54 protein-coding genes and 1 tRNA gene (2 of these 55 cut by a window edge) are annotated in these 57,671 nt (G+C 44.4%); 26 read left to right on the top strand and 29 right to left on the bottom strand.

Annotated elements, in window-relative coordinates:
- The 3 genes in view from tatC to tatA are tightly spaced (each overlapping or abutting the next) and all read right to left on the bottom strand, a layout consistent with a single transcriptional unit that may run on beyond the window.
- Positions 1 to 638: the 5' portion of a twin-arginine translocase subunit TatC gene (gene tatC / locus J8L84_RS00295; protein ID WP_211068946.1), read on the bottom strand. It extends 118 nt beyond the left edge of the window; only the first 638 of its 756 coding nucleotides appear in the window; it begins with the start codon at positions 636 to 638; its stop codon lies off the left edge, out of view.
- The gene (tatB, locus tag J8L84_RS00300; RefSeq protein WP_013785614.1) at positions 639 to 938 is read right to left on the bottom strand and encodes a Sec-independent protein translocase protein TatB; all 300 of its coding nucleotides are present in this window, start codon (positions 936 to 938) and stop codon (positions 639 to 641) included.
- Positions 938 to 1,177: a Sec-independent protein translocase subunit TatA gene (gene tatA, locus J8L84_RS00305; RefSeq protein ID WP_211068947.1), complete on the bottom strand. Its 240-nt coding sequence runs from the start codon at positions 1,175 to 1,177 to the stop codon at positions 938 to 940. The genes tatB and tatA overlap by 1 nt, the downstream gene beginning before the upstream one ends.
- Before the next feature lie 179 nt (positions 1,178 to 1,356).
- On the opposite strand from tatA, the gene J8L84_RS00310 reads away from it, so the two are divergent.
- Complete coding sequence (locus tag J8L84_RS00310; RefSeq protein ID WP_211068948.1) at positions 1,357 to 2,316, top strand: hypothetical protein; 960 nt, start codon at positions 1,357 to 1,359, stop codon at positions 2,314 to 2,316.
- Between the two features lie 54 nt (positions 2,317 to 2,370).
- Here the strand turns inward: J8L84_RS00310 and ilvN are convergent, their stop codons facing one another.
- The 8 genes from ilvN to orn form a co-directional block, all read right to left on the bottom strand.
- Positions 2,371 to 2,868, bottom strand: a complete 498-nt coding sequence (gene ilvN, locus J8L84_RS00315) for an acetolactate synthase small subunit (protein ID WP_013785617.1) — start codon at positions 2,866 to 2,868, stop codon at positions 2,371 to 2,373.
- On the bottom strand, positions 2,868 to 4,586 hold the full coding sequence (locus J8L84_RS00320; RefSeq protein WP_211068949.1) for an acetolactate synthase 3 large subunit: 1,719 nt from the start codon (positions 4,584 to 4,586) through the stop codon (positions 2,868 to 2,870). The genes ilvN and J8L84_RS00320 overlap by 1 nt, the downstream gene beginning before the upstream one ends.
- A 202-nt stretch (positions 4,587 to 4,788) precedes the next feature.
- Positions 4,789 to 5,169, bottom strand: a complete 381-nt coding sequence (locus J8L84_RS00325) for a DUF413 domain-containing protein (RefSeq protein WP_211068950.1) — start codon at positions 5,167 to 5,169, stop codon at positions 4,789 to 4,791.
- A gap of 250 nt (positions 5,170 to 5,419) precedes the next feature.
- Complete coding sequence (locus tag J8L84_RS00330; protein ID WP_211068951.1) at positions 5,420 to 5,914, bottom strand: DUF4442 domain-containing protein; 495 nt, start codon at positions 5,912 to 5,914, stop codon at positions 5,420 to 5,422.
- 75 nt (positions 5,915 to 5,989) lie between these two features.
- A complete protein-coding gene (locus tag J8L84_RS00335) occupies positions 5,990 to 7,588 on the bottom strand; it encodes a sulfotransferase (protein WP_211068952.1) in 1,599 nt (532 codons plus the stop codon).
- 86 nt (positions 7,589 to 7,674) lie between these two features.
- Positions 7,675 to 10,149 (bottom strand): TonB-dependent receptor, encoded by a 2,475-nt coding sequence (locus J8L84_RS00340; RefSeq protein ID WP_211068953.1) that lies wholly within the window; start codon positions 10,147 to 10,149, stop codon positions 7,675 to 7,677.
- Positions 10,150 to 10,855: 706 nt separating this feature from the next.
- Positions 10,856 to 10,931, bottom strand: a tRNA-Gly gene (locus J8L84_RS00345).
- Between the two features lie 104 nt (positions 10,932 to 11,035).
- The gene (gene orn / locus J8L84_RS00350; RefSeq protein ID WP_211068954.1) at positions 11,036 to 11,581 is read right to left on the bottom strand and encodes an oligoribonuclease; all 546 of its coding nucleotides are present in this window, start codon (positions 11,579 to 11,581) and stop codon (positions 11,036 to 11,038) included.
- Between the two features lie 84 nt (positions 11,582 to 11,665).
- On the opposite strand from orn, the gene rsgA reads away from it, so the two are divergent.
- From rsgA to J8L84_RS00370, 4 genes are all read left to right on the top strand, one after another.
- A complete protein-coding gene (gene rsgA, locus J8L84_RS00355) occupies positions 11,666 to 12,712 on the top strand; it encodes a small ribosomal subunit biogenesis GTPase RsgA (protein ID WP_211068955.1) in 1,047 nt (348 codons plus the stop codon).
- 167 nt (positions 12,713 to 12,879) lie between these two features.
- Positions 12,880 to 13,818: an archaetidylserine decarboxylase gene (gene asd / locus J8L84_RS00360; RefSeq protein ID WP_211068956.1), complete on the top strand. Its 939-nt coding sequence runs from the start codon at positions 12,880 to 12,882 to the stop codon at positions 13,816 to 13,818.
- A gap of 3 nt (positions 13,819 to 13,821) precedes the next feature.
- Positions 13,822 to 14,706, top strand: a complete 885-nt coding sequence (locus tag J8L84_RS00365) for a DMT family transporter (protein WP_211068957.1) — start codon at positions 13,822 to 13,824, stop codon at positions 14,704 to 14,706.
- Positions 14,707 to 15,396 carry a glycerophosphodiester phosphodiesterase family protein gene (locus tag J8L84_RS00370; RefSeq protein ID WP_211068958.1) on the top strand — a complete coding sequence of 230 codons (690 nt, stop codon included), beginning with the start codon at positions 14,707 to 14,709 and terminating at the stop codon, positions 15,394 to 15,396. It begins immediately after the preceding gene.
- Positions 15,397 to 15,461: 65 nt separating this feature from the next.
- Here J8L84_RS00370 and J8L84_RS00375 read toward each other — a convergent pair whose 3' ends face one another.
- Together J8L84_RS00375 and J8L84_RS00380 are read right to left on the bottom strand one after the other, a co-directional pair.
- Complete coding sequence (locus tag J8L84_RS00375; RefSeq protein WP_211068959.1) at positions 15,462 to 15,890, bottom strand: MerC domain-containing protein; 429 nt, start codon at positions 15,888 to 15,890, stop codon at positions 15,462 to 15,464.
- A 347-nt stretch (positions 15,891 to 16,237) separates the two neighbouring features.
- Positions 16,238 to 17,038, bottom strand: coding sequence for a divergent polysaccharide deacetylase family protein (locus J8L84_RS00380; RefSeq protein WP_247670483.1), 801 nt, complete (start codon positions 17,036 to 17,038; stop codon positions 16,238 to 16,240).
- A 324-nt stretch (positions 17,039 to 17,362) separates the two neighbouring features.
- Between J8L84_RS00380 and J8L84_RS00385 the strand changes: the two genes are divergently transcribed.
- The gene (locus J8L84_RS00385) at positions 17,363 to 17,698 is read left to right on the top strand and encodes a hypothetical protein (protein ID WP_211068961.1); all 336 of its coding nucleotides are present in this window, start codon (positions 17,363 to 17,365) and stop codon (positions 17,696 to 17,698) included.
- Between the two features lie 143 nt (positions 17,699 to 17,841).
- On the opposite strand, the gene J8L84_RS00390 is transcribed toward J8L84_RS00385, so the two are convergent.
- On the bottom strand, positions 17,842 to 18,996 hold the full coding sequence (locus tag J8L84_RS00390) for a peptidoglycan DD-metalloendopeptidase family protein (protein ID WP_211068962.1): 1,155 nt from the start codon (positions 18,994 to 18,996) through the stop codon (positions 17,842 to 17,844).
- A gap of 257 nt (positions 18,997 to 19,253) precedes the next feature.
- On the opposite strand from J8L84_RS00390, the gene J8L84_RS00395 reads away from it, so the two are divergent.
- From J8L84_RS00395 to gpsA, 4 genes are all read left to right on the top strand, one after another.
- The gene (locus J8L84_RS00395; protein WP_061996933.1) at positions 19,254 to 19,679 is read left to right on the top strand and encodes a rhodanese-like domain-containing protein; all 426 of its coding nucleotides are present in this window, start codon (positions 19,254 to 19,256) and stop codon (positions 19,677 to 19,679) included.
- Positions 19,680 to 19,691: 12 nt separating this feature from the next.
- On the top strand, positions 19,692 to 19,952 hold the full coding sequence (grxC, locus tag J8L84_RS00400; protein ID WP_211068963.1) for a glutaredoxin 3: 261 nt from the start codon (positions 19,692 to 19,694) through the stop codon (positions 19,950 to 19,952).
- 61 nt (positions 19,953 to 20,013) lie between these two features.
- On the top strand, positions 20,014 to 20,520 hold the full coding sequence (secB, locus tag J8L84_RS00405) for a protein-export chaperone SecB (RefSeq protein ID WP_013785633.1): 507 nt from the start codon (positions 20,014 to 20,016) through the stop codon (positions 20,518 to 20,520).
- Between the two features lie 11 nt (positions 20,521 to 20,531).
- The gene (gene gpsA, locus J8L84_RS00410) at positions 20,532 to 21,536 is read left to right on the top strand and encodes an NAD(P)H-dependent glycerol-3-phosphate dehydrogenase (RefSeq protein ID WP_211069291.1); all 1,005 of its coding nucleotides are present in this window, start codon (positions 20,532 to 20,534) and stop codon (positions 21,534 to 21,536) included.
- A 61-nt stretch (positions 21,537 to 21,597) separates the two neighbouring features.
- Here the strand turns inward: gpsA and trmL are convergent, their stop codons facing one another.
- The 4 genes from trmL to J8L84_RS00430 all read right to left on the bottom strand — a co-directional run bounded on the left by trmL (position 21,598) and on the right by J8L84_RS00430 (position 25,289).
- Positions 21,598 to 22,062, bottom strand: coding sequence for a tRNA (uridine(34)/cytosine(34)/5-carboxymethylaminomethyluridine(34)-2'-O)-methyltransferase TrmL (gene trmL / locus J8L84_RS00415; RefSeq protein WP_211068964.1), 465 nt, complete (start codon positions 22,060 to 22,062; stop codon positions 21,598 to 21,600).
- 81 nt (positions 22,063 to 22,143) lie between these two features.
- Positions 22,144 to 23,109: an alpha/beta fold hydrolase gene (locus J8L84_RS00420; protein WP_211068965.1), complete on the bottom strand. Its 966-nt coding sequence runs from the start codon at positions 23,107 to 23,109 to the stop codon at positions 22,144 to 22,146.
- 63 nt (positions 23,110 to 23,172) lie between these two features.
- Positions 23,173 to 24,552 (bottom strand): ATP-binding protein, encoded by a 1,380-nt coding sequence (locus J8L84_RS00425; protein WP_211068966.1) that lies wholly within the window; start codon positions 24,550 to 24,552, stop codon positions 23,173 to 23,175.
- Positions 24,549 to 25,289 carry a response regulator transcription factor gene (locus J8L84_RS00430; protein ID WP_211068967.1) on the bottom strand — a complete coding sequence of 247 codons (741 nt, stop codon included), beginning with the start codon at positions 25,287 to 25,289 and terminating at the stop codon, positions 24,549 to 24,551. The genes J8L84_RS00425 and J8L84_RS00430 overlap by 4 nt, the downstream gene beginning before the upstream one ends.
- 248 nt (positions 25,290 to 25,537) lie before the next feature.
- On the opposite strand from J8L84_RS00430, the gene J8L84_RS00435 reads away from it, so the two are divergent.
- On the top strand, positions 25,538 to 26,362 hold the full coding sequence (locus tag J8L84_RS00435; protein WP_211068968.1) for a Spy/CpxP family protein refolding chaperone: 825 nt from the start codon (positions 25,538 to 25,540) through the stop codon (positions 26,360 to 26,362).
- A 54-nt stretch (positions 26,363 to 26,416) separates the two neighbouring features.
- Here the strand turns inward: J8L84_RS00435 and J8L84_RS00440 are convergent, their stop codons facing one another.
- Entirely contained in the window at positions 26,417 to 27,607 is a 1,191-nt protein-coding gene (locus J8L84_RS00440; protein WP_211068969.1) for a flagella assembly protein FlgT middle domain-containing protein, read from the bottom strand.
- A 12-nt stretch (positions 27,608 to 27,619) separates the two neighbouring features.
- The gene (locus tag J8L84_RS00445; protein WP_211068970.1) at positions 27,620 to 28,369 is read right to left on the bottom strand and encodes a flagellar basal body L-ring protein FlgH; all 750 of its coding nucleotides are present in this window, start codon (positions 28,367 to 28,369) and stop codon (positions 27,620 to 27,622) included.
- Positions 28,370 to 28,528: 159 nt separating this feature from the next.
- Between J8L84_RS00445 and J8L84_RS00450 the strand changes: the two genes are divergently transcribed.
- Positions 28,529 to 29,374: a hypothetical protein gene (locus J8L84_RS00450; protein ID WP_211068971.1), complete on the top strand. Its 846-nt coding sequence runs from the start codon at positions 28,529 to 28,531 to the stop codon at positions 29,372 to 29,374.
- Positions 29,375 to 29,484: 110 nt separating this feature from the next.
- Here J8L84_RS00450 and J8L84_RS00455 read toward each other — a convergent pair whose 3' ends face one another.
- Positions 29,485 to 29,895 (bottom strand): methylglyoxal synthase, encoded by a 411-nt coding sequence (locus J8L84_RS00455; protein WP_057794324.1) that lies wholly within the window; start codon positions 29,893 to 29,895, stop codon positions 29,485 to 29,487.
- A 527-nt stretch (positions 29,896 to 30,422) separates the two neighbouring features.
- Here J8L84_RS00455 and argC point away from each other — a divergent pair.
- From argC to J8L84_RS00495, 8 genes are all read left to right on the top strand, one after another.
- Positions 30,423 to 31,436 (top strand): N-acetyl-gamma-glutamyl-phosphate reductase, encoded by a 1,014-nt coding sequence (gene argC / locus J8L84_RS00460; RefSeq protein WP_211068972.1) that lies wholly within the window; start codon positions 30,423 to 30,425, stop codon positions 31,434 to 31,436.
- Complete coding sequence (gene argB / locus J8L84_RS00465) at positions 31,436 to 32,242, top strand: acetylglutamate kinase (protein WP_211068973.1); 807 nt, start codon at positions 31,436 to 31,438, stop codon at positions 32,240 to 32,242. The genes argC and argB overlap by 1 nt, the downstream gene beginning before the upstream one ends.
- Positions 32,239 to 33,150: an ornithine carbamoyltransferase gene (locus tag J8L84_RS00470; protein WP_211068974.1), complete on the top strand. Its 912-nt coding sequence runs from the start codon at positions 32,239 to 32,241 to the stop codon at positions 33,148 to 33,150. The genes argB and J8L84_RS00470 overlap by 4 nt, the downstream gene beginning before the upstream one ends.
- Positions 33,151 to 33,164: 14 nt before the next feature.
- Positions 33,165 to 34,370: an argininosuccinate synthase gene (locus tag J8L84_RS00475; protein ID WP_061093569.1), complete on the top strand. Its 1,206-nt coding sequence runs from the start codon at positions 33,165 to 33,167 to the stop codon at positions 34,368 to 34,370.
- A 10-nt stretch (positions 34,371 to 34,380) separates the two neighbouring features.
- A complete protein-coding gene (gene argH / locus J8L84_RS00480; protein ID WP_211068975.1) occupies positions 34,381 to 35,763 on the top strand; it encodes an argininosuccinate lyase in 1,383 nt (460 codons plus the stop codon).
- A gap of 4 nt (positions 35,764 to 35,767) precedes the next feature.
- Complete coding sequence (gene argA / locus J8L84_RS00485; protein ID WP_211068976.1) at positions 35,768 to 37,078, top strand: amino-acid N-acetyltransferase; 1,311 nt, start codon at positions 35,768 to 35,770, stop codon at positions 37,076 to 37,078.
- A gap of 246 nt (positions 37,079 to 37,324) precedes the next feature.
- Positions 37,325 to 39,490, top strand: a complete 2,166-nt coding sequence (locus tag J8L84_RS00490) for an EAL domain-containing protein (RefSeq protein WP_348771794.1) — start codon at positions 37,325 to 37,327, stop codon at positions 39,488 to 39,490.
- Positions 39,491 to 39,578: 88 nt separating this feature from the next.
- Entirely contained in the window at positions 39,579 to 40,439 is an 861-nt protein-coding gene (locus tag J8L84_RS00495) for an alpha/beta fold hydrolase (RefSeq protein WP_211068978.1), read from the top strand.
- Here the strand turns inward: J8L84_RS00495 and J8L84_RS00500 are convergent.
- The 4 genes from J8L84_RS00500 to J8L84_RS00515 form a co-directional block, all read right to left on the bottom strand.
- A complete protein-coding gene (locus J8L84_RS00500) occupies positions 40,429 to 43,263 on the bottom strand; it encodes a tetratricopeptide repeat protein (RefSeq protein WP_211068979.1) in 2,835 nt (944 codons plus the stop codon). The two genes, J8L84_RS00495 and J8L84_RS00500, sit on opposite strands and share 11 nt — an antisense overlap.
- A 39-nt stretch (positions 43,264 to 43,302) precedes the next feature.
- Positions 43,303 to 44,253, bottom strand: a complete 951-nt coding sequence (locus J8L84_RS00505) for a choice-of-anchor A family protein (RefSeq protein WP_211068980.1) — start codon at positions 44,251 to 44,253, stop codon at positions 43,303 to 43,305.
- 302 nt (positions 44,254 to 44,555) lie between these two features.
- The gene (locus tag J8L84_RS00510) at positions 44,556 to 45,713 is read right to left on the bottom strand and encodes a DUF2855 family protein (protein WP_211068981.1); all 1,158 of its coding nucleotides are present in this window, start codon (positions 45,711 to 45,713) and stop codon (positions 44,556 to 44,558) included.
- A gap of 24 nt (positions 45,714 to 45,737) precedes the next feature.
- Positions 45,738 to 47,153, bottom strand: a complete 1,416-nt coding sequence (locus J8L84_RS00515) for an NAD(P)/FAD-dependent oxidoreductase (protein ID WP_211068982.1) — start codon at positions 47,151 to 47,153, stop codon at positions 45,738 to 45,740.
- Positions 47,154 to 47,305: 152 nt separating this feature from the next.
- Between J8L84_RS00515 and J8L84_RS00520 the strand changes: the two genes are divergently transcribed.
- Entirely contained in the window at positions 47,306 to 47,896 is a 591-nt protein-coding gene (locus J8L84_RS00520) for a TetR/AcrR family transcriptional regulator (protein ID WP_211068983.1), read from the top strand.
- Between the two features lie 150 nt (positions 47,897 to 48,046).
- Here the strand turns inward: J8L84_RS00520 and yghU are convergent, their stop codons facing one another.
- From yghU to J8L84_RS00535, 4 genes are all read right to left on the bottom strand, one after another.
- Positions 48,047 to 48,904 carry a glutathione-dependent disulfide-bond oxidoreductase gene (gene yghU / locus J8L84_RS00525; RefSeq protein WP_211068984.1) on the bottom strand — a complete coding sequence of 286 codons (858 nt, stop codon included), beginning with the start codon at positions 48,902 to 48,904 and terminating at the stop codon, positions 48,047 to 48,049.
- 308 nt (positions 48,905 to 49,212) lie between these two features.
- Positions 49,213 to 49,341, bottom strand: coding sequence for a hypothetical protein (locus J8L84_RS20525; protein WP_282100395.1), 129 nt, complete (start codon positions 49,339 to 49,341; stop codon positions 49,213 to 49,215).
- A 351-nt stretch (positions 49,342 to 49,692) separates the two neighbouring features.
- On the bottom strand, positions 49,693 to 51,384 hold the full coding sequence (locus J8L84_RS00530) for an NAD-dependent malic enzyme (protein WP_211068985.1): 1,692 nt from the start codon (positions 51,382 to 51,384) through the stop codon (positions 49,693 to 49,695).
- Between the two features lie 71 nt (positions 51,385 to 51,455).
- The gene (locus tag J8L84_RS00535; RefSeq protein ID WP_211068986.1) at positions 51,456 to 54,134 is read right to left on the bottom strand and encodes a penicillin-binding protein 1A; all 2,679 of its coding nucleotides are present in this window, start codon (positions 54,132 to 54,134) and stop codon (positions 51,456 to 51,458) included.
- Between the two features lie 139 nt (positions 54,135 to 54,273).
- Between J8L84_RS00535 and pilM the strand changes: the two genes are divergently transcribed.
- The 5 genes in view from pilM to J8L84_RS00560 are tightly spaced (each overlapping or abutting the next) and all read left to right on the top strand, a layout consistent with a single transcriptional unit that may run on beyond the window.
- Positions 54,274 to 55,341: a type IV pilus assembly protein PilM gene (gene pilM / locus J8L84_RS00540; RefSeq protein ID WP_211068987.1), complete on the top strand. Its 1,068-nt coding sequence runs from the start codon at positions 54,274 to 54,276 to the stop codon at positions 55,339 to 55,341.
- Positions 55,329 to 55,910 (top strand): PilN domain-containing protein, encoded by a 582-nt coding sequence (locus J8L84_RS00545; RefSeq protein WP_211068988.1) that lies wholly within the window; start codon positions 55,329 to 55,331, stop codon positions 55,908 to 55,910. The genes pilM and J8L84_RS00545 overlap by 13 nt, the downstream gene beginning before the upstream one ends.
- A complete protein-coding gene (locus J8L84_RS00550; protein ID WP_211068989.1) occupies positions 55,910 to 56,521 on the top strand; it encodes a type 4a pilus biogenesis protein PilO in 612 nt (203 codons plus the stop codon). Before J8L84_RS00545 ends, J8L84_RS00550 begins: the two co-directional genes overlap by 1 nt.
- On the top strand, positions 56,521 to 57,051 hold the full coding sequence (locus J8L84_RS00555; RefSeq protein ID WP_211068990.1) for a pilus assembly protein PilP: 531 nt from the start codon (positions 56,521 to 56,523) through the stop codon (positions 57,049 to 57,051). The genes J8L84_RS00550 and J8L84_RS00555 overlap by 1 nt, the downstream gene beginning before the upstream one ends.
- Positions 57,051 to 57,671 carry the 5' portion of a type IV pilus secretin PilQ family protein gene (locus J8L84_RS00560; RefSeq protein ID WP_211068991.1) on the top strand. The gene runs 1,140 nt beyond the window's last position, so the window shows 621 of its 1,761 coding nt (coding positions 1-621); it begins with the start codon at positions 57,051 to 57,053; its stop codon lies off the right edge, out of view. Before J8L84_RS00555 ends, J8L84_RS00560 begins: the two co-directional genes overlap by 1 nt.

Below are 57,671 nucleotides of genomic sequence, written 5' to 3' on the forward strand. Positions count from 1 at the left end.
TGAGAAATAATATCCGGCGGCGTAAGTAACATGCCCACCACGAACGCACCAACGACCACATAGGGGCGTTTTGCTCGAAGTGATTTTGCGTCGGTTACCCCAGTCCAGCACAGTAAGATAATGGCAATGGGAATTTCAAATGAGACCCCAAAAGCAAAGAAGAGTTTCAATACAAAATTAAGATAACTAGAGATGTCAGTACTGACCGTAACACCTTCTGGTGCCACACTATTAAAGAACGCAAACGCGATAGGAAATACCACAAAGTAGGCGAATGCCATGCCCGCATAGAACAACAAAGTACTTGAGAGTAAAAGCGGTGCAACGAGCTTTTTCTCGTTGCGATATAGCCCAGGCGCTACAAAGCCCCATACTTGATAAAGTACGTAAGGAATAGCGATAAAGAATGACAACACCAGCGTAAGTTTAAACGGTGCGAAAAAAGGTGAGGCAACATCGGTGGCAATCATGCTAGCGTTTTCTGGCATAGAATTAAGCAACGGCAACGCGAGCCATTGATAGAGATCTTGCGAAAAGTACGCCAAACACAAAAAGACCACCAGCACACTTAACAGTGCTTTTAGAATGCGGCTACGAAGCTCAATTAAATGAGATATTAAATTGTTTGCGTCAGACATTTACTGTTTTTTATATGGTTCCTGAACCGACTCAGCCGCTTTTTTAAGCTCATCAACACTTTGTTCAAGCTCTGGCGAGAGATCTTTCAAGCCTTGCTGCTCAGCTTTCTTCAGGTTTTCGTGTAATTCGTGCACGCGCAACTGATGCTCAACTTCTTGCTTAAAGCCCGTTGCTGTATTTCGCACACTTCGAATAGTGTTAATGGTGGACCGCATGGCACCTGGCAAACGTTCTGGACCTAGTATCAACAAGGCCATCACACCAATTACCAATAGCTCCCAAAAGCCAATGTCAAACATCAGGATTTTTCTTTAACGTCGCTCTGCGTTTTAGTTGAAACAGTATCAGCGGTATCATTGTCTTCTACCTGCTTCTTCTGCTCGAAATCGGCATCTTGTTCGCTATCAGTTACTGCTTTTTTAAAGCCTTTGATTGCGCCACCTAAATCGGTGCCAATCCCTTTCAAACGTTTAGTGCCAAAAAGTAAAACTACAATTACTAAGATAATAAGTAACTGCCAGATTCCAATACCGCCCATAAAAATAATCTCCGATACAACAGTTAGGATAGTATGCCACCCAAAGCGCTAGCTTTCACGTGAATATTTGCGTGGATGAATAATCGTTGACGTTTATTATCACAACACGCATCCTGATGGTAATTAATTGATACGGATATCATTTCACCGAGTAATCGATAGAGGGAGTTTGGGTTGTTATGTTGTGTTTAGCTGTGTCGTTGTGTTTATTACTTACTAACCAAAGTGATAACCAGCCTATTCCTACCCGCGAGGTGGTGAATAATGCGCAAAACAATGTTGAATCTCATCAACCTATGCAATGGTTTGATGTGTGGCAACGCAGCTTCACCGACTCTATGGACTTTACCGTCAGTAAGTTCGATGGCTTGTTCTCCGATGGCTCACAAAGCAAAGAAAAGGCGAAAGCAGAAGGTCGAATTCAACTTAGCTGGGAGCCTAGAACCCGAGATATCGCAGAAACCGATCTTAGGTTTCGTATTCGTGTTTCACTCCCCCACCTCGAAAACCGTGTAGATTTACTTTTAAGTGATAATGAAGACGAAACCCAAAGTGACACCATAAAAGCGGCTCGTTCTCCTTCATTGGGAAGGCAAGACAATACGACCATTTCACTGCGATTTCGCCCCGACATAAACTCTCACTATTCATTTCGTATAGGTGCAGGCAGGCGTGACCAACTGTATGTAAAGGCTCGCTACCGCGATGCCTATGCGTTTAATTCCCATTGGGCCATGCTTTACGATACTGAAATATATCAATACACACGGGATCAATTTGGCGCAGAGCTGGGCACCTCTATCCAGCATGTCAGTCGCAGCAATATTGTCACTCGGCTAAATAACCGCTTTTATTTTCGTGACAATAGTAACGACTGGTTGTGGCGACATGAGTTACAACACTTGTACCCTATCAACAACAACAATGCCTTAGTTTACAGCCTTATGGTGGAAGGGTTAAACAAACCTACCTATCAAGTAGAAGAGGTATACACAGGGCTACGTTGGCGTAGTAACCCAATTAGAGAATGGCTTTATTTCGAGGTAGAACCATTCGTACTCTGGCTTCGAAGTGAAGATTTCTCGCCGTCTTACGGTATGGCGCTGCGTTTAGAGGCCTACTACGGAAAAGGCGAGTAACTCTGGTTACTCGCCTTTAGTACATTATCAATAATCTTACTTAGTGATTGCCTGTTACGGGCGTAATGCGCGCTCGCCTCGCGCTAAACCACACACGCCAGTGCGCGATGATTCAATCACTTCAGCACATTGAGCCATGGTGGCCGCAAAAGCATCTAGTTTGTCTGTAGTACCCGTAATTTCAATGGTGTAATTATTCGCATGAACATCTAAAATGCGTCCACGGAAAATATCACTATTGCGCTTTACTTCAGCACGTACTGATTCAGTGCGAGTAGCCACTTTAATTAGCATCAACTCGCGCTCAATATGCGTGCCTTCAGTAAGGTCTACCACTTTAAGCACATCAATAAGCTTATTCACTTGCTTAGTAATCTGCTCAATCACTTTATCATCACCATGAGTAATGATGGTAAGACGCGACAAGCTACCATCGTCAGTAGGTGCTACACATAACGAGTCTACGTTGTAGCCGCGCTGTGAGAAAACACCCACAATACGTGATAACGCGCCAGGGGCGTTTTCCATTAATACTGAAATAATACGTTTCATCAGGTTCGCTCCGTCTTACTTAAGCGCATATCATCCATAGCGCCAAACTTAATTTGCATTGGATACACGTGCTCGTTTTGGTCTACCGCAATGTCCATAAACACGAGGCGATCTGTAAGACTGAAACATTTCTCCATAGCTGCATCTAATTCGTCTAATTTATCTACTTTGATACCTACATGGCCATAAGACTCAGCAAGTTTCACGAAGTCTGGCATAGAGTCCATGTATGAATGCGAGTGACGACCTTTGTAAATCATATCTTGCCACTGACGAACCATACCTAGCGCTCGGTTGTTCAAAGTAATGATTTTAATCGGCAGGTTGTACTGCAAACAGGTAGACAACTCTTGAATATTCATTTGAATACTACCGTCACCCGTTACCACGACAGAAGTAGACTCAGGATGTGCAAACTGCACGCCCATAGCTGCCGGCAAACCAAAGCCCATGGTGCCTAAGCCTCCTGAGTTGATCCACTGGCGAGGCTTATCAAACGGGTAATACAAGGCCGCAAACATTTGATGCTGACCTACGTCAGAGCTAACATAAGCTTCACCGTTGGTGTGCTTATAAATAGACTGGATAACTTGCTGTGGCTTGATTACCGTATCGCCTTGCTCGTAGTTCAAACATTCACGAGAGCGCCATTGAGTAATTTGTTGCCACCAATCGGCTAGCTTTTCTTTTTGACCAGATAGGTCTTTATTAACAAGCTGTTCTAAAATTTGGTCGAGTACTTTATCGACTGAGCCAACCACCGGAATATGTGCATTGATGGTTTTAGAGATAGACGCAGGGTCGATATCTACGTGAATAATATCGGCATGCGGGCAGAATTTATCTACGTTATTGGTAACGCGGTCATCAAAACGTGCCCCTAAGGCAATAATGCAATCGGCATTATGCATGGTTTTGTTTGCTTCAAGTGTGCCATGCATACCAAGCATACCTACGAACTGTTCATGTGTACCTGGCATGGCGCCTAAGCCCATAAGCGTACACGTTACCGGCGCATTTAACTTCTCAGCTAGTTCGATAACACGTGATGACGCTTCAGACGTAACTGCACCGCCACCAACGTAAAGTACTGGACGTTCGGCTTTCATCAATGAAGCGACTGCTTTTTTGATTTGCTTAGTATGCCCTCGCTCGGTTGGGTTATACGAACGCATTGTCACGTCAGTTGGGAACACATAAGGGTGATCTTCAGCAACATTTACAATGTCTTTCGGTAAATCGACTACCACTGGACCTGGTCGGCCCGTGTTTGCAATGTAATAGGCTTTTGCAATCGCTTCTGGAATATCTACTGCACGCTTAACTAAGAAGCTGTGTTTTACGATTGGGCGAGAACACCCTACCATGTCGGTTTCTTGGAAAGCGTCTTCACCGATATGCTTTGAAGGAACTTGGCCTGACAACACAACCATCGGAATTGAATCCATATAAGCCGTAGCAATACCGGTAATGGTATTAGTTGCGCCTGGGCCTGAGGTGACGAGGACTGTGCCGGTTTTGCCAGTTGAACGTGCATAACCATCCGCCATATGAGCGGCTGCCTGTTCATGACGTACGAGGACATGTTCGACATCTTCTTGCGCATATAAAGCGTCATAAATGTCTAGTACGGCACCACCTGGGTAGCCGAACACATGTGTTACTCCTACATCTTTTAGCGCTTCTACCACCATGGCAGCGCCCGACATCATTTTCACAGTACTATCTCCTGTATCGGTTTGGTGTATTGTCAGCGAATGTTGACGATGAGCGGACTATAACGAAGGACGTAGGAAGATAAAACAGCAAACCGCACAAAAGTGAGATATATATCCCAATATTCAAGATAAATAGGATAAATCTTTCGTTATGATGAAATTAATGGCGATTATTAGGATGAATTTCACAAGAAATTAACAACTAATCGTCATCAATGTCTATTTCAAGGTCGTTGTTATCATCTATTCCCATATTATCGTCTGCATCTTCTGTTACAGCACGCTTAGAACCATAAATACTGGCCGCTTTTGGCCGGTTGATTCGGGTTTGATATTTGACCCACGCTTTAGCTTGAGGTGTTTGCGGCTCACATTGCCCCAGTGCAGCATAGAGATAATTTATTTCAATGTCTGAACTAGGTTCAATCTTGCCATCGACTAAGGCTGCAAACAAACTACCATGGGCTTGCAATAACTTGCTTTCAGAAATTGAAAAATCACCGGAGCGTGCAAAACCATAAGGGTAATGCTTTTTATCAGCAAACGGGCGGTTGATCAGTTTCTCTCTGGATAACGTTGTCATATGACCCCCTATCTCAGCCTTTATAGCTATTATCATACTCCGCATCGTGCGCCGATGAGGAACCATTAACCGCGCGACTGTGCCGCTTGGCTCATTACACTGATAATTAGATAGTTGGAATCAACAATGCTGTCAAACAGAAAAACGTGCTAAGAGAAAACTTAATAAAACTGTAAAATACATAGAGAGAACAGGTGCGCTGCATAAGCAACGCACACAGGGTAATCGGCCTATTTTTGAGATACAGGTATTACTTCCTGCTTTTCGGAACCCAAGCCCAAACCATTTCACACAGAACCGGTTCAATACCTTGGGCATCTGTTACCTTAACGGCTACCGTCACCTCACCTTTTTCTTGAGTTTGCATCAACGCTATTTGTTCATCTGTAAGGTGCGCCACTGCATGCATATCACCTTGCGCGCGCTTCACATATTTGAAATTCATTTCTTTGATAAGCGGTAATTTGTCACCAGGTAGGTTAACACCAACAACAAAGCCTGTAGAAGACTCGGCTAATAGCGCCATTGCCGCAGCATGCACGCTCCCAATATGGTTTTGCGCCTTCTTATAATTTTTCTGGCGGAAAGTCACTGACTTCAAATCGGTTTCCAGAATATCGATGCTGACCGTACCCGTTAGTTTCACTTTGTACCGGAACATCCACGTCAGCATACGCTGGCGTAGCCATGTTGGATAGGTATTGGCTTTTTTCGCAAAGCTGCGCAGTGGGTTTGGTACGGACATGATCTTCTCTCTGAAATACTTTCTTCTGGTTAGACCAGTGAGGTTATGCTCCCACCGCAAAGGATGCAAGTAATTTTAACAATGGCCTAACAATTTTTGTAGCGACGCGGTGTGGTTGCCATACTGCTTCCAGCGCCCAATCGAACGAGTATTGATTGCTTCGCGCACTTGTACTTTACTCGCTGTCGAAACTGGCAGTGTATTTCGCTCTACATGTAGACACTGCTCTTCCCAGGGTAAATGACAAAACGAAAGTAATTTGGGGACTTCTTCAGTAGGGTTAATCGCCAATGCTTCGTACGATTGAATATGCACGTTGTCAGGAAATTTCTGCGCCCATGCTTCCATTACCTTTTTAAATCGCAGGTAGAAACGCCCGACAACATTTAAATCATAAGCATACGCGTAGTATGGGCTATGAATAGAAAATAGCTGGCGATAGTTGCCCACACAGGTATCCATGGGATCTCGCATTAAACAAATGATTTTAGCGTTCGGTAATGCACGGCGAATAAGGTCAACATAGAAAAAATTAAACGGCAGCTTATCAACTAAGCGCTGCCCGTCCTCTTTAAGATAAGCGGTTCGCGCTAGGTAGCGTTCCCCGATTTCTTGCATGTTAAGGTTTTCTGCCGCTTTAAGAGTGTCTAAATCAAGAACATGTTGTGAGGGCGTATTGGCCAGCGATTTTACTGCCACCCCGAAATCTTGTAGTTCGCCGCCTGAGGCAACTTGGCTATGATGACTTAAAATACGCTCTACCAAGGTAGTGCCAGAGCGGGGCATACCTATCACGAAAATTGGCGAATCATCTTGTGCCCCTATTGCTTTAATACGCTCAATCGCGCTTTTATCAGCGTCTACGTCAATACCTTCAATCGCGCTTTGCGCTTGCTGCTGTAAATAGTCGAATAACGCTTCGTAGTCTGCAAAGGCATCTTGGCTGGCTTGTTGTTTGGGCGCTTTAGCGTGCTGCAGTGCTTCAAAAGCCCTATCGTATTGCCCTAACGCTTCATATTCTTTTGCAAGTGCATGGCCAATGTGTAGCCGCCCTTCCACATGCTTTTCGCAGGTGCGTGATGCTACCAGCAAACGGTCAATATGATTTTTCTGTGCCGTAACCCCGCCTAAGTCTGATAATGCAAAATGTGCCTGATAAAAATTGGGGTTTAATGAAATTGCGCGTTCGAAATGTTCTCTAGCATGCGCAAAATGACCGGCGAACTTACTACTCACGCCATAATTATAATGAAACTGCGGATTGTCGTTATCAATAGATAAAGCTCGTTTAAAATAAGAAAGCGCACCGTCATGGTCGCCTACTCTGCTTAACGCTACGCCTACGGTATCTAAATCTAGCGCTCGCGTCAGTGATGTTGGAGGGACCTTTTTAGCGGCGGCTTGGGCAAGGTTAAGATCGCCAATGAGTGCAAAGCATTTGGCGAGATAAGCATAAGTCAGGGCTCTAGCCTCAAGACTATTCGACTTTTCTAATAACTTAACCGCTTTATTAATTTGCCCTATTTCAATGTGGATGATACCCAGTAGAAAATAAGCATGAGGGTCGTCGCCAAAGGCCTGAATAACCTCTACGCAGGCTTTATGTGCTGACGTATAGTCTCGTTTACTAATGGCTGTGGTAGCCACGTTGAAATGCTGTTGTTTATCTATCATTGCTGTCTATGATTGCTATTTTCATGATGCGCCTGAAAAAAAGGCACTCCATTGAGTGCCTTTAATAAGTACTGTAAGTAATACTACTACATATCAAACTTGTAGTTGAACTTCAGGCCTACGGTACGCGGCGTCAGTATGTAATGGCCGTAGTTACGGCTTAATTCAGTGCCGTTTGGTTGAAGTACACTGTCGTATACACCTTCGCCAATATCACTTACGTTACGTCGTGTAGACACAAATGCATATTTGTCGAACAGGTTGTCGATGTATAAGGTTACCGACCATGTTTCAGATGAAATACGCGCATTCAAGTTACTGATTGCATAACCTGGCAATGCTTCACCATCTTGGCGTAAACCAACCGTTGTATAAATATCACTTTGTGCGGTGATACCGTAGTTCACATCTAGCATTTTATCGCCAAATACTTCTTGGCTGTATGTCATACCAAATGAAAACTGGTGTTCGGCTGAACCCGGCAGACGGTCACCGTCTTTACCATCGTAAAAATCTTGTAGTTCAGTTCCCGCTTCACCTTGGGCTGTAAACAAGAATGGCGCATCAGCGGTTAGCTCTGCTTTCGTATGAGCATACGTGGCATACATGGTTAAGTAGTCATTTGCGCGACCACGTAACGACAACTCTAGTCCTTTAGATGCGGCGCCTTCAGCATTAACCGTAATGGTTTGCTGACCATTTACAGTTGCTCCTGTAACTTGTGGATCTTCCCAATCAACATAGAACAAAGAGGTATTAACCTGAAGTTTGTTGTTGAAGAAGTTGGTTTTAACGCCAAGCTCGTAGTTGGTCGTGGTATCTGCACCGTAAGTCTGCTCATCAGGTAATGCGCACACTATTTGGTTATTTAAATCATCAACGTTATCTGGACACGCTGGTGCACCATTAGCACCACCAATACGGAAACCTTCGCTGATTGTCGCGTAGGCCATGGTATCGCTAGTGAATTTGTAACTCGTATTAAATTTAAACAACGTACCGCTATCATCTTCAGTAGGTGCTTCGGTTAATTCTAAATCGATAGAATCAGAAGCACGACCTTCAAATACAGAGTAATAAAGTGGCAAATCTACGCCCGAGCGTGCTGACACTTCATAATCATAAGCTCGTAAACCAATAGTGGCATCCCACTTATCGGTAATTTCATAAGTTAGCTCACCGAAAAGTGCTTTTTCAGTAATATCAATTTCGTCAGCAGAGAAGTATTCAAGGCTATCTGGGCGATAGTTACCTTCAACGCCCCATACTTCAATGGCATACACATCAAAGTTAGGAGTAAATTCTTTACTGGTGCCTTCACTGTCAGTGTCGTAATAGAAACCACCCACAATCCACGATAGTGGACCATCGTCTAGCGACACTAAACGAACTTCTTGGGTAAGCGTAGAGCGTTCCGATAACTCTTCCGTGTAAGAAGAAAACGCAGGGAATTCTTCGTAGCTGTAGTCTAGACGAATAAGTAAATCAGTTTGGTCACGTTGACCGTCAGATTCAAATTTCGAATAGCCCGTCGCCGACACTAATTCAGCAAAACCAAGATCTGCTTTTACTTCTAAACTTAATAATGAATCTTCTTTTTCACGCGGCTCTTCATAACGATAAGCCGACTCGTATTTACCGACTAACGCACTTAAACCGTTTTCCTCAGACAACGCATTGTAGTGGCTAATTGAACGGCCCTCTACATCCTGTGTTTGGAAGAAATAGGTAAGCGTAGCGTCTATGGTGTCGGTGGGTAGCCAACGTACCGCAATACGGCCTGTTAGCGTGTCTTCACCGTTAGCATCTTCCACTTGGCGTAAGTTATCGCTGATGGCAGTGCTGTCAGTCCAATCAGGATCGGGCAGTGAAACCCCACCTTCTTGTACAACGTAGTTGTAATCAATAAAACCAGGGTTATTGAAGTAATTAAGTGATGCTCGAACACCCAACTCACCTTCAATAATAGGCGCGTTGAAAACAAAACTTCCTTCGCCACCTAGTGAATCACTCTCTTCCATGGTGAAGACATCACCGGTAATTTCTGCCGTGGTAAAATCTAAATCAACTGCTTTTGGAATATAGCGAATGGCACCACCAAGTGTACCAGCACCATATAAGGTGCCTTGTGGCCCAATCAGTACTTCAACACGATCTACATCTTGTAAACGCATGTTAAGGAAAAGCGGTATTTCACCAAAGTAAGTTGCTACCGTACCGCCATCTGAGCCTGGGCCAGATGAGTTTGTATTCAAGCCACGCACGATAATAGGAGAATCATTTCGACCACCCTGATCGGTTACGGTCAAACCTGGCACCCAGCGTGCTACTGAGTCTAGGTCTTCAATATTTTGTTGGGCCAACACGTCCGATGTTATGGCGGAGATATTAATTGGAACTTCCTGCAAAGTGCCGCTTCGGCGTGTTGCAGTAACTTCAATTGTTTCTACTTGTTTTTCATCTACAGTAACTTCTTGGGCGACAACTGCACTGCTGGTTAAAGCAGTAAATACAGCGCCGGCAACCAAAGAGTACCCGAAAGTGCTGCCTTTATAGTGCATGCTTGTGTTTTCTCCTGGCGGGGCTTCTATCTAATACCCATTTGTTTTCTTATTGGGCACGTACATCAGTATTTTCAGCATGATCCGTAGCAGAATCTGTGCCGTAAACGGCGCGCATTCTAAAGCAAAAACACATTAATATTTAATAATTTTTGAATAAATATGCTCTAATATCGCGCATGCATGCACTAATTTTGAAATAAAGCTACTGATAGCCGCATTTCATGCAAGCTTAACCATTGATACTTATGCATTTTTACCCAGCATCACCAATTTAGTGAAATTACGCCCCAAAAAAGTGCGAAAACTCAAGAATAAAAACCCATTCAAAATTTAGGGTCTTTTTATACGTATATTAGTAGGAAATTTACATTCAACTGCGCTTTAGTGAGCGTACTTACGCGCTTTTATCAGCAATTTACGCTCAAATGAACAAGCTTAATTTAATTAGTGGTGCAATTTCAGGATTAGAGACGCGTCGAATTTTAGGCATTACTGCGTAGGAAATGGAATTGGTAACTGGTCGACACTCGGTCGCGGGCCCACAGGGTCGCTTTATTCAATCTTATATGCTGCTAACGTAATTTGAAGTATAAAATTTGGAGCGGAAAACGGGGTTTGTAACTCGCCGAGAACCGGTCGCGGCCCCACAGGGGGCTCACTAATCAAAGTGATTAATGTTTTATTCGTTCAGAGTATAAAAATTTGGAGCGGGAAACGAGATTCGAACTCGCGACCCCGACCTTGGCAAGGTCGTGCTCTACCAACTGAGCTATTCCCGCATACAAAAAAAGGCACTTCGTTTTGAAGTGGTGCGCATTGTACAAAAATATTTTTATTTGGCAACCATTAATTGGATTTTTTTGTACAAACGCACCTTTACCGCTTAAATCGTGAACACTTTCTCACGATAGTAGCGCATTTCTTCAATAGACTCGCGAATATCATCAAGGGCAAGATGAACACCCTTTTTATCAAATCCGTCTAATACTTCAGGCTTCCATCGCTTAATCAGCTCTTTTACGCTGCTCACATCGATACTGCGATAGTGAAAGTATTCTTCTAGCTCTGGCATGTACTTCACCATAAAGCGTCTATCTTGACCTATAGTGTTACCACACAAAGGCGATTTACCTGCATCAACATAGTCAGCTAAAAATGCCATAGTTTGACGTGCAGCTTCCGCTTCAGTCACCGTGCTGGCACGACAACGCGCAGTAAGCCCAGTTTCACCGTGTACCCGCGTACACCACTCATCCATACTATCGAGCACGTCATCAGGCTGATGCACTGCAATAACAGGGCCTTCAGCTAGCACATTTAGCTGTGCATCTGTGACTATGGTGGCAATTTCCATTACCACACAAGTCTCTGGATCGAGCCCTGTCATCTCCATATCAATCCACACTAAATTACTGTCGTGCTTTGTCATCGGCTTCCTCTTAGTACTGAGGCATGGCAACCATGCTCTACAAACGTTATTATAAGTGCAGTATACGTGAACTAGAAAAGAATCGTGGCGAAAAAACCAAAACTTACACACAGACAGAAACGCCAAGTCGCAGCCAATAGAAGTAAACGGTTGCAAGATAAGCATGGTGACAATAAGCAATCATCGCTAGATGAAAGCCAATTGATAAGCGGCGTTGTGACCGGTCGCTTTGGTAAACATGCCGATGTTGAAGACGCCGAGGGCAATGTGTCACGGTGTCATATCCGCCGAACCGTTGACTCTGTGGTATGTGGCGATAAGGTACTTTTCAGTAAAGGCGACGATGCCGACTCTGGTAGTGTACGTGGTGTTATTGAAATTGTTAACGACCGCCATTCAGTGCTTACCCGCCCCGATTTTTACGATGGTATAAAGCCCATCGCCGCTAATATCGATAAAATTATTGTGGTAAGCGCTACCCTGCCTTCATTATCTACTCACATTATCGACCGCTATTTAGTGGCCTGTGAAGACATTGGTATTACGCCCTTTATTGTTTTAAACAAAGTAGAGCTCCTTTCACAAAGTGAAAGAGAAACCATTAATGAGCAATTAAAGGTTTATACCGACTTAGGTTATGACGTGCTTTTCACCAGTTGTAAGACCGGTGAGGGTATTGATGAGCTTAATGCCTACCTTGATAACAATGTTAGTGTTTTCGTAGGGCAATCGGGTGTAGGAAAATCCAGCTTAATTAATCAAGTTTTGCCTGGTGCCGACATTCTCACCGGTGCAGTATCAGATAACTCAGGCTTAGGCCAACACACCACTACCGCAGCCAAGCTACTGCATTTACCGGCTGGCGGTGATTTAATTGACTCTCCAGGGGTTCGTGAATTCGGCTTGTGGCACATTCCCACCGAACGCATTACTTGGGGTTTTATTGAATTTAGAGATTATTTAGGCGGGTGTAAATTCCGTGACTGTAAACACCTTAACGATCCTGGCTGTATTCTTCGGGAAGCGGTTGATGAAGGAAAGATTAATGCCGAGCGTTTTGCTAGCTACCACAAAATATTAACTACTATGGACGAGCAGCGTCCGAGCCACAGTCAACCACCTGGCGCATAAGGCTAGTATTTATTATTTTATGGCTTGTTGAAAACACACATAGATACTACTTCAACAAGCCCACCCCTTCTGGCTTATTCCAACTTTGTAGCATACATAATCTTAAAGTTGCTTACGCGCATATAAGTTAGGGTACAATTAACCTGTCTTTTTAATGGAGAGCTTTCGTGCTGGACTGGCTTAAAATAAACTTACAATACATTACCCCTAAACATTTGTTGTCACGCCTAGTAGGCAAATTAGCGGCAGCAGAGCTTGGTGGTTTCACTACGTTTCTTATCAAGCTTTTCATCAAGCAATATAATGTTGATATGAGCGAGGCCTTACATTCAGATCCTGCCCATTATCGCAGTTTCAATGCCTTCTTTACTCGCCCATTGAAACCAGAAGTTCGCGCTGTTGACCCACGAGAAGAGGTGTTAATTCAAGCGGTAGATGGCACGGTAAGTCAATTTGGCGACATTGAAGCTGACAGTATATTTCAAGCTAAAGGGCACGATTTTAGCCTTACTAGCCTATTAGGCGGAAAGCCAGATTTAGCGGCACCGTTTAAAGACGGAAAATTTGCTACCATTTATTTAGCCCCACGAGACTACCATCGCATTCATATGCCGGTAGAGGGTACGCTGACCGACATGGTGTATGTGCCTGGTGAGTTATTCTCAGTAAACCCACTTACCGCTCAAAACATCCCAAGCTTGTTTGCCCGCAATGAGCGTGTTGTCGCGTTATTTGATACCCCTGTAGGCAAAATGGCAATGGTATTGGTTGGTGCTACGATTGTTGCCAGTATAGAAACCGTTTGGGCAGGCACTGTATCGCCACCTACCGGTAAAAATGTTCAACACTGGGCTTACGAAAAAGATACCGAAGCGAGCGTACACCTTGAGAAGGGCGATGAGCTAGGTCGCTTTAAGTTGGGCTCGACCATTGTGGTATGTTTCGAAAAAGACATGATTGATTTTGATGCATTAGCACCTGGGCAAGTAACCCGTTTAGGTAAACCTATGGCTTTTGTTGCGAACGCTTCAGTCAATACTGATGCAAGCGCTGACTTAGACGCTAACTCAGGCGCTGATTTAGGCACGCAAGCGACAACAAGCTAGTTTATGAATGCAGTAAAACGAAGCTTGATATCACTGCACTTTACCGTTGTTCTATTGGGCGGTACCGCACTTTTTTCACACTTAGTGCCCCTCAGTGCCAGTGATATCACGCTAATGCGCTCGGCATTTGCCTGTATCGCATTGTTCCTCTTCCTTAAGTTTTCTAGCGAAAACTTGACGCTGGCAAGCCGCAAAGATTATCTGGTAGCGATAGGGCTAGGTATTTTGATGGCCCTTCATTGGGTAACCTACTTTGCGGCGATGCAATACTCTAGTGTTTCGGTAGGTATGATTGCGCTATTCACTTTCCCGGTGATTACCGTACTGATAGAGCCATTCTTTGAAAAAGTAAGCTTGGTATGGCAAGACATAGTATCTGCGCTAACGGTTATTGCAGGTGTATATTTTATTGTGCCTGAAACGTCGCTGGATAATGACATTACCTTAGGCGTACTTATTGGCGTAGGCTCTGCGGTGCTTTATGCGTTCAGAAACCTTATTCACCGAAAACACTTCAAACAATACAGTGGCGCTAAAGCCATGGCGTGGCAAACTTTAGTCATTGCTATTTTCTTGCTTCCTACTGGTAGTAATGAAATTACAGATGCCCCGATGAGTGCATGGTTAATGCTACTGTTATTAGGGACTGTCTTTACCGCGTTGCCACACGCTTTAATTGCAGCAAGTTTACGTCATTTGCGAGCAAAGACCTTTTCACTTATTGCCTGTATGCAGCCTTTCTACGGAGTTATTCTTGCCGTATTACTGTTAGACGAAAACCCCAGTGGCAGCACACTATTGGGCGGCATTCTTATTACTTCTGCCTCTATTTACGAAACGCTCAATACCCATAAACTGCATGGCAAGTCCGACAAGGACAGTGACTAAATGCTTATTATTGCCCACAGAGGTGCGAGTACGCTTGCGCCTGAAAACACCCTTAAAGCATTCATACTAGCCTTCAAGCAACAATCAGATGGAATAGAGTTCGACACCTACCAGCATGATGATGCCATTGTGGTTTTTCATGATAAAACCCTAGGGCGCACTACAAACGGTTCAGGGTTGTTATTACAAACCCCACTGGCAGAGTTAAAGCAGCTAGACGCCGGAGAAGGTGAAGTTATCCCTACCTTGGAAGAGGTGCTAACTACCTTGCCTGATGGAGCGCTTTGCAATATTGAAGTAAAACACTTACATAATGCCGAAACCTGGGTGCAAGATGTAAAACAGGCCGTGAAAGATGCACGAATAAATCCGAATACGTTGCTTGTTTCTTCGTTTAATCATCATTGGTTAGCCGCGATAAGTGCATTATGGCCACAGGTGGCTATTGGCGCATTAACCGCTACCTATGCGCTTGATGCTACGCACTGCGCCCGCCAGCTTAAAGCGAAATCTATTAATATTGCATTAGATGTAGTGAATGCTGATTTTGTGAATACGGCGAAACAGGCAGGATTGGATGTGTATGTTTATACGGTGGATGAACCTGAAGATATGCTTCAATTGAAGCGGTGGGGTGTAACCGGTATTTTTACCAACGTACCCAACATAGCAAAACGAGTTCTTAATTAAGACGCTAACACTTTGGGTTTTTGGTTTATAAGAATTTACGTCAGAAAATTAACGTGGAATTTAAACTATTCTATTTCGGTAGATAAGTGATTAGAAAATACCGTTTCTTTACAGCACTTACATTGACGACACAAACGCATGTTAATCCAATGCCCTGCCACAATAAGTAAAGCACCCACAGCAATGGTGAACGGCTCGTAGGCTTCACCAAACATATTCTTGTTCCAGTAAATCGCACCACCGGTAAACAGTAACGCCAACGGATAATAACGACCGTGATAGCGAGTGGCCCCGCCGATAAGTGCAACCGCACCAATAATTAACGAAATAGTTAATATGGTTCGTTCAAACCAAATTTGTGCAAAAAATGAAGAACCAATAAGTGGCAACAACGGCACAACAACAGGCAGCGCTAGGCAATGCAACGCACACAAGCTCGACACCCAAATGCCAAGTCTGTCTAATTTTGTTGGATTGTCTTCTACCGGATTCATTTACTGTACCTTTGTAACATCAAAAACTTTAAAACTCGTCACTGTACACGCTTTAGTTATAACAATAGCTGCACGCGCACTGTAACCGCAGAGTAACCCTGCCAGAGACGTTATAATATAACATTTTAAGGGGAATGCGAAACTTTCCCCTATGATATTTTCAATCTTTAACAGAACAAAATGCCATAAGTGAAGATTCAAGTTGGTAAACAACTGATTATTAATAGGTAAAATATCGACGTGCTGATCATGGAAAAAGCAGAAAAGGAAAAAGTAGTGCTTATTGCTTCAATGAAACTAACAAGGGCTATTCATTAGGCGCGGAGACTATTCATTGGGCGCGGAGGCTATTCATTGGGCGCGGCCGCTTGAGCCTCTGACAGCGGTTTTCGATAGGCTTCTTTTGCCAAGGTGCTATTAGAGACACCATTGGAGGTATTAGCCACTTCCTCGAAGTAGTCATTTACCGACGCCAAAGCAATTCCCTCGTTAACGAGGTTAGGCAAAGTGTGTGCTAAAAAGGTAATGGTTTCTGGATAGGGATGTGCAATAACCACAACGGTGCCATTTCGTTTAGCTAATCGTTTTGTGTATTCGAACTGCTTATTAAGTGATGCTACCGAGCGATCATTATCCAGGAACACCTGCCGGCTCGCGTTAGGCACCCCCACTCTATCTGCCACTTGTTGCGCTGTGGTATTTACACTGGTTCTACTATCGACAAAGAAAAGTCCTTGGCGCTTTATCTCTTCCATAATGGTTTGCATGGCGGGTTCTTTAACCGTAAATGCACTGCCCATGTGATTATTAACCCCCACCGCATTTGGCACACTTTTGAGTGCAGCTCTTAGCGTATGAGTAATGGCAGCAGGATACATATCGGTAGATAAACCTAAGGGGCCCATGGCTTTGCCACTGGTTGATTGCATTGGCATGTGTAACATGACCGCACGGCCTTGCTGCTCGGCTTTACGTGAAATAGTTTGTGCAAGAGGGGTTTGCGGTAAAATGGAAAAGGTAACTTCACTAGGAAGCGCAAAGGCCGCCATATCTGATTTTCGGTATCCCAGATCATCAAGAATTATAATAACGCGAGGCTTTACAGGGATAGTCGCTGACCCAGCAGCATGACTCGTAAAACTCGTCATTATTATTAACGATAAAATACACAGACGCCAAAGCACCTTCATCTACGTTTATTCACTTCCATTATTGATTTTATTATTTCCGCGCGCACTGCTGGTACTAACAACTAGGCTAAACCAAATAAGAGCCAAGCCAGATAAAAAGTGTTGTTGCATCTTGGTTACACTGAACCAGCATTAATGCAGCATACCAATTTACAAAAAGGAAACAAGCACTGCTAAGCCGTTCTTAGTGTGTAAAGGTTGCGTAAAGAGTGACCAGGTCGCTCAATTTCAGCTTTAATAGTCGATAAGGTTACAACGTATACTATTTATTGTGGAGTAATTATGATTTCTTCTGTAAACAGCTCAGCCATGCAAGCAGGCATGCCGCCTCGCCCTGAAGGCCAAGCACTTAGCGATACTCAAAAAGAATCTGTAAGCGATATTTTGTCATCTTATGACCCAGAAAACTTATCAAGCGAAGATGCTGCTTCCATTGTAGAACAATTCAAAGAGGCAGGTATCGAGCCAAGTAAATCTTTGAATAGCGCGTTAAGCAGTGCAGGTTTTGAAGGTAAAAATATTGCTGAATTAGCGGGTATGGGCAAACCACCGCCTCCTCCACCACAACAAGAAGCATCGAACTTACCAGACAATTCCACATTTTCAATAACGGTATAATCCGTTCGAGCATTGGGGTTTAACTTTTTGCACTGGGCTTTTGAATAAGCGCTGGACTCACTTTGCGCAGCGTTTTTACCGTACATCAAAAGATGAGGTTGAATCAGTGCGATAAGTGAAACCAAGCTATTGTAGTTGCGAAATCAATTAAACCAAGCGGTGGGGTTTAGCGCTTTTCCCTTATGACGTATTTCAAAATACAAATTAGGGTAATCTTGTCCGCCGCTTCTTCCTACCAAAGCAATGCTTTCACCAGAAAGAATATCGTCGCCAGCTTGTTTCAACAACGCTTGGTTGTGCCCGTAAACACTCATATAACCTTCGCCATGGTCGACAATGGCCACTAAACCAAACCCGCGAAGCCAGTCAGCATAAAGTACCTTGCCCGATGCCACGCTTTTTACCGCCTCGCCTTCAGAACCATCAATAATAATACCTTTCCAGCGCACTTGCCCTTGCCTACGGTTGCCAAAGAGTTTACGAATGTGACCTTCAACAGGCACTAACAACTTGCCCTTTAATTTGGCTAACCCATCAAGCGATACCTTGGCTCTAGCGGCAGCGCGCTCGGCAGCAATACGGGCGGCTTCAATAGCGTCTAGTAACGCTTTTTCATTTGCCTGCATGGTGGCAATTCGTCCGCTTTCACTGGCGATGGTTTTATTAAGTTTGGCTAACGTTTGCTTTCTATCGTCTTGGCGAGTTAACAATACCCCGCGCTGACTTTCTTGTGTCTTGCGAAGGGCGAGCAGAGATTCCGCTTTTTCAGCCAGTTCTTCGGTTACCGCTTCAAGGCGAGCTACGTTGTCTCTGAAACGAGTAATTTCTTGCTGACGGGCTTTGGCTAAATACTGATAGTACGTAATGACCCGTTCGAAATTACGGGCATCTTCTTGATAGAACAACATTTTAGCGTAGTCGTAATGCCCTGCCATAAAGGCACTTTTCAACTGACTTGAAAGTAAGGACTGTTGCTGGCGAATAGCTTCTTTTAAGCCTTCTTGCTCTTCAACAAGCGCTTCTTCTTCCGCTAACACACTATTTAATTGCTGTTTGTTTTGCGCCAAGGCTTTCGCCACTTTCGCTATTTCAAGTTCTGAGCGCTTGAGTACTTGCTCAAGTTCTTGTGCGCTAGCTTTGTTATTTTCTAAAACCTGCTGACGCGCTCTTAATTCAACTTGCAATTCTGCCAGCTTCTCTTGGCTAACATCTTGCGCAGCCGCGGTAAATGAGACTATGCCCAAGCCGAATATGGCAGCCAGAAAACATACAATTGAGCAAAAGCGTTGAGTAAACATAAAAAGGTAATAGCAGCCTTTGGCGGTGTATTGGTGGTAAAAACAGATTGCAGAATTTGCCTACAATCATGGTGATAGTTAGCGTATCAGTGTATCTGAGGGCTAGATTAAATCCCAGTGCAATTTGGTTGTAATATCAAGCAGCTATTGTACCGCACACAATTACCATACACGCTTGTCTATTGCAGGGTGGTTTCTCGCCCGTTTTTCTATATACTTTGCACTCTTTTCATGGTCTGTAGACAAGGTTTGAAGTAATGGATCAGCTAATAGCGTTTGCCAGCGATAATATTGTACTTGCTGGTGTATGGGTTGCTTTGGTGGGCATGTTGGTGTTTAGCTACATTTCAACGTTTACCTCTTCAATCAAAGAAGTAAATACACACGAAGCCACTTTATTAATGAATAAAGACGATGCGGTTGTCTTCGATACTCGTGCGGCTAAAGACTTTAAAGCGGGGCACATTTTAGGTGCTAAGCAAATAAAACCAGAAGAATTACGCGAGAAAAACTTCGCTAAGCTTGAAAATAGCAAAGATAAACCCATTATCGTTGTATGCGCCATGGGCAATCAAGCTCGTGGTACAGCTGGTGCGATGTCAAAAGCGGGTTTCACTAATGTGAAAGTGCTTAAAGGCGGCATGAACGCGTGGCAAAGTGCAAGTTTACCGATTTCAAAATAATAGGTGATCATAGTGAGTAAAGTAGAGATTTACACCAAGGGCCATTGCCCATACTGCCATCGTGCTAAAGCACTTCTCGCACAGAAAGGTGTTGAGTTTCAAGAGTACCCTATTGATGTTCAGCCAGAATTGCGTGACGTAATGATTGAGCGCGCCAATGGCGGTTGGACAGTGCCTCAAATTTTCATCGACGATAAGCACGTAGGTGGCTGTGATGAAATGATGGCACTAGAAGCACAGCAAAAACTAAATCCTATGCTTGGGTTAGCATAACGCGTCAGCGCGTAAGCAACGCAATACATTAAAGTAAAACGACAATTAAACAGGAAATATCATGGCTGACGATAATCAGACTACCAATGGCGCCGCAGCAGGCGACCAAGCGCAAGCCCCTCAATTCAACATTCAGCGTATCTTCACTAAAGATATCTCTTTTGAATCGCCAAATGCGCCGGCTATTTTTACTAAAGAGTGGAAGCCAGAAATTAAGCTAGATATTGACACTAGCACAAACAAACTAGACGAAAATGTTTACGAAGTTGTGTTGTCAGTAACCGTTACCGCTACCCTTGGCGAAGAAACTGCCTTCTTGTGTGAAGTTCAGCAAGCCGGTATTTTTGCTATTGGCGAAATGCCAGATCAGAACAAAGCGCATACGCTAGGTTCATTCTGCCCGAACATGCTTTTCCCGTATGCTCGTGAAACGATTTCAAACCTTGTTAACCGTGGAACTTTCCCTCCACTGAACTTAGCGCCAGTTAACTTCGACGCTATCTTCGCTGCTTACGTTCAAAAGCGTGCACAGCAAGCACAAGGCGAAGCGCCTAAGATGGACGCGTAAGCACCATTATGATGAACCCGAATTCGGTTTCAGTATTAGGGGCGGGGTCGTATGGCACCGCCCTTGCTTTTTGTTTAGCCAGAAATGGTCACCCCACCTTATTGTGGGGGCGCGACGAAAAGCACGTGGAGGCACTGGCTTCAAGCAGAGAAAACGCTCGCTATTTGCCAGGCGCTACCTTTCCTGATGCGCTTAATGTAGATGCCAATTTAGAAACGGTTATTGCCGCTAGCCAAGATATTCTTGTCGTCGTGCCAAGCCATGGCTTTGCTGCAATGCTTCAAAGCATTAAGCCTTTGTTGCAGCCTACCCATAGAATAATCTGGGCAACCAAAGGGCTTGAACCTAAGACCGGTCGCCTACTACGAGAAGTTGCAGAAGAAATTCTGGGTACGGCGTATCCGCTAGCCGTGTTATCAGGCCCCACGTTTGCGAAAGAAATGGTGGCGGGCTTGCCTACCGCTATTTCGTTGTCATCCACAGACGAAACCTTTGCTGACGAATTTGCTGCTAAGCTGCATTGTGCGAAATCGTTTAGGGTATACAAAAACCCTGACTTCACCGGCGTACAATTAGGCGGTGCGGTGAAAAACGTGATTGCCATAGGCGCTGGGTTAGCCGATGGGTTAGGTTTTGGTGCCAATGCGCGTACGGCATTAATTACGCGTGGTCTTGCAGAGCTTACTCGCCTTGGCGTGAAGCTTGGCGCGCAGCCAGAAACCTTTATGGGCATGGCTGGCCTTGGTGACTTAGTACTAACCTGTACTGACAATCAATCACGTAATCGTCGATTTGGCTTAGCCTTAGGGCAAGGTAAATCTGTCGACACGGCGATTGAAGAAATTGGGCAAGTGGTAGAAGGCTATCGCAACACAGAAGAAGTGCATGTGTTATCGCATAAAGTAGGTGTTGAAATGCCGATTTGCGAGCAGATTTACGCGGTACTTTATCACGGTAAATCGCCCAAAGAGGCCGCATTAACCTTACTCGGTCGCGATCTCAAAAACGAAGGCTAGTTTGTCTTGCTAAACCGCTTAAAAAAACGCGCAGCTTCAAATACTGCGCGTTTTTTTATGTCTAGCGTGCGCCGTCGTAACCTAACTGACGCCAGCTTTCATACACAAACACCGATACCGCATTCGATAAATTCATACTTCTGCTGTCGGGTAGCATGGGAATACGTACTCGCTGTTCAGGCGGAAGCGCATTAATCACATCGTCGGGTAAGCCTCTGGTCTCTGGCCCAAACAATAAGGCATCGCCTTTTTTATATTGTGCATCGCTGTGAAATGCTTTGCCTTTGGTAGTACAAGCAAAGATTCGGCTCGGTTTTTCACTTTCAATGTAAGCATCTAGCGAAGCATGGCGCTTAACGTGTGCAAATTCATGGTAATCCAGCCCAGCCCTACGTACACGCTTATCGTCCCACTCAAACCCAAGAGGCTCAATTAAATGCAACATGAAGCCGCTATTGGCGCATAGGCGGATAATATTTCCGGTATTGGGGGGAATTTCTGGCTGATAAAGTACGATGTCTAACATGCTGGCTCACTGTCGAAATGCTAAATTGCCACGATTTTAAATGGCGATAACGAATGGGCGCTCATGCCCATTCGCGCTATTTTACGCGCTTAGAAAATCAAATACAGTAGAAAGTGCAGCGTCACGAATATCGTCTGATTCGGTAAGTACTTCGTGATACGCCACAGGAATAATTTCTACCTCAGCATTGGGGAATTTAGCCGCCACGCGACGTTGGCGTTTATTCTCAATAATACTGTCGCCATCTGCACTTAATATTAACGAACGGGTAGTAATAGAGGCCGCATTAAGTTCAATGGTATTCATTGCGGCTTGCGCTGCACGTAACCACTCGGTTGTTACACCGCCAAGTTGAATTTGGCGTTCTTCATCATAAAGTTGACGGAATAAGCTGTAGCGACTTTTACTATGCGTAAGCTTATTTAGGGCATAAGGAAATGCAATATAAGGCGTTTGCCCGAAGAAATAACCCGACTCACGCTTTTTCATTTTATTAATACTAAGCCCTACATTTATAAGGCTATTAGCCAACCAATTGGGTAGCGCCGGTTTGATACCAAACATGGGGGATGCAAGTACGGCTTTGTCGAACAAATTAGGGTCTTTTAATAGGGCTAGTGCGCCAATTGCGCCGCCCATAGAATGGCAAAGTAACTGCAACTCGCCCTGTTGGCGTGGAATTACAATATCATTCACGAAGGTAATTAAATCATCCACATAATCAGCGAAATCCGCCACGTATCCATGTTGAGGATCGTGAGTCATACGGCCCGATAACCCTTGACCGCGGTGATCAAGAATGAACACTGCAAAGCCATTTTGGTACAAATCGAAAATGAGCTCTTTGTATTTTAAGTAAGACTCGATACGCCCAGAACTTATCACCACCGTGGATCTGGGGTTTTCAGGTATGCACCATGCGTAGCGCACATCAATGTTATCTTTACCAACAAGTTCGCCAAGGGTGACAGAAGTTTGCCAAAAAGGATTTATTGCAGTGGCAAACGTTGAAGCTAAGTCTTGCTCTGACGTAAACGTCCAGCTCATAGAGGCATATCCTAATAGAATCGTGAGGCAGTGAACGCGTGAACGCAACACGGCAATGTGGAGCTATGCGCGTTGAGTGTCTTCTAACTTACGAGGGAAGGATAGTGTGACGCTTAGGCCACCTTCTTCTCTTGTCACTGCTTTTATTGCGCCATGATGCAATTCTACGGCAGCTTTTGCAATGGATAAGCCCAAGCCTACCCCGCCAGAAGCTCTTTCTCGGGCTAGGGTTGCACGATAAAAAGGAGCAAATACCCGTTCGCACTCTTCACTTGATAAACCTTCACCATCGTCGCAAATGGTCACTGCCCACTCGGTTTCAGTCACCGTAAACTCAACCGTTGTTAAGTATGTGCTGTGGCGGATGGCGTTACGTAATACGTTCTCTACCGCACGGCAAAGTAAAACTTGGTCTACCAATACCGTCAGCTTGGGTATTTCGTCTATATCGAGGGCTTTATTACTATTCGCGGCTTCAAACTGCCCATCGGTAAAAATGTCGCGAAACAACAGAGATAAAGAATAGGAAGAGAAGGTGGTTACCCCGTTTTCAGCGCGACTTAGTTCCAACAATTGCGTGACTAGGGCTTCCATACGCTCAGCTTCTCGTTCAATACGCGCTAGTGACGCAGGGTCAACATTTTGCTGATGCGCCAAGCCAAGAGCCATTTGCAATCGTGCAAGGGGAGAACGTAGTTCGTGGGATATATCCGCCAGTAAGCGCTTTTGGGCGCTCCACATTTTTTCCAGCTGATTAGCCATTGAATTGAAATCTCTACCCAACTGACCTAGCTCATCTTGGCGCTTATCCGTGTTATCAATACGCGTGTCCCAATCGCCATTTGATAGTAAGCGAGCAGACTTTTGAATGCGTAGAATTGGACGGGTAAGCGATTTTGCGAATAACCATGACAATAGAAACGTAGTTACAATGGCAATACAGAGAAACAACATAAAAGGAGGGGATTTTTCGCCAAGCGGTTCAAATTTCGCAAAAAACAGTGCAAATCGTTTTCCATCTCGTTCAAAGAACACAGGCCCGGTTATCTTTAAGGCGCCACGATTCAGCGTAATAGGTACTTTTTGATCGACAATACGCTGAATATCTTTTCTATCCTCTTCGCGTAAGGGAGGACCACCTGAGGCTATCACACGCCCCGACTCTACATGAACTGCGATGGCTCGACCTCTTAAAGCGCGAGCACTTCTATCAATTGCCACTCTCAATGGCCCACGCATCGCATTGTCACTGTTAATACCATCAAGGACACGCTCTAGTTGGTCGAGTTCTTTTACAGAAGGCGTATTGACCTCAAGCTCTTCAAAGAAAAAGCGACTCCCCCACCCTGCTAGTACAGCGGTAAAAATAAAGGTTGCCCAAAACCATAAAAACAAACGCCCCATAATGGCGCGGGCTGGGTTTAATTTGCGTAGAAACGTCATTGACCAGATAGCAACATGTAACCCACACCACGAATAGTTTTAATTTTTTCGATAGTGCTAATAGCGGCTATTTTTTTACGTAAGTTACTCACATGCATATCGATACTTCTATCAAACGCTTGAAGCGATTTACCTAAAACCTTCAAACTAATTTCTTCTTTTGTTACTCGGCTTCCTGGGTTTAGCATTAGTAACCGGAGGATAGAAAACTCTGTACTGGTTAAGGTCATTTCAACCTCACCGACTTTGGCGACCTGGCTACTGCTACTTAAAAATAGCTCGTTCACAATCAAGTCTTGTTCAATAGTACCACCGCTGTTGGTCAAAGCTAGTCTTCGAAATATGGCTTTAATTCGCGCCACCAGCTCTCTATGATTAAATGGCTTTGGCAAGTAATCGTCAGCACCTAGCTCTAACCCTAGAATGCGGTCGTAGTCGTCACCGCGCGCCGTTAACATTAGCACTGGTGTAGCATGGCTCACTCTTAATTTCTTAAGTACATCGAAGCCATCCATTTTAGGCATCATGACATCAAGCAAAATAAGATCGTAATGACCACCAGCCGTCGCTTCCGCCAACCCTGCCTGTCCGTCATTACTGACCTGAATTTGATACCCCATACTTGATAGATAGGTGGCTAGCATGTCAGTTAGTTCATTATCATCATCGATAATAAGAATAGACTGTAAATGAAACTCTGAACTCATGTTTTTGAAACCTACGACGGCTTGATTCATCTTTCGGATACCCAAGTATAATGCATAGAGGAATGACAACGGTTAAATACTGCACGCTGTGCTTTAAAGCTAAGAAACACAATGAGCGGCTACCTAGCCATTCCCACACACAAACGATGGAAATGATAAACTTTGTGACCGATAGAATCTGCGTATGGTTCAAACTTTACACAAGCTTTACACTGCATTGACTGCTTTTGCCCGCAGAGCGAGTAAGCTTCTGGAGTGCGAATACAAAGGAGACGCCCGTGAAATCAATTCTCATTGCTGGGTTATTAGCTACCACTTTTACCCTAGCCCATAACGCTAGTGCGGCCCCCAATGGCCCCAAAATGCGAGATCATGCTCCTGGGATGGAAATGATCAAAACGTTAAGCCGCCTTTCTCTCTCTTCAGAGCAAATGGATGAGGTGAAAAACCTTGTAACCGCGTTTAAGGCCAACCACGAACGGCCAGACGCTCCCCCAAAGAAACCAGAAATGTCCGGTTTCGCCAGCCTGTCGGAAAGTGAAATTCGTCGTTTTGTTGAAACCAGAATGCTGAAACAACATGAGCAGCATTTTGCTATTGCCGAACTTCGTAGTCAGATTTATCGCCTGCTTTCAGAGTCGCAACGCAATATGCTAACCGAGTTTGAAGCTAAGCGGGAAACTAAGCGAGAAGCAGCCCACGGTCTGAAAAGAGGGGCTAATAGAGGTGCTGACAGAAGTGCTATGCGAGGCCAGCCACCAAGAGGCCCTCGCCTACCGTTTGAAGAACTGCAACTGACTGACGAGCAGCTAGCATCACTAGAAACCTTAAACGCCACTTTTCGTGAAACCCGCTTTCAACACAAAGTGACAATGGATGCACTCAAAGACGCTCGAAAAGCTCTTGTAAGAAGTGGCAATTTTTCTGAATCTGCGTGGGATGCCCTTTATGCTGAATATAAAGATGATCTCGTTAACGCAGCAATAGAAGACATTACTCATAAACAAGCCACGTATGCTGTACTGACCGACGCCCAGCAAGTCGAGATGCAGCAAAAGCGCGAAAACATGGACGCGCTTCGCCGTTTGTTTAGCGATAACTAACCCTATTGGCTAGAAACAGATAACAACATGGAACGTAAGCAAAGACGCAAACTCTTAGTTTGCGTCTTTTTTTTGTACTGGCGAAACAATGTCGTATAAGTGAACCGCCGATTCAGCGCCTTCAACCTTCAGCACACTCACTTCATCACCTAAATGGGTAATAGCAAATTGCCCATTTTCTACTGGTAACATAACGCTCTTAGTGGGTGATAAAAGCACCGGTAATGACTGCTGTTTATATAACTGAAAGCTGTCACCTTCGCGAATACCTTGGGCAACACCTAAATCGACAATTATCTGCTGATTACTCGTATTAACCACTCGCGCAAAAGTGGGCTCGCAGGTAATGGCGGCAGAGATATCGGTTACCGCTGCATTTACTGTATTTAGTACCATTCGCCCGTACTCACTGCGCCAAAACAAGCTGTTATTAGTATCAACTTGATAGCTATTTTCAAACCCCCAGTCTGCCTCACTGTGATAACTGTCGTTATAAATGATGCGTTGCCTGAAGGTATCTAATACAAACACTTGAAGGGTAAAGTTGCGTCTAACCGCCACCTCGTCACTGTCAAAAAAAGATTCACTTTGTGCTATCTGCTCAAACAAGCTGACGTCTTTTATATAGCCGAAGAGTGCGAATTGCTGACCATAGGTATCACGTAAGTAGGTAGATTTTTGTTGCAACTCTACCCCTGATAGCGCTTCGGCAGACCACATATCGGCGTTTGTCATGGCCTGTGATATTTGCATAACGTTAGGCGTATCTGCAGTATTTTTCAGTTGCTGCGCGAATCGTTGCGTAATGTGTTTACCAATATTATAAATACCGCCTGTGGCCGCCTGTCGTGAATCGAGTAAGGCAAAGTGGGTCACCAGCAAACGCTTTTGAAAACGATTGGGTTCGCAGTCAAATAAAGGGGTTAAATTAACATTCACCACTACCGATAGCACATTGTCTTGAACGCTTTCGCTGATAATTTCGACCCGCTGTATTCGACCCGCGGTACGAAGCTCGGCTTTACTGCTAAGTATTAACCCATTAATTAAAACATCTTCGGCGGCAATAACACTTCCGCTCTTATACGACGCATCGGCAATCGCATTTTTAATCACCGTAGGGCGTACAGAATCTAAGTCTGCACCGGTAAAATTGAGACTAGCTTCACCTTGTACCCAAATGGCCATGGCTGCGCCGTGCCACATGGTTATTACTGCTATACCCAGACGAAAATAGCCTTTCATGCTTTTCACCTACTAACCGAATATTGCGAACAATTTGTCTATTACAGAGCGCTCTTGGTTCTCTTGCAAATCTCCGGTGCCGCTATATTCAATAAGTGCGTTACCCACTTTTGAAGACACCACCGTATTGCTTTCATCCACATCTTGCTTGCGTACTTCACCTGAAAAACGAATATATTCTTTCCCTTTATTCATGGTTATCCATTTTTCCCCGGTGACCAGCAGGTTTCCCGCTGGCGTAATCGCGGTAACGTAAACCGTTATACTTCCTTGCAGTGAATTTGACTGGCTTGATTGGGCCGAACTGGTAAATTCGCTGTCTTGCTCATGGTCTACTTCAAGATCATCACCTTCAATTTGAATTCCCCCTACCCGCACAGTTAAAGGTTCTATATCAAAGGTGCTGTTCTTATCTTGGTTGTAATCGAGTGACTTCTCAGACTGGGTGGTTTCATCCAGCTTTATCAAAATCATATCGCCAACTTTGTACTGGCTATGACGCTGATATAACCCCATGGCCAACTCTGGATTAAATAAAGAGCCGCTAGGAATACGAACTTGTTCAACAGAATAAGCCCGCGGCGGGGCATAAGTAGGATCGCCTGGTGCAGGTTCATCAGAGGTGGGCGAGATAGCGCGTTGCTCTACTTTTGGATTGGTTGGACTGCTTGCCACCACTTCTTCTTCTTGTGAAACCGTTTGGGCGCAACCGGTCATTGTAAAGATAAGGGCAAGAAACACTTTCTGGCATCGATTTTTCATAATGTGCTCTGAAGGAAATAAAAAATAATGTTGTTTAAGTGCCATCCATGACCCGAACAGGAGCAAGTTTAAACGAATAATTTCAACACGAAATACGTTCTTTAGTAACTTTGCAAAACCTTTACAAAACAATGATATGCCTGCGGGTATGGGGGAGTTATGGCCATTGAAACATCTACACAAGGCACAATAAATTCGCTGCTTTCAGCAGTGCCGTCAGCGGGGGAAAATTCCACCTCCACTACGACAGAGGAAGCGGCAACAACTAGCCAGTCTTTGCCGTCTATGTTTGCCGCTTTGTTGTCAAATGAAGAAGCCAGCAATGACGAAACGTCAGAAACGTCAAGTTCACAAAGCAGTACTAGCACAAGTCAATTTGATACCAGCTTGTTATCGAACCTCGTCACTGATGACGCCATTAGCCTAATGCAAAATCAATTGCTTGGTGCCCTGCAAAATAATGTTTTCGCGGCGCTGACTGCGGCAGCATCAACGTCTTCAACTGACACCGCAGCGCAGTCATCAAGCAGTACTTCGTCTTCAACAACCGATTCAACTGCTGTTGAAGCAGCAAGTACAGAAACCGACCTGCCAACAACTTCGATGTTCGATAGCATGATGACATCAGCATTTGGTGAGGATGGATTGGGGCTGCAAGACGGTTTTGACACACTCAATATTGTAAACCATTTACCGATTGTGTCTGATATTTATGAGGCGACGACATCAAGCCATATTGCAGCGGCTTCCAGTATGGCAGGCAGCTTCTTATATGGTGGTCTCGGGGGATTACTTTATAACGCCGTCGACCTCACTGTAGAGGGACTTACCGGTAAAAGTATCTCAAATAATTTATGGGACGCCGGTAAACAAATAATCAATGGCAATGCAGCCACCGAAAGCACCGGAGAAAATAGCTTAATGGTAGATGAGGCCGATGGCGAGACGTCATCAACTGCCGCTAGTGACGTTTATGAATTTGTACGTCGACAAGCTGGTGGTTAATGGGTTGCGCTAACCTTGGGGAGCTAATGTGTGAGCGTTCTATATGTAAGCGTTTTGTGTTTAAAAGCTAGGTGCTTAAGAGATATAAGCGGCGGCTAGCGCCGCTACGCTTAGAAGTTAGGCTTAATGGGTTTGTATTCAGACGACAAGAAAAGCGGTGACGTTACCATTAAATCAGCGGTGGCTGGCGTACATGCCACTGGCACATTCCACACTGAACACAATCGCAATAGTGCGCGAACATCAGGGTCGTGAGGAGCTGCGTTTAACGGATCCCAAAAGAAAAACAGCGCATCGAGTCTGTTTTCAGCGATTAATGCACCAATTTGCTGATCGCCGCCAAGTGGACCACTTTTAAACCGTTTTACTTCTAATCCAGTTTCATCACTGATTAGCCCACCTGTAGTGCCAGTTGCCACTAGGTCACACTGCTTCATTATTTCGATGTGATTATTCACCCATGCTAGTAATTCGGGCTTTTTATGATCGTGAGCCACCAGCGCAACGGTAAGTTTACTCATACTTAGAAATTCCAACTGTCGTTTGTTTAACCATGGTTAATCCGTATCATCGCCGATTTATGCGATAATTAGTATAAATATTCAGTTTTATACACTCAATTGTCAACATTATGTCATATCTCAGTGGCTACTATAGATAAAACTCCTAACCAGCTATTTAATATGAGATCTATGGCACCAAAAACTTAAAATATTTATACATTTTTATTGCATAAATATTCCATATAAGTAAACTAGGCGACGGTTAAGGCATCCAACCCATTTTTAGGGTTGATACAGACACAGGAAGCACCGATGACACAACCAACTCTCGTTCTTGGTAGTAATACTGGGAACGTCAATGAGTTAACCTCTCCCCTGGATAGCTGCACATTGCATTGCTTGCGACGACGAATGTCTGCGAATATGCTTTTTCGGTAGCACACTTTTTACCTTTGTAATGTGGTAGCGGTTAGGCAAGGATTTACGCCAAATCAGTTTACAAAGGTAAAAAGTGATTTTTTTCTCCATTTATTGAATTTCTCATTATGTATAACGTATCGATTATTGGTGCCAGTGGTTACACCGGCGCACAGCTAGTTCAATTAGTTCATCAACATCCTGCTTTGTCGCTTGAGGGGACTTATGTCTCAGAAAATAGTGCCGATGCAGGCAAAAACATTGCGGCACTTCATGGCAACCTAGCCCACCTCAACTATACGTTGACGCCTATTAGCAATGACATATTAGTAGAGTTGGCAACCAAAATGGACTTTGTGCTGTTGGCGACTCCTCATGAAGCTAGTCACGATTGGATGGAAACCTTGTCTGCGGGCAAAGCAAAAATACTAGATTTATCTGGTGCGTTTAGAATTAAAGATACCCAAGTCTTTGAGCAGTTTTATGGTTTCCCTCATACCGCGAAGGCGAGTTTGCAAGAGGCGGTATATGGGCTAGCTGAATGGTACGAAGATGATATTGCACAAGCAGATATTATTGCTGTACCTGGTTGCTACCCTACTGCCAGTTTATCCGCGCTGAAACCTTTGGCTGCTAATGGCTTACTGGATAACGCGGTTCGCCCTGTGATCAATGCGGTATCGGGTGTATCCGGTGCGGGTAGAAAAGCCAGCCTAACGTCAAGTTTCTATGAAGTAAGCTTGCAAGCTTATGGCGTACTTGGCCATCGTCATACACCAGAAATTGAAGCCTATTTAGCAACCCCGGTTATATTTACCCCTCATTTAGGTAACTTCAAACGGGGCATACTTGCGACGGTTACGGTTAAACTAAACAAAGGCGTGACCAGCGCTCAATTAGATGCCGCCTTTACCGAAGCTTATACTAATGCACCTTTAGTAAGATTACGTTCAAGTTTCCCTAAAATTGACGATGTGGCGCATACGCCTTTTGTTGATTTACACTGGAAGCTTGATGAAACATCTGGTTATGCAGTAGTGACGGCAGCTATCGACAATGTCATGAAAGGGGCTGCATCACAGGCCATTCAATGCCTTAATATTATGACTGCCCAGCCGGTTGAAACAGGACTCGTGCAATAATGAACAGTTCACCCGTTGTAATTAAAGTAGGTGGCGCGCTATTAGATGACGCTGCCGCTATGCAAAAGCTATTTTTAAGCATTAAGCACGTTAGCGAATCGCGCCCTGTTGCCGTGGTTCACGGTGGCGGCCCTTTGGTTGAAACCCTAATGGCAAGTTTAGGCTTGGCAAGCACCAAAATTGATGGCCTTCGAGTAACCCCTGATGAACATATGCCGTATATCTGTGGTGCGCTAGCGGGCGCTGCAAACAAACAATTATGTGCTGCGGCGATTGCCTCAGGATTAACGCCCGTCGGCCTTTCTTTACTTGATGGCAATATGGTAGTGTGCCAACCGATGGCTGAGAAGTATGGCGCGGTAGGTATTCCTTCAACTGCCGATGCCTCTTTCCTTAAGAGTACGCTAGCGCAAGCCACATTACCGATAATAAGCTCAATTGGCAGCAGCCCTGAAGGTCGCTTGTTGAACATCAACGCCGACCAAGCCGCGACAGTGGTTGCCGAACTGCTTGACGCTGAATTGCTGTTGTTATCGAACGTTGATGGGGTACTTGATGCTGATAAGCAACTGATAGAAGTGCTTAATCAAGACTCCATTGCCGAGCTTGCACAAGCTGGGGTCATTACTGATGGTATGAAAGTTAAGGTAGACGCCGCGCTGCAGTCTGCCAATACCCTCGGACTCCCGGTTTACATTGCTAGCTGGGCGGCTGACATTACTGACATTTTAAATAAGAATACGGGCACGCAGGTATTACCTTCATCGCAAGCACCGGAACGTGGCGTACTAGGAGACGCATTATGAAACAAGACCTACTGACTTTTTCCAATTGGACACCCGAAGCAATGCATAAGTTGTTGAATTTGGCTGTTGAAATTAAACAATCACCTTCAAGCTACAGCAATGTATTAGCCGGAAAATCGGTAGTCGCCTTGTTTGAAAAGCCATCTTTACGTACCCGTGTCAGCTTCGATATTGGCATTAACCGCTTAGGCGGCCACATGGTGTATCTTGATAGCCAAGGTGGAAAACTTGCTGGCCGTGAAGACGCGGTTGATATGGCTGCAAACTTGGCCTGTTGGGCTGATGCTATTGTGGCCCGTGTTTTTTCTCACAATACCTTAGAGCAGTTCTCTACTGCCTCTAAAGTGCCTGTCGTTAACGCACTGTGCGATAAGTATCATCCTTGTCAGGCATTAGCCGATTACCTAACCGTATTTGAACGCTTTGGTAAGACCCAAGGCATTACCATGGCCTACATTGGTGATGGCAATAATGTCACTCACTCTTTGTTAATTGCAGGTGCGTTATTAGGCTGCAATCAGGTGGTAGTTACTCCTGAAGGTCACGAATGTGATGCCGAGATTGTCGCGCACGCCAAAAAGCTTGCCGAACAAACTGGCGCGACCATTGTTGAAAGCCATGACGTTAGCGCTGCAAATGGCGCCGATGTGATCTACGCTGATACCTGGTTGTCGATGGGTGATGAAACGCCTTTGGCTGATATTAAAGCGAAATTTATGCCTTATCAGGTTAACGAGGCGCTGATGGAATCTACTGGTGCAAGCTATGTAATGCACTGCCAACCAGCACACCGCGACCTAGAAATTACAGGTTCGTTGATTGATAGCGACAAGTCGTTATTGATGCAACAAGCCGAAAATAGAATGCATGGCCAAAACGCCATTCTCACTCAATTATTAAGTGCCTAAGAGGACTCTTTTAGATGCAAAACGTAAAGAAAATCGTACTCGCCTATTCAGGCGGCCTTGACACTTCAGCCATCATTCCATGGCTTAAAGAAAACTACGACTGTGAAGTTGTTGCCTTTGCGGCCGATGTTGGCCAAGGCGATGAAGAGCTTGAAGGCTTACACGAGAAAGCCATTGCTTCTGGTGCTAGCGAATGTCACATCGTTGACTTGAAAGAAGAGTTCGTACGCGAATACATCTACCCTACCATTAAAACCGGTGCGGTATACGAAGGTGAATACCTACTTGGTACGTCGATGGCGCGCCCTGTTATTGCTAAAGCGCAGGTAGAAATCGCCCTTAAAGTAGGTGCAGATGCACTTTGTCACGGTTGTACCGGTAAAGGTAACGACCAAGTACGTTTTGAAAGTACGTTTGCGGCCCTTGCTCCACAGCTTACTGTAATTGCGCCTTGGCGTGAGTGGGACATGGTATCTCGTGAAGACTTATTGGCCTACTTGGCTGAACGCAATATCGAAACCACAGCCTCTGCTACCAAAATTTACAGCCGCGATGCAAACGCATGGCATATTTCTCACGAAGGTGGGGAATTAGAAGATCCTTGGCAAGAGCCTACTAAGCAAATCTGGACCATGACAGTTGATCCAGAAGATGCGCCAGATGCGCCAGAGCGCGTGACGCTTTCTTTCAACGAAGGTGAACTTACTCACGTTGACGGTGAAGCTTTATCGCCTTACCAAGCATTGGTTAAGCTAAACACAGTTGCCGCAGCACATGGTGTTGGCCGTATCGATATTGTTGAAAACCGTTTGGTTGGCATGAAGTCTCGTGGTTGTTATGAAACACCAGGAGGCACGGTAATGCTTAAAGCATACAAAGCCCTTGAAACTATGGTGCTTGATAAAGCTGCGCTTAAATACCGCGAGCAAATTGGCCTTGAGTTCTCTCACGTAATGTACGACGGCCGTTGGTTCACAGCCTTAAACGATGCCTTACTAGCAGGCGCAGAGTCTTTCGCTAAGAAAGTGACTGGCGACATCGTAGTGAAGCTTTATAAAGGTCAGGCGACCGTTACTCAACGTCGTTCACCGAACAGCCTATACTCTGAAGATTTTGCTACCTTTGGTGCAGATGATGTTTACGACCAAAAACATGCTGAAGGCTTTATTCGTCTATTCAGTCTTTCAAGTCGTATTTCTGCATTGAAAAACCAAGGTTAAGGAGTAACACATGGCATTGTGGGGTGGTCGATTCGAATCAGGCGCTAGTAGCATGTTCAAGCAGGTTAACGATTCGTTGCCGTTTGACCAAGTGATGGCAAGCCAAGATATTCAAGGCTCTATTAGCTGGTCTCGTGCACTGCAAAAAGCAGGTGTGCTAACCACAGACGAACAAGCACAACTTGAAGGTGCACTCAGCAACTTAAAAGCGAAAGCTGACGCGGGTGAATTAGACTTTAACGCTTCTAGCGAAGAAGACATTCATAGTTTTGTTGAGTCTGCACTTATTGAGCAGCTTGGTGATATTGGTCGTAAGTTACATACGGGTAGAAGCCGTAACGATCAGGTAGCCACCGATTTCCGTTTGTGGGTACGTGAGCATATCGCTTCACTTCGTAGTGATGTTGTAGCCGTTATTCGCTCACTCCTTAATGCCGCAAGTCGTCACCAGGAAGCCATTATTCCTGGTTACACCCACTTGCAACGTGCTCAGCCTATCCACTTTGCGCACTGGTGCTTAGCGTATGTTGAAATGTTTAAGCGCGACTTAAGCCGTCTAGACGATTTAAAAGTACGCATGAACCAGTGTCCGCTTGGCTCTGGTGCATTGGCTGGTACAACTTACCCGGTTGACCGTCACGCTATCGCCGAAGAACTGGGATTTGATTCTCCGTGCTTAAACAGCCTAGATGCGGTTTCGGACAGAGACTTCGTATTAGAACTTCTGTTTGTTGCCAGTACCAGCATGATGCATTTGTCTCGTGTAGCTGAAGACATGATTTTTTATAACTCTGGTGAAGCGGGCTTCTTGCAGCTTGGCGATAGCGTAACCTCAGGTTCGTCGTTAATGCCGCAAAAGAAAAACCCGGATGCACTCGAGCTTATGCGCGGTAAATGTGGCCGTGTATTCGGTTCACTACAAGCCTTACTTGTGACCATGAAAGGCCTTCCTCTCGCGTACAACAAAGATATGCAAGAAGACAAAGAAGGCGCTATCGATACAGTAAACCAATGGCATATATGCTTGTGTATTGCTACCGAGGTGCTTGATTCATTGCAGCTTAATGAAGACCGTTGCCGCGAAGCTGCCACACAAGGTTTTGCTAACGCCACTGAACTTGCCGACTACTTAGTAGGTAAAGGTATTCCGTTTAGAACAGGTCATGATATTGCCGGTAAAGTGGTACTAGAAGCCATTGAAGCAGGTTGCGCGATTGAAGACTTACCTTTGGCAAGCTTACAAGCGGTATGCGATAAAATTGAAGATGATGTTTATACCGTATTGCAATTAGAGTACGGCGTGAACCAACGCAACATATTAGGTGGTACTAGCAAAGAAACAGTGACAAAAGCACTGTATCAAGAGCTAGAAAACCTCGACAAGCAAGGGTAATAACATGGTGCTTGCCCATCATGACGGCGTTAAGCTTTTTAGAAGCTCACTGCCTTATATCAATGCTCATCAAGGGAAAACCTTTGTTTTGATGTTCGGTGGCGAAGCCATTGAACATCCTAACTTCCCCAACATTATTCATGACATTGCCCTGCTGAACACCTTAGGGGTTCGCGTGGTGGTGGTACATGGTGCCCGCCCTCAAATTGATCAGCGTGTTGCCCTTCGCACCATTGAAGGTCGGTTCGAAAATGGCGTGCGTATTACTGATAAGCAAACCCTAGAGTGCGTGAAAGATGCCGCAGGCTCTGTGCGCTCACAAGTAGAAGCCTTACTTACCATGGGGCTACCCAATTCACCGATGCACGGCGCACAAATTCGCGTGTGCTCAGGTAATTTAGTGGTGGCTAAGCCTATGGGTGTACGCAACGGTATTGATTTTGAAAATACCGGTATGGTGCGTCGTATAGATACCACAGGTATTAATGACCATTTAAACGATGGCTCTATAGTACTGCTCTCCCCTATGGGGTATTCCGCTACGGGGGAAGTCTTTAACCTTTCCCATGAAGATGTAGCCACCCAAGCGGCCATTGCCCTTAAAGCTGACAAGCTTATTGTCTTCTCTAACTTCGACGGTATTTACAATAGCGAAGATAAGTTACTTCGCACCATTGAACGCCCTCAGTTAGAACAACTTATTTTAAGCGGTAATATTACTACCGAAGATACGGTGTTAAAGGCGCTGACTACCAGCGTAGCAGCCGGTGTGCCTCGTGCGCACTGCATAAGCTACGAAAAGGACGGTGCCCTACTCCAAGAACTTTTCACTCGTGACGGTACAGGTTCATTGGTAATGGAACATCATTACGAACAACTTCGTGCAGCCACTATTGATGATGTGGGCGGTATTTTAAAGCTCATCAAACCGCTAGAAGAAAGCGGCGTGTTGGTAAAACGCTCTCGTGAACGGCTGGAAAGTGAAATTAATCAGTTTATTGTGATTGTTCGCGACGGGATGATAATCGCGTGTGCGGCGCTTTATCTTTACCCTGAGGATGGCTGCGCTGAATTAGCCTGTGTGGCTACCCACCCTGATTATCGCGGTAAAAATCGTGGTGAGCGCATCTTAGATGAAGTTAAAATTCGTGCCCGCGAAGCAGATATCAATCGTGTGTTCGTACTGACTACGGTAACTGCACACTGGTTCTTAGAGCAAGGTTTTGAACATGCTGATATCAGTGCCCTACCGGAAGTAAAAAAAGAGCTCTATAATTTTCAGCGTAACTCTAAAGTGTTCACACTAAACATATAACAATGGTATAGCGCGCTAACATTGAAGCGCGCACAACCCATTAACAAAAAAGAGAAATTTGTTAATAATTATCAGTAATTTAAAACAATACTCTCGACAAACAGCTAAGGCTGGGATAACGTTGATGACAGAATAATTACTCGGTTATATGTAGTGTTTAATCGTTGCAGTACTTTACTCAAACGTTATCTCCTTCTAGATACAGAGCATGTTCGCGCCCCCGACGCTGACACTTGGAAGCTTAGCGTGCTGCGAATTATCCTGCTTATCGTCGTTACCCTAACCTCAGCCATTGTGCTGCACTCTTCTTATGCTGCCTATCAAGAAGGTATGTACTATGTTCTATACCTTACCATTGGATTTTCAGCGTTACTTTACGCCACCTTGGGGCTTCGTAAAGGTCAAATAAAACTCGCGTCAGCCAGCCTTACTCTCACCATTGTACTAGCAGGGTTGTGCATACTTTTCTTCACGATTGATATTACCTCAGCGCGCTACGGCTTGTTATTTTTCTTCACTCTTCCCATTATTTTACGACTATTTTACGGCAATAAAGCGGCCATGATCGGCATGCTTTTAAACCTCATTCCTTTTGCTATTTTCATAAATAACAAGCCAATCGCTCCACTTTTCGGCATCGACATCACCTTACCCGATACTCACACCTATTTGAGTTCGTTAATATTTATGTTTTTTAACTTTTGCCTTCCTATGGCCGTGATTCGAGTGATGACGTCATTAGAAAGTCAGTCATCTTTGAATTTGAAGCAAAAGAAAAAGATGGAAAAGCTGGTAAGTCGTTATCAGGAAATTTTTAATAACGGCGGCACCCCTTCCCTTTTTTGTGATCAGCAAGGGAAAATATTGCAGGCCAATAAAAGCGCCCGAAAACTTATTAATCAATTACCAGAGCCCTGCTACTATGTTCATCAACTGTTTGAGCTTAATGAGCCAATAAGTGCCGGTCATCGACACAAAACACATCTATCGGGCAATCCTCTCGCTACTTTTGAACTCCAATCAGCAAGTCTTCAGCATCACAAGAAACAATTAATCCACTGCTTTGACGTATCTGAAGCTACGGAACATGGCCGCAAGTTCGACGCATTTAAACGTCAACATTTTGAAAAGCACTATTACGATGAACTCACTGGCCTGCGAAACCATCATTATTGGAATTGCAGTGTTAATCAACCCGTTCCCGCAAATACACAAGCGGTAATGCTCAAGCTTGCGAATTTGCGGGACATTAATTTGCAGTATGGTTACACGCAAGGTGACAAAGCAATGGCCCAATGTGCAGCGCAAATACAAAGTGCATTGCCCGCATCAGCCTGCGTGTATCGTTTACCTGGCGCTAGGTTTCTCGTTTCATGCCAACACGACTTGCACAAATCGAAAGACTTTAATACTTGGCTTCGCGACACACTTCCTAGCCTCATTCAGATTGATGACAACCTGGAAACAATCTCTCAACCTTTGAATTGGCTTGGCGGCTTCGTGCATGTTGACACTCCCCAAATGCCCTCTCAAATTACCGAGTCTTGTGCTATTGCCTTAAGCCAAGCCGGTAGCAATAGAGATTTCAGCCAGTTCGATAGCAATGTAATAAAACTTATTCGCAAGGACACACAGCACAGAGACAAAGTGAAGCGATTACTCGACAATCGCTGTTTAGCGTTATGGCTACAACCTCAAGTTTCCATTGATAATGCAATAGTGGGCTTTGAAGTGCTGGCTCGGCTTAAAGATGATGATGAGGGTAAAATACTTCACCCTTACCAATTTCTTCCTGTTATTGAAAAGAACAATTGGCATATTCTCTTCACTCAAAAGGTGCTTGATAACACCATTGAGCTTATTGAAAATTGGCCCATCAGTATTCCACCTGTTCCCGTGGCTATAAACCTGTCAGGGCCTGAACTACTCAGTGACTTATTCTATGAAAAATTACTGCGCCGCTATTCAGAGAGCCCTTTTTTACAAGAACGCTTGAAGCTTGAATTAACGGAAACCTCGGTATTGGCAAGTCATCAAGAGACAAAACGCAGACTAACTTCATTGGCCAATGTGGGCGCGACTATCATTATTGATGACTTCGGTACTGGCCACGCATCTTTGTCGCAACTTATTGATATGTCAGCATCTGTGCTAAAAATAGACAGAGAATTTATCGATCGCATTGATTGCTCAGATCGCCACCGTAAAATAGTGCAGATGACGCTAGATTTAGCCAAAAGCCTTGAAATGAAAACCATTGCTGAAGGGGTAGAAACCCAAGCGCAACTTAACCTGCTTATTGATATGGGCTTCACTCTTTTTCAAGGGTATTTATACGGCAAACCAGCCCCACTTGAAGCCTGGCAGGGAATGGACAAAGCTATTATCGTCGGAAAAGCTGCGCTTCAATAACTGTCTATAACAAATTTAAATACCTATTCTCTTGCATTTTAAACCGGCTATCGCTTTACTGGTAAGACCAGAGGAACGAGAACGACGAATGCCTAAAGATATCAGTGTTACCTGTGAAGACAGTACTCACTTAACCGCAACACGCTACACACCCGAACACGCCGTTAAAGGCGCAGTCATGATAGCGCCCGCCACGGGTATCAAACGCCAGTTCTACGCTGCGTTCGCTAGCTACCTTTGTGAACAGGGTTTTGGTGTGATCACATTCGACAACCGTGGTATTGCAGAATCGTTAAAAGGTAAGGTTAGACACAGTAAAGCGTCATTAGTGTCCTGGGGGCAGCAAGATATGCCCGCAGTTTTAGAAACCTTAAAAATGCACTTCCCCAAGACTCAATACTTTTTAGTCGGTCATAGTGCGGGCGGGCAACTTTTAGGTCTAATGCCAAACGTGAATGACCTTACTGCATTTTGTAACTTTGGTAGCTCATCGGGTAGTTTACGTAATATGCCCAAAAGGTATTTGTTAAAAGCCCACTTCTTTATGAATTTTTATATTCCCGTGAACAATCTACTTTTCGGACATACAAAGTCGCATTTAGTGGGCATGGGTGAGCCTTTGCCTAAAGGGGTTAGCAGGCAGTGGCAAAAATGGTGCAATGGCCAAGGTTATGTGAAGGAAGCCTTTGGAAAAGAAGTTTTACAGCACTGGTATAACGATATTTGTTTACCATCTAAATGGCTATTAGCCAGCGATGATGACATAGCTAACCTGTCAAATGTTAAAGATATGATTAGTGTTTTCCCTGAGCTAGAGGCCGAAATTCGCTTACTCAAACCTCATGAACATAATCTTGAAGAGATTGGCCACATGAAATTTTTCTCACGGAGATCTCAGTCACTGTGGCCCGAAGTAAGTGATTTTCTTATATCTCACCTTAACGCTTAATTTCTGTCAGCAAAGCTTCGGCCTGTGGGCGAGTATCAAAATATTCTTCGACGGTAAGTAACGCCGTTAGTATTCGCTCGGCCTCATCAGCTTTACCCAAGTGATAAAGCGTATAGGCTAAATGGTATTTCAGCGATGGGGATATAGCATCCCTAGCCGACGCCTCTCTTAGAATTGGTAAACTTTCGTTGTAACGGCCTTTAAGCGTTAAACTCCAACCGTAGGAATGCAAGACATCTGCATTGTTAGGCGCAAGTTCATAGGCTTTTTTTGCATAAGCGAAGCTTTGGTCGGTATCAGTGGAGAAATGTAAAACAGCTAGCCGGTTTAACATGGCATATCGGCTATTATCATCAACAAGACTAAGTAGCTGTTGATAATGACCAATAGCCTGGTTTTTATCGCCATAGTAGTAGTGATATTGAGCGAGTAAATTACGGGGAAAATAACGCGTTGGTTCTTGCTTTACTATGCTATTTAAGCGCACCACCAGGCGGTTAAAACTTTGCTTTTGAACGCTAATGGAATACAGTTTAGCCAAGGCTAAATCGAAACTTGCATCAAGTGCCAATACGTTTTCAAAATGCTTATAGGCTGTGTCTAGTTGCCCTTGCGCTTGTGCTAATTCGCCCTGCTTAAACTTAACTAGCGGATCATTCGGGAAGTCATTTTCAAGCATTTCCAGAGAGGCTGCAGCATCTTTCAATTCCCCAGAAACAAGCATTAACTTCACCAGCTGTAAATGAATATTTTTATCATCAGGTACTAGTTCGTGGATACTTTGCATCACCTGTAACGCCTTGGCTTGCTCACCTAATGCTGTCCAAAGTGCGACTTGCGCAAGTCGAGTATTGATAGAAAGCGACGGAATAACATCCATTTTCTTAAGGGTAGTCAGCGCTTGTTGTGTATCGCTTACTTTTACAAAAAAACCTGCTAGTTGTACTAACGCGATTTGATTCCCAGGCTCGCTAGCCAAAAGCTTTCTTAGCAATTCTATCGCACTGTTGTAGTCGCCTATTTGCGCATAAGCCGCTACTGCAGAAAAGGTAACGTTCGACGGCGTAGACGCACCATTAGATACTAATATTTTACGAAAGCCTGAAATGGCAGCCTGAACGTTACCCATTTGGAAATCAATTTTGGCCAACTGAAAAGCAACTTGTAAGTGCTCAGGACGCAAAGCAGATAGGGAAAGTAATATTTCTCTGGCTTCATCTAACTCATTACGTTGAAGCAACAAGGTCGCCTGATTATAGCGTGCTGCGAACAACCTAGGTGATTGTAAAAGAACCCTATCAAGAACCTCTTGTGCTTTTTCGTATTGTTTATCAATAATAAGCTGAGCTGCGTACATATTTTGAATCGACACGTCATTTGCAAAGCGGGCTAACAACAACGTTATTGCTTCACCAGCTAGCACCGAGTTTCCGTTATTAAGATGATGTAGCGCATAGGTCATCAGCACTTGTCGGTTTTCAGGGTAACGTGCCTTTAAGCTAGATAGTTGCGCATTGCTTTGAGCAACTTTTCCGCGACTTAAGGCAACTCGCACGGCATACAAAGCGACATTAACGTTGTTTGGGTACGCCGCTTCCAACTTATTCAATAGGTTTACCGCTGCGAAATTTTGCTTGTTCTCGAGAAAAAGTGTTCCCAGCATTAGCGCTTGATCAATATTGTTATCGATTAAGGTTTCTGCGTGAGGTCGCAAAGCAGACATCGCTGATTTTTTATCTCCAAGCGCTATATTAGTGCTTGCTAGCAGTATCGCCGTTTGTACATCTTCCTCTGTATGCTTCGCATAACTACGAAAATTGTCGCGGGCTGTTTCGTAATTCTTCTGCATTAACGCCACCATGCCCCGCAGGTAATAAAGTGCGGGTTCAGTGTGTAACATTACTTCATCTACATTCGCTAGTTGAGTAGCAATTTGCTCTAACTGAGGCCTGATAACCGCTAACGATTCAACTTGACTGGTTAACCAACTATTGACGAACAATACGTATAGATCGCCCTCTGTTTGTAACAACAGATCTTCAGTAATTAAAAGTGCCGCATCAAAGTCAGAAGAAGAAATGTAAGCATCGATTAAACTACGTGCCATGGTTGGATTATTGGGAGACAACAAGAAAGCTTTACTGTAAAACGCTTGGGCTTGGGCATACTCCCGGCGCTCTTTTGCCAATTGCCCCTTTAGCCACCACGTTTGCGCTTGAGTATCACTTTGCCCCATCGACATCGCCAATAGAGGCTCAGCTTCCTCAAAACGACGCTCAAGTATAGCCAACAACGCTAATCCGTTAAGGCCTTTTGGGTGGTCAGCCACACGCGATAAGATTTGTTCATATTCGTATTTAGCACACAACATTCTAGACTGCTGTATACATGCCTTAGCGCGAATTGTATGCCAGTTTATTTGCGCTTCAACATGAAAGGTTGAATCAAAATCAAGAGCAAGGATACGTTCACTCTCGCCTAAGCGAAGTAGTACCTCGCCCCAAGGCTCGAAGATAAGTCGAGCATCACCCCCTGCGTTATAGGCGGTTTGAAATGCAGCATCTGCTTGGGCAAACATGCCGTTCACTTGATACAACTGTGCTAATAAGATTTGTGCGGGTAAATAGTCTGGTTCAGCTTGAAGTGCACTTTTTACATGAATAAATGCTTCTTTGTATTCCTTTAGGTAGAAAGAAGCTTTCCCTTTTTCATAATCCTCGTTATTGGCTGAATATACCGAGAAAGATAGAGAGAGACAAACAAAGAAAACAAGCGCACACCGTGCGCTTGTAGTTATAAATATCTGGGGAAAAGTATAAGTCATCAAGTCACATGCTCTGCTATAGGCAGTCGCTGAAGACACTTAGTAGCGGCGTACTCTTCTAAAGCTTAAGAATAACAAGAACAACGCCAATACTGCAATGGTAGGCGGCTCTGGGACAGTCACTACCGGAGGCGCTGAAGGTGTTTCGTAATTAAAGACATAATTATGAAATTCACGAGCGCCTGTATATGAAACCGCGGCGAAAGAGCCATCAAACGACGCACCACCACGGGTTGTCGCTAAAGGGGCTAACACTGAACCTTTAACAGCTAAACTATTAAAATCTATACTTTCTGCGTCGTAGAAGTTCCACAGAACATTTGAAAATGCTTCGCTACCGTTGAAACCATTGTTCAGGTTTACACCACCACCCACTACGATGTCATTCGCAATAGCATCATTTGCAGAAACATTGATGATAACGGTTTCTGCATCGCCCCAGTTCAGCGATAAATTACTATTTTGTGCAAAGATATCGCCAGCGGATACATTAAAGATTGCAACGCTTTCTGTGCCTATATAGTTAAATATGCCATTACTGTATGTGCCATTTGCGCTAAGGCTGGCAAAGTACGCTGAATCGGCGTGCAGCGAGGCCGCTACCTCATCAATAGTGAGATCAGCATTATAAATCGCTTCGCCGTCACTACCGTCATTCAGTTCTACATGCGACACATTAAGCGCGCCACCGTAAACTAAATTATTGTCATTTAAAACGCGAATTTGATTGGCGTTGACGTCACCCATAATGGTAACAGCATCGATGGCAGTGTTTGTATTCGCCAGCCGACTACCGAACTCAACCGCATGACCATTAGCGTTTAAGTCACCACCGATAAGCACTTGGCCCTGCACATCACCACCTTGAAAATTGTAATCTTCTAACAAGATGAGGTTGTAAGTACCCAACGTACTTGAAGTAGACTCTGAGGCGCTCACTGAAGCTACAAACGTAAACAACGATATCACTAATACGACTAAGCGAAACATCACGTACTGCCTTATATTTGCATGAGGTTCAAACAAGTTCATCAACTTAAGAAATCAAGTCAAAACTTGCGTATTCCGCAATATAAGCAAGATTCACACCATTAAAATAAAGCAATGATTTAATTGGCATTTATATACTAAGGGAAGATACCAACTATAAGTTATGTAAAAAAAACTGACGCCCGACGATTTTTTTACACCTTGTTAACTAGTAGCACCATGTTGGTGCAATGGTGTTTTAGACATCTTCCCATAAGTACGATGCGGCCAATCCTATCTAATAGGGGTGAAGGTAAAAAATATTACGGTATAAATATCAAGCCTTCGTGAGGAGAAACATCACCGTGACAAATCGCGGCAAAGTTTTCCATTAATGACACAATATTTTTATGCTCTTTTACCGACAGCCATGAAGAAGTCCACTGCATGGCTTCTTTTACAAAAGCCCCACTTTGTGATTGAAATTTACTTGCACCTAGCTCAGCCATTCTGGTTTGAATGTGGGCAGGTGCAAAGAAGAATTCATCGCTATTGCCAGAGGCGTCTTCGGTATTTTCAGCCCCATCCCCTGTGCCCGCGTCTTGCCAATGGGTTAATCCCACTTGCACATAGCGCATGAGATCATCACCAAGCCTTGTCTTAAGTCGCTGCTTAACCTCACTGTTGCCCGACATATCTACCACAATACTGGCTTTACTGGCGATGTCATCTAGCTTGTCATAACAAACCACTTGATTGTAGACATCTAGTCCCTCAACAAACGCTTGGCTTTTGTTAGAGGTCACACCCACCACGTGATAGTCATCTTTTTTAAGGGCATAGGCCAACCCTAAACTGGTTTTGCTTGATGCGCTTAATACAATCACTTGTCTCGGTTTAGGCGCGTTGTACTGGTCTATTAAATCCCATAAACAATAGGATGTGATGTATAAAGGCCACAGTAGCATTTGCAGGTTTTCACGGTGTGACTGGGTTTTATCGCCGCCACTTTCTAACGGGCGATACAAGTTATAGCCCTGCGGTAATGCTTTTCTATGGGCGCTGGTATCAATCAAATTTCCTTGAGCAAAAGCAACGGCGTCCATATGCAGATGCGTGGCAGGCGGGAAATACCCAAAATAGCGGCTGCCTACGTCCACCCCCTTTACGCTAGACGTTGACACCTTCCCAATCCCCCACACAGGAATCACCCCCCACTTATTGTTGGTGTTGCTCTCTAGTGGTTGGTTAGACGCAGCTTTATCGGCAAGGGCTTTGTCAGAAACCGCTGGAAAAAACTGCCAATATCCAAGCTTTTTACCCATCATGAAATAAGTGAGATTATTGGCAGTAAACGCAAAACGCTCTACTTCAAAAGTCACGCCCTCTTTCGACAGCCCTTGATTAGAAAGCTCGGTGTTTTCTGTCGCGACTATACGGTGTTGGCTTAAGTCTTGTTTATCAACTTGAAACTGTTGCATAACCTTTTTCCCTTTTTCTTAATGTTAAAGTTTGCCACTGGCTTTTAGCATATGCATGTACTCCATGAGTTTCCCCATAGCAGGTTGCGACGCGGCTTTGAGGCGCCCTAACACTTGTAGTTTTGGCATATCGTCTTTGGCCACACCATGAACAATTTTGGAAAAACCATCGAGTCGACAATTGTGGATCCATGCTCGAAGCTCAGGCGCCTCACCCCAAATATGCATATTTCGCAGCATGGCTGCTGTCATAGGTACCCAGTCAATATCACGATTGGGCAAAGGGACAACTTGGGTCAGTTTCTGTTTGGTAGCGTCATCATCATAGGCTGCCTCAACATGGGCAATTAGCGCCGCACTAAACACCGGTTGGTAAGCTCGCACGGTTTGAGGCGTAATAGTATTGCCCTCAAAAACAGGCTTTATCTCTAGATTTGTGATTGCTGACGCCGAACAGTCCACCACCAATGCATCTTCTGGCATTGCCCACTGAGTATCCTCGAACGTAAGCGCCTCTTTTGCCACATGAGTCACTCTGCCATGGCGAATAATATTGGGTAGGGTTTGCAGTGCCGTCAGTTCGGCTTCGCTTACCGTTGCGCCATGGAACATAGCAGGCCTGATGTCTTTATCTATACGCAGCATCACCCCCTTTTCCTCTAATTTATCGAACATGTCATCGATAGAGGTCGACTGAGCAATAGCTTCCATTTGGTTCGCTTGCGCACCAATGGTATCGAAGAAAAAGTCATCGAGTGGCTGGGTGTTTTTGCGATTAAGCAGCCATGCATCCCGCGATACCACCCAATGAATGTTTTCAGGGTTTACAAAATTGCTAAGCAACCATAAACAAGTGTCGATCCCCGTTTTACCACCGCCTATGACCACATAATTTTTATGCCCGCGTACACGTTGGGTTAAGGTGTTTACTGGCGTAAAATCAACATTTTCATCAAGGGTAAAGCTAGGCTTGTGGGTAATAGGAATACTGGTTTTTAAGTAGGTCGCATCCACGGTTTTTTTATTCACGGTAACCTCGTAGGTTTTACCGCCCGTGATATTAGTAAACTTACCATCGCCTTCGTATTGGCTGAGGGGAAAATACTGAACGCGACCTGAGGGTAAAAAGGTCTCTTGCATGACTGCATCAAAGTAGGCACTCACCTCAGCACCAGAGGCTAATCCCATTAACCCTTCGTTCATTCCTGTTTTATCAATGACGCCGCGATTTAGCTCTCGTGAACAAACACCATAGAAAGCAGAAGGCTGATGTAGGGTGACAAAAGGGTAGGCTAAGTTCCAATGGCCACCAGGCTTAGCGTATTTATCGACAATGATGATGCTGGCATCGGTTTCGCTGAGTAGCACATCGGCAAATGCCATGCCTACCGCCCCACTTCCCACAATCAAATAATCGCAAGTTAATTGTTCTGCTTTCATATACTATGTCCTTTATGTATGAACCGGCCTGCACGCGGGTTTATAAAATATAATCAGGTTAAACGACAATCTAATGGAACGATTGAATATAACAGTGTTATATTCAATATATATAACGCCGTTATATTGCGCAACATGTAAATTCAATGTAAATGAAAAAAGATACTCGTCAGAAAATTTTAGATGCAGCTTCCACCTTGTTCTTGAAAGGGGGCACCCACGCATTAAGCGTACGTGCCATCGCGGAGGGCGCTGGTATGTCTACCATTGGCATTTATAGCCATTTCAAAGGTAAACAAGGTATTCTCGATGCCTTGTATATTGAAGGCTTTACCCTTGTCGATGACATGATGAAGCAGTCAGAGGGTAATACCCCATCAGATCGGTTACTTAATGCCTGCGAACACGTGCTGCTATTCTCTGAAGCACATGCAGCGCATTACAATCTAATATTTGGCTCTAATCTAAAAGATTACACCCCGAGCGAGGACGCAATTGCTGCAGGGGAAAAGGCGTTTATTACACTAACTAAAGTGGTATCTGCGATAATTAAAAAAGAGATTGCTGTAGAAGAGCGTCAAGATATAGCCATGCAAATTTGGGCGTTATGTCATGGTTATATAAGTTTAAACCAACATGAAATTCGCAATAGAATTAATTGGGTAGACTGGAAAGCGCGGGCATTGAATGCAATTCGCCTGCACGTTTACGCTTTGGTTGCTACGCACAACAGTCATTGCTAATAGACGCTTGCTAAAGACGCTTGTTAAAGTCGCTTGAAGAAGCCACTTATAATAAGAATACAAAGCAGCAACACATTAACCGGCCTATCACGAACATGCTCGAGATAAGTGACAACTTATGTGTTACTGACTCATGGTACGGTTCGAGGCTTATTTCGCTTCGTTTAGCGCATCATCGATGTCTTTCGCGCTATGCCTATCTTTAAGCTGCGCATCGCCCCACGTACGATTAACAATTACGCCGCGCTGTACTGCTGGGCGAGCCTCAATTTCTGTTGCCCAACGCAGAACATGTTTGTAGTCGTTAACTTGCAAGAAAGTGGCTGCGTCATACAGGTTTCCAAGTACTAAGTTGCCATACCATGGCCAAATAGCCATATCAGCAATACTGTACTCCTCACCCGCAAAATAGGTATTTTTGGCGAGGTGTTTGTCTAGTACATCTAGCTCACGTTTTACTTCCATGGTAAATCGGTTAATTGGGTATTCCATTGGGTAAGGTGCATAACTGTAGAAGTGACCAAAGCCGCCGCCTAAGTAAGGCGCTGAACCTACTTGCCAGAATAACCAATTAAAACATTCTACTTTTGCAGCAGGATCGTTAGGAATAAATACATCAAACTTTTCCGCTAAATAGTGCAGTATCGAACCCGATTCAAATAGCTTTGTTTCAGGTGTAGTCGATGTATCTACCATGGCAGGAATTTTAGAATTCGGGTTTACATCAACGAAGCCAGATGAAAATTGATCACCTTCGCCGATGTTAACCAACCATGCATCGTAATCGGCGTCTGTAATACCTGCAGCTAAAAGCTCTTCCAACATGATAGTCACTTTCTGACCGTTGGGAGTAGCCAAAGAATAAAGCTGAAGTGGGTGCTGGCCTACAGAGCGTTCTTGCTCATGAGTGGCACCCGATACAGGGCGATTGATACTAGCCCATTTGTTACCGTCATCTTCATTTTGGCTCCATACTTTTGGAGGCGTATAAGTATTACTGTCAGACATATCAGATCCTTTTCTATCGCGTTAGCATGATTATAAATTTGATGTGTGTACTGAATATGGAATTACAAGGGATAGGATGAATGATATACGACCAAGCACTTATCGCTGGGATAATTCGCAAATAAGCAGATTAAAATCGTTTTAACACGTATTTTAAACTGCCCCTGCGTGAATAAAAGGCGCGCAATCCATTGCCCGCAAACTGAGTGGTTATTAGGTGCGTGCTGTTAAATAGCGTATTCGCTATAACGAGCATCACCAGTAACCGAATTCTTTTCTAACAAGTGCTAATTGCTGCTTGAGAAAGCCTAGTCTTGTTCCAAAGAGGACAGTGCATCAAGCAACATGCATGTATTGAAATCGTTCGACATGAGCTCGTTTGACATAAGCTCATTAGCAAAAATGGTTTTAGTGAAATTTCTTACTACTGCAAACATACGCTTCCTCCCTGTGGGTATTGCTTTGAGTCACAATACCGATGCTGCCATTGCTGTGGTCTCGATTAAGAGTAAGCAGCATTTGTGCCAGCACAACAAATTAATAAATATCAGTAACTTATTGAAAACCACCCGTTAAGTGAGATAAAGGGTACTGAGAAAATGTTGCACTCTCGCAACACTTTATTACTGACTAGGGAAACATCCGAAGCTTGAAGTAAAAACCTGGACTTAAAATATGAAGTAAAAGAGTTAGTGTATTTGAACTAGCAAAACCTGACAGAAGGGATAAAAAAAGCAGCCCTAGGGCTGCTCTCGTAGACTTTTATTAACTACTTACACGACATTAGTTTAAATGCTAACGCGCTTGTAAGGTCTGTATTCAGCTTTCCAGAAATTCCGTTCAATATGGTCATTCAACGCATCGTCTGACATCTCAAGGGCTAGCCCTTGTGCCATGGCAACCTTACCCACTTCAAAGGCTATTTTACGGCTAAGCTCAGCAATAGCACCCAATGGTGGCAACAAGGAACCTTCGCCAGTGTTTACCAGCGGCGACGCATCAGCAAGTGCATTACTTGCAGCCATCAGCATTTCATCACTGATTAATTTTGCTTTTGCAGCAACGACACCAAGACCTATACCAGGGAAAATATACGAGTTATTACACTGGGCAATGGTAAAAACTTTACCTTTATACTCAACGGGCTTGAACGGGCTTCCCGTTGCAATAACCACTTCGCCATCAGTCCATTCAATAACCTGTTCAGGTCGCGCTTCAACCTGGCGAGACGGGTTACTTAATGGAAAGATAATAGGTAATTCACAGTTTTGCTTCATGGCACGAACCACCTGCTCGGTGAACAAACCAGGTTGCCCCGATACACCAATAAGAATATCTGGCTTGGCGCAGTGCATAACATCAAGTAGCGATGCGTAATCACCGCTAAAGGTCCAACTTTCAAGGTCGACTAACTGTTGATTTAGCTTTTGCTGGAAGTCACGTAATCCTTCCATACCTTCGGTCACTAGGCCGAAGCGGTCTACCATGAAGACTTGTTTACGCGCTTGCGCATCGCTAATACCTTCATGCACCATTTGTTGAATAAGCATTTCAGCAATACCGCAACCGGCTGAACCTGCCCCAACAAACACCACTTTCATGTCTGATAGCTTTTGTTGCTTCATGCGACATGCTGCTAAAATGGTACCTAATGTGACCGCAGCAGTACCTTGAATATCGTCGTTAAAGCAGCACACTTGATTGCGATAGCGGTTTAGCAACGGCATCGCGTTAGGCTGTGCGAAATCTTCAAACTGAATCATCACTTCAGGCCAGCGACGTTTTACTGCCTGAATGAACATATCGACAAATTCGTCGTAGTCTTCTTGGCCAATACGAGGATGACGTGCTCCCATGTACATAGGATCGTTTAGTAACTTCTCGTTGTTCGTTCCTACATCAAGCATCACCGGCAACGTATAAGCTGGGCTAATCCCACCACAAGCGGTATAAAGCGATAGCTTACCAATTGGAATACCCATACCACCAATACCTTGATCACCAAGACCAAGAATTCGCTCGCCGTCTGTGACAACAATGACTTTCACTTTACGCTTAGTGGCGTTGCGAACAATATCATCTATTTGATGGCGCTCTTCCCAAGACACAAACAACCCGCGCGAACTACGATAAATGTCTGAAAACTGCTCACAGGCATCACCCACTGTTGGGGTGTATATAATTGGCATCATCTCATCAATATGCTTTTGAATAAGACGATAAAACAGAGTTTCGTTGTTATCTTGAATGGCGCGTAAGTAGATATGCTTATTCAGTACTTCGTCGAAGCTACTGTATTGCATGTAAGCACGCTCTACTTGCTCTTCAATACTTTCGTAGCGAGGCGGTACTAAGCCGGTTAGGTTAAATGCAGCACGTTCTCTGGAAGTAAAGGCACTGCCTTTATTTAATAGGGGCGTTTCCAGCAGCGAGGGGCCAGCATGAGGAATATAAAGATATCGATTTGAATCTTCTGACATGGGTTATCCGGTTGTATTTACAGGCAATCACTTAGCAGCAACCTGATGAGCGCGCTTTTGCACGCTCTTTATTAAAATATTTCTTCAGGTTCAGGCGTCGTTGTTTTATTTTGCGAGGCAGGGTCGACCACTTCATCATCAAGAACATATGAGGTGGGTTCAGTGCCTTGCAAGAAATATTCGAACAGTGTCGTATGGTCTGTCCTTCGGGTCAACTTCCCACTGGTACGATCAATGCGAACACGTACTATTTTCTCAGGCACAGGAATAGGTGAATGAGGCTTCTCTGCCAACGCATATTCCATAAATCTTATCCATGCCGGGCCTGCTGCTTTGGCACCGTCTTCGGTACCAATTAACGCATTACCAATCCAATTGAATTTTTCAGGGTTGCGATTGATGAGGTTTTGGTTACGAGTCGCGCGGCCAAGTTGTCTGCCCATGTTGTCAAAACCCACCCATGCAGTCGCAACGATATCTTTTTGAAAACCACTGAACCAGGTATCTCTTGAATCATTCGTGGTACCAGTTTTACCGGCAATATCAGTGCGCTGAAGAATATTTCGTGCTCGCCAACCTGTACCAAGCCAATAGGTTTTCTTACTCCAGTTCCCATTAGCTCGTACACCGGTACGCATCATCTCACCGACCAAGAAAGCATTTTGTGCAGTTATAACTTGCGGTGCACTTTGCTTTTCAGTTACATCACTTTCAGCTAGCAACACATCTTTATTAAGCTGGGCTTCGAGTAAGGCTTCCACATCAACTTCGTCACTGTCCAAACCGCTTTCTAAATCACTTTCTGGATAGCTTTCAGGGGCATGAGCTTTGGTGCAGTTGTCGCATGCCCACACAGGGTTGGCTTGCCACAATACTTGATTATGTTCGTCCAGCACTTTAGCAATAAAATGCGGGTTCACTAGGTAGCCTCCGTTAGCAATAACCGCCATACCACGCACCACTTCTAGCGGTGTATGAGAGCTAGAACCCAACGACACGGTTTCATCTAACGGGATATCGTCAGGATCAAAACCAAAGCGGGTAAGGTAGTCGGCCGCTTTACGAAGCCCAACACCCCGCAATAGACGAACTGACACTACGTTCTTTGATTTACCCAAGGCTTTACGCATACGAATAGGGCCATCGTACTCAGCCGGTGAGTTTTGAGGGCGCCAAGCAACACCGGTCGCCGCATTCCATTGGTTAATAGGGGCATCATTAATAATCGAAGCAAGCGTGTACCCACTGTCTATCGCCGCAGAATATATAAAGGGCTTAATGTTAGAGCCTACTTGTCGTTTCGCCTGTGTGGCACGATTAAACTGGCTTTGATAAAAGCTATACCCGCCAACTACCGCCTCAACCGCACCGTTTTGTGGGTTGAGCGCAATAAAGGCTCCGCTCACTTCAGGGAGTTGTGCGATACGCCATGCATCGTCCTGCTCACGTACATAAATGACCGCACCAGGTTGTGTGATATCCAATGTAGTTTCAGGCTCACTGCCTTGCCTAAAGTCAGTAATATAGCGTCTAGCCCAGTCTAAGCCTTCCCAGGTAATTGTGCGCTTCTCGCCGTTTACATCAAGCACATCAATCGATTGTTCAGCGGCTGAAAGCACAACCGCAGGTACAAGAGGTTTTATATAAGGCACCTGTGACAACGCAGCAAGCATCTCGCGCTCACTCCAATCACTAGCAAGCAACTTATCACTGATATCGGTATTTAAAGAAAGCTGCGGCACTGGCTCATCTTGGCTATCTGGCGATGGGGCATCCCACAAATAGCCCAGTGGCCCTTTGTAACCATGACGCTCATCATAGTCGTGTAGATTCCTTACCACCGCGCGCTGAGCAGCAAGCTGCAAGTCAGAACCTGCGGTCGCGTAAACTTGATAACCGCCGGTTTCCGCTTCATCTTTACCGTAAATGTCGACCATTTCGTTATAGATGATGTCGGCCAGATAAGGGGCATCCACTTCAATTTCAGCCCCATGCTTACGCGCAGTTATAGGCGCGTTGGCCGCATTATCAAAGTCCGCTTTCGATATGTATTCTTCATCAAGCATCCGCAGCAACACCACGCGGCGGCGACCTGCGGATGCTTCAGGATCAGTAATAGGATTTAGTGCTGAAGGCGCTTTGGGGAGACCTGCAATGGTGGCAAGTTGTGCCAAAGTAAGTTCATTAAGAGATTTGCCGTAATAAACCTGGGCAGCGGCACCAAAACCAAACGAACGATGACCGAGCTCAACTTTATTTAAATAGAGTTCAAGAATCTCTTCTTTGCTGAGTTCCTGCTCCATGTGCCAAGCGATAAATATCTCTTTTACCTTACGAATATACGTTTTTTCTCGACTTAAAAAGAAGCCTCGGGCAAGCTGCATTGTTAATGTACTGGCACCTTGCCGTTTTTCACCCGTTATAATTAAACTTAAAGCAGCACGAGCGATTCCGATAGGGTCAATACCGTGATGTTCGAAGAAGCGACTGTCTTCGGTGGCCAAAATCGCGTGAATTAATTGCTCAGGTACTTCCTCAAGTTTTACGGGGATCCGCCGTTTAACGCCATATTGGGAAATTAATTTTCCATCATGGGTGTATATCTGCATGGGCGTTTGGAGTCTAACGTCCTTAAGTACAGTAACGCTTGGTAGGTTAGGTTTGATATAAAAGTAAATACCAACAAGCGCCACACAACCAATAAGGCCAGAGATGACAAAAAATAATAATAACGGTTTAATGTACTTCACAATTTAAGGATACCAAGGCATTTTTGCGAAAATGACGTATATTTTCATACGTATGTGTTATCAATAGAACCATACGCACAATAAAAACTGAGTAATATTGTACTTTAGAGCAATTACCATTGAAACCGGACACTTGTAAATGAAATCGCTGTTCAAGAAAAAGATGCCTCCCATTGTGGGTTTAGACATAGGCACACGTCAAATAAAAGCGGTATGGCTAGAACATTCAGTCAATGGCTACATGCTTCAAGGTTATGCATGTGAATCTATCAATAAAGTTGCTTTTTCAGAGCGCGATATTAAAGATTACGAGGCGGTAAGTTTAGCACTTAAAAAAGTGCGTAACAGCTTAAAAACTAAAATAAAGCAAGCTAATGTCGCGGTAGCGGGTACATCGGTAATCAGTAAAATCGTTTATATGGAACCCGACCAAAACGATTATGAACTGGAAAGCCAGATAGAAATTGAAGCCGATAGCCTCATTCCTTTTCCCCTTGAAGAGGTTTATTTAGATTTCGAAGAGCTTGGCCCCAGTGAAACCCATTCTGGCAAGGTCAATGTTCTATTAACTGCTGCTCATAAAGATTTAGTAGATAGCCGATTACTGCTGTCTCGCGAAGCCGATTTCGAACCTAAAATTGTTGATGTGGAAAATTACGCGATTGGGAATGCCATCGACTTTTTCTACAATGGAAAAGTAGAAGATGAAGCCGTTTGTGCCATTAATGTAGGTGCCTCATTGCTTCAAGTTAGCGTGGTACGTAATGCCAATGTGATCTACACAAAAGAACACGCATTTGGGCTAAATAACTTAGTCAACGATATTAGCGCTATTCAAATGATTGAGCGTGAAGAAGCCGAACGTCTATTAATGGATGATTCATCATCTAACAGTTGGGTAGATGAAGTATTACCTATCTTTGCCGCTAATTTACAACAGAACATCAATCGTGCATTGCAAATGTATATGACGACATTTCATGTTGACCGCCCCGCAAAAATTTTACTTTGTGGCGGCGCAGCCACTATCCAACCTTTAGTAGACATATTACGTCAAGACTTAGGCCTACAAGTTGATGTATTCGACCCCTTTTTGGGCATGACCATGAACCCTAAGTTAGATTCACAGCGGTTACGCCGTATCGCACCACAGCTCACTATTGCTGCAGGCCTTGCTAGCCGGAGTTTCACATCATGGCACATGTAAACTTACTTCCTTGGCGCGAACAACAACGCCAACATCAAAAGCAGCAGTATCTAATGGGCCTGATTGCCGTTGCCGCTATTGTGGGGTTAATTTTTTGGTTTATCGGTCAAGCTATCGACCAACAAATTAATCATCAGAATTCAAGAAACCAGTTTCTTGAGCGAGAGATTGGCTTATTAGATGCGCAAATTGCAGATATAAAAAATATTAAAGAAAGCAAAAATGCGATTGAACAGCGCATGGCCCTTATTGAGCAATTACAGGCTAGTCGAAATGTCGCGGCCATAATATTTGATGAGCTTGCTAAAATCGTACCCGTGGGCGTGACCTTCCAATCTATGAAGCGCATAGGTAATCAATTACAAATTGAAGGTATCAGCGATTCAAATAACCGACTTTCTGATTTCATGCGCTCATTAGATAATTCAGATGTTTTTGTTGGAGCTGAATTGTCTTCTATAAAAGCAGACACCAATGCCTCTCGCGCAATTAGCACCTTCACGCTTACCTTCATGGTTAGCGATTCGGTATCACCGTTGGAACAAGATGCTGAAGGGGAGACAAACTAATGAAATTTGATGTCGAAAAGCTTAAAGAACTCAATGAATTAGATTTTGAACAAATTGCTATTTGGCCCAATGAAATACGTATAGTCGTGGCTGCCTTTGTGGCAATCGTAATTGGTGCACTTAGCTATTATCTACTTATAAACCCTAAGCTCCCTATTCTAGATGCTGCGGAATTAAAAGAACAAGAGCTGAAGCTGCAATACGAAGCCAAGTACCGCATTGCGGTAAATAAAGAAGCGTATCGAGAGCAGCTCGCACAGCTAGAAAATGACTTTTCTTCCATGCTGAAAAGCTTACCTACCAGCAATGAAACCCCTGGCTTGCTAGACGATATAACTTATGTAGGCACCTCATCAGGACTTACCTTCAAGTTATTGAACTGGCAACAAGAGGTACCTAAAGAGTTCTACACCGAACTGCCTATTGAAATTGAAGTCAGTGGCGGCTATCACCATTTTGGAGAGTTCGTTTCTAAGGTGGCTGGGCTTCCTCGTATCGTCACCTTGCATGACTTTGATATTTTACGGGAAAGTAATGGGCTTACCTTGCAATTACAAGCGAAAACCTACCGCTCAGAAAACAGTACCGGTATAAGCGGGGGATCTCAGTGATGCGCTATTTTTTAGTTCTTGCTACTGTTGTCCTAATAACCGCTTGCTCGCCAAAACTTGATGATTTGCAGGCGTATACGCAAAGTGTGAGCGAAAATGCGGTTCACAATATCGAACCCTACCCTGAGTTTGCTACACCTAAAACCTTTGAGTATTCGGCGAGCGAATTGCCTAGCCCTTTTGATTCGCCTAAAGAAAACACGCCACCACTGACACAAACTCGACAACAAAACTGTTTTCAACCTGACTTTGAACGCACAAAGCAGAAACTGGAAAGGTATGGCTTAGACTCATTAGGGTTGACCGGAAACTTTAAAAGCCAAGGCGTTGAATGGGCGCTAGTAACCAGTAATGACGGTATTCTACATAAAGCCAAAATTGGCAGCCGCATCGGTTTATTTTACGGTAAAATCACTGGAATTAATCCAAACTCACTAACAATAGAACAGCTTATACCTGATGGCGCAGGTTGCTGGCAGAAAAAAGAGATAACGTTGAGCAAAACCTCAACGTCAGGAGAGAAAAAATAATGGCTGAGCGTTACCTATTTAACAAATCTTTAAATCGTAGAAGTTCTCGCTGGCCTTGGTTGCTTGGCTTTGCTGCTATATGTACGGTATTGATGGTTTATGTTGCGCCCGCCAAAGCGTTAGAACCCGTATTGTTCGACCCAAGTAACGACACTCCCTCAACCCGAATTACCGGTATCGATTTTACCCGAGAAGCGAATAATATTGGTGTTACATTAGTCACCTTTGAAGGTGCTTCACCTACACCGCAACTCGTTGAGTCTCAAGGAAAGGTTACCATTACATTCGCTGATAGCGTGTTAGATGACAGTCAGCTCGTTGAATTAAATGTGACAGAGTTCTCCACGCCTGTATCAACCATTGAAACCTTTCAAGATAAAAAAGGTACGCGCATAGAAATTCTTTATAGCGATACCGTGACAGCTCGCCACGCGATAGACGATAACGTCATTCGCATCAAAATTGAGCCGATGAGCTTGTCGCAACAAGAAGAGTTAGAAAACAAAAAAACCTATACAGGCGACCCTATCTCGCTAGATTTTCAAGATGTACCTGTACGTCAAGTGTTGCAAATTATCGCGCAAGTTAACGGCTTTAACTTAGTGACCACAGACACAGTG

Origin of the sequence: Alteromonas sp. MMG017, assembly GCF_018100795.1 — a bacterium.
Taxonomy (GTDB): Bacteria; Pseudomonadota; Gammaproteobacteria; order Enterobacterales; family Alteromonadaceae; genus Alteromonas.

What these genes read in the sequence shown, in the direction of transcription:
- J8L84_RS00325 (WP_211068950.1), bottom strand. Translation starts at nt 5,169, where the DNA reads ATGACAACGTTATCCAGAGAGAAACTGATCAACCGCCCGTTTGCTGAT.
- J8L84_RS00495 (WP_211068978.1), top strand. Translation starts at nt 39,579, where the DNA reads ATGCCTAAAGATATCAGTGTTACCTGTGAAGACAGTACTCACTTAACC.
- J8L84_RS00555 (WP_211068990.1), top strand. Translation starts at nt 56,521, where the DNA reads ATGCGCTATTTTTTAGTTCTTGCTACTGTTGTCCTAATAACCGCTTGC.
- tatA (WP_211068947.1), bottom strand. Translation starts at nt 1,177, where the DNA reads ATGGGCGGTATTGGAATCTGGCAGTTACTTATTATCTTAGTAATTGTA.
- J8L84_RS00375 (WP_211068959.1), bottom strand. Translation starts at nt 15,890, where the DNA reads ATGAATCCGGTAGAAGACAATCCAACAAAATTAGACAGACTTGGCATT.
- J8L84_RS00340 (WP_211068953.1), bottom strand. Translation starts at nt 10,149, where the DNA reads ATGCACTATAAAGGCAGCACTTTCGGGTACTCTTTGGTTGCCGGCGCT.
- J8L84_RS00385 (WP_211068961.1), top strand. Translation starts at nt 17,363, where the DNA reads ATGATTTCTTCTGTAAACAGCTCAGCCATGCAAGCAGGCATGCCGCCT.
- argC (WP_211068972.1), top strand. Translation starts at nt 30,423, where the DNA reads ATGTATAACGTATCGATTATTGGTGCCAGTGGTTACACCGGCGCACAG.
- tatB (WP_013785614.1), bottom strand. Translation starts at nt 938, where the DNA reads ATGTTTGACATTGGCTTTTGGGAGCTATTGGTAATTGGTGTGATGGCC.
- J8L84_RS00335 (WP_211068952.1), bottom strand. Translation starts at nt 7,588, where the DNA reads ATGATAGATAAACAACAGCATTTCAACGTGGCTACCACAGCCATTAGT.
- orn (WP_211068954.1), bottom strand. Translation starts at nt 11,581, where the DNA reads ATGACAAAGCACGACAGTAATTTAGTGTGGATTGATATGGAGATGACA.
- J8L84_RS00310 (WP_211068948.1), top strand. Translation starts at nt 1,357, where the DNA reads ATGTTGTGTTTAGCTGTGTCGTTGTGTTTATTACTTACTAACCAAAGT.
- J8L84_RS00505 (WP_211068980.1), bottom strand. Translation starts at nt 44,253, where the DNA reads ATGTTTCGCTTAGTCGTATTAGTGATATCGTTGTTTACGTTTGTAGCT.
- J8L84_RS00520 (WP_211068983.1), top strand. Translation starts at nt 47,306, where the DNA reads ATGAAAAAAGATACTCGTCAGAAAATTTTAGATGCAGCTTCCACCTTG.
- J8L84_RS00475 (WP_061093569.1), top strand. Translation starts at nt 33,165, where the DNA reads ATGCAAAACGTAAAGAAAATCGTACTCGCCTATTCAGGCGGCCTTGAC.
- J8L84_RS00450 (WP_211068971.1), top strand. Translation starts at nt 28,529, where the DNA reads ATGGCCATTGAAACATCTACACAAGGCACAATAAATTCGCTGCTTTCA.
- pilM (WP_211068987.1), top strand. Translation starts at nt 54,274, where the DNA reads ATGAAATCGCTGTTCAAGAAAAAGATGCCTCCCATTGTGGGTTTAGAC.
- gpsA (WP_211069291.1), top strand. Translation starts at nt 20,532, where the DNA reads ATGAACCCGAATTCGGTTTCAGTATTAGGGGCGGGGTCGTATGGCACC.
- argH (WP_211068975.1), top strand. Translation starts at nt 34,381, where the DNA reads ATGGCATTGTGGGGTGGTCGATTCGAATCAGGCGCTAGTAGCATGTTC.
- J8L84_RS00370 (WP_211068958.1), top strand. Translation starts at nt 14,707, where the DNA reads ATGCTTATTATTGCCCACAGAGGTGCGAGTACGCTTGCGCCTGAAAAC.
- J8L84_RS00510 (WP_211068981.1), bottom strand. Translation starts at nt 45,713, where the DNA reads ATGCAACAGTTTCAAGTTGATAAACAAGACTTAAGCCAACACCGTATA.
- J8L84_RS00515 (WP_211068982.1), bottom strand. Translation starts at nt 47,153, where the DNA reads ATGAAAGCAGAACAATTAACTTGCGATTATTTGATTGTGGGAAGTGGG.
- J8L84_RS00440 (WP_211068969.1), bottom strand. Translation starts at nt 27,607, where the DNA reads ATGAAAGGCTATTTTCGTCTGGGTATAGCAGTAATAACCATGTGGCAC.
- ilvN (WP_013785617.1), bottom strand. Translation starts at nt 2,868, where the DNA reads ATGAAACGTATTATTTCAGTATTAATGGAAAACGCCCCTGGCGCGTTA.
- J8L84_RS00430 (WP_211068967.1), bottom strand. Translation starts at nt 25,289, where the DNA reads ATGAATCAAGCCGTCGTAGGTTTCAAAAACATGAGTTCAGAGTTTCAT.
- J8L84_RS00330 (WP_211068951.1), bottom strand. Translation starts at nt 5,914, where the DNA reads ATGTCCGTACCAAACCCACTGCGCAGCTTTGCGAAAAAAGCCAATACC.
- J8L84_RS20525 (WP_282100395.1), bottom strand. Translation starts at nt 49,341, where the DNA reads ATGTTTGCAGTAGTAAGAAATTTCACTAAAACCATTTTTGCTAATGAG.
- J8L84_RS00425 (WP_211068966.1), bottom strand. Translation starts at nt 24,552, where the DNA reads ATGACGTTTCTACGCAAATTAAACCCAGCCCGCGCCATTATGGGGCGT.
- J8L84_RS00390 (WP_211068962.1), bottom strand. Translation starts at nt 18,996, where the DNA reads ATGTTTACTCAACGCTTTTGCTCAATTGTATGTTTTCTGGCTGCCATA.
- J8L84_RS00550 (WP_211068989.1), top strand. Translation starts at nt 55,910, where the DNA reads ATGAAATTTGATGTCGAAAAGCTTAAAGAACTCAATGAATTAGATTTT.
- J8L84_RS00445 (WP_211068970.1), bottom strand. Translation starts at nt 28,369, where the DNA reads ATGAAAAATCGATGCCAGAAAGTGTTTCTTGCCCTTATCTTTACAATG.
- J8L84_RS00380 (WP_247670483.1), bottom strand. Translation starts at nt 17,038, where the DNA reads ATGACGAGTTTTACGAGTCATGCTGCTGGGTCAGCGACTATCCCTGTA.
- J8L84_RS00500 (WP_211068979.1), bottom strand. Translation starts at nt 43,263, where the DNA reads ATGACTTATACTTTTCCCCAGATATTTATAACTACAAGCGCACGGTGT.
- J8L84_RS00470 (WP_211068974.1), top strand. Translation starts at nt 32,239, where the DNA reads ATGAAACAAGACCTACTGACTTTTTCCAATTGGACACCCGAAGCAATG.
- yghU (WP_211068984.1), bottom strand. Translation starts at nt 48,904, where the DNA reads ATGTCTGACAGTAATACTTATACGCCTCCAAAAGTATGGAGCCAAAAT.
- J8L84_RS00395 (WP_061996933.1), top strand. Translation starts at nt 19,254, where the DNA reads ATGGATCAGCTAATAGCGTTTGCCAGCGATAATATTGTACTTGCTGGT.
- J8L84_RS00365 (WP_211068957.1), top strand. Translation starts at nt 13,822, where the DNA reads ATGAATGCAGTAAAACGAAGCTTGATATCACTGCACTTTACCGTTGTT.
- argB (WP_211068973.1), top strand. Translation starts at nt 31,436, where the DNA reads ATGAACAGTTCACCCGTTGTAATTAAAGTAGGTGGCGCGCTATTAGAT.
- J8L84_RS00545 (WP_211068988.1), top strand. Translation starts at nt 55,329, where the DNA reads ATGGCACATGTAAACTTACTTCCTTGGCGCGAACAACAACGCCAACAT.
- trmL (WP_211068964.1), bottom strand. Translation starts at nt 22,062, where the DNA reads ATGTTAGACATCGTACTTTATCAGCCAGAAATTCCCCCCAATACCGGA.
- secB (WP_013785633.1), top strand. Translation starts at nt 20,014, where the DNA reads ATGGCTGACGATAATCAGACTACCAATGGCGCCGCAGCAGGCGACCAA.
- J8L84_RS00420 (WP_211068965.1), bottom strand. Translation starts at nt 23,109, where the DNA reads ATGAGCTGGACGTTTACGTCAGAGCAAGACTTAGCTTCAACGTTTGCC.
- argA (WP_211068976.1), top strand. Translation starts at nt 35,768, where the DNA reads ATGGTGCTTGCCCATCATGACGGCGTTAAGCTTTTTAGAAGCTCACTG.
- J8L84_RS00530 (WP_211068985.1), bottom strand. Translation starts at nt 51,384, where the DNA reads ATGTCAGAAGATTCAAATCGATATCTTTATATTCCTCATGCTGGCCCC.
- J8L84_RS00455 (WP_057794324.1), bottom strand. Translation starts at nt 29,895, where the DNA reads ATGAGTAAACTTACCGTTGCGCTGGTGGCTCACGATCATAAAAAGCCC.